The sequence below is a fragment of the Gordonia aichiensis NBRC 108223 genome, from assembly GCF_000332975.1.
GTDB classification, from domain to species: Bacteria; Actinomycetota; Actinomycetes; order Mycobacteriales; family Mycobacteriaceae; genus Gordonia; species Gordonia aichiensis.
This window is the reverse complement of sequence record NZ_BANR01000004.1, coordinates 113900-171570: the sequence shown is the minus strand read 5'-3', so window position 1 is coordinate 171570 and position 57671 is coordinate 113900. Positions and strand designations below refer to the sequence as shown.

General features: G+C 65.9%; 50 protein-coding genes and 1 tRNA gene (2 of these 51 running past the window's edge). 25 read left to right on the top strand and 26 right to left on the bottom strand.

Features of this window, described 5'->3' with window-relative positions; translation table 11 throughout:
• Nucleotides 1-10 carry the final stretch of an MFS transporter gene (locus GOACH_RS05400; RefSeq protein ID WP_005171753.1) on the top strand. 1394 nt of this gene lie to the left of the window's left edge, so 10 of the gene's 1404 nt are visible here — the last part of the coding sequence; the start codon falls outside the window, past its left edge; the stop codon is at nt 8-10.
• Nucleotides 3-476: a MarR family winged helix-turn-helix transcriptional regulator gene (locus GOACH_RS05395; RefSeq protein ID WP_005171749.1), complete on the top strand. Its 474-nt coding sequence runs from the start codon at nt 3-5 to the stop codon at nt 474-476. Before GOACH_RS05400 ends, GOACH_RS05395 begins: the two co-directional genes overlap by 8 nt.
• An 8-nt stretch (nt 477-484) precedes the next feature.
• Here GOACH_RS05395 and GOACH_RS05390 read toward each other — a convergent pair whose 3' ends face one another.
• Both GOACH_RS05390 and GOACH_RS05385 read right to left on the bottom strand, forming a co-directional pair.
• Nucleotides 485-1738, bottom strand: a complete 1254-nt coding sequence (locus tag GOACH_RS05390) for an MFS transporter (RefSeq protein ID WP_005171745.1) — start codon at nt 1736-1738, stop codon at nt 485-487.
• Nucleotides 1735-2439, bottom strand: coding sequence for a GntR family transcriptional regulator (locus tag GOACH_RS05385; protein WP_052003914.1), 705 nt, complete (start codon nt 2437-2439; stop codon nt 1735-1737). Before GOACH_RS05385 ends, GOACH_RS05390 begins: the two co-directional genes overlap by 4 nt.
• Nucleotides 2440-2665: 226 nt before the next feature.
• Between GOACH_RS05385 and GOACH_RS05380 the strand changes: the two genes are divergently transcribed.
• On the top strand, nt 2666-3535 hold the full coding sequence (locus GOACH_RS05380) for a type IV toxin-antitoxin system AbiEi family antitoxin domain-containing protein (protein WP_005171740.1): 870 nt from the start codon (nt 2666-2668) through the stop codon (nt 3533-3535).
• Nucleotides 3536-3586: 51 nt separating this feature from the next.
• On the opposite strand, the gene GOACH_RS05375 is transcribed toward GOACH_RS05380, so the two are convergent.
• Entirely contained in the window at nt 3587-4288 is a 702-nt protein-coding gene (locus GOACH_RS05375; protein WP_005171736.1) for a 4a-hydroxytetrahydrobiopterin dehydratase, read from the bottom strand.
• Between the two features lie 130 nt (nt 4289-4418).
• Between GOACH_RS05375 and GOACH_RS05370 the strand changes: the two genes are divergently transcribed.
• A complete protein-coding gene (locus GOACH_RS05370) occupies nt 4419-5246 on the top strand; it encodes an esterase/lipase family protein (protein WP_005171733.1) in 828 nt (275 codons plus the stop codon).
• 73 nt (nt 5247-5319) lie between these two features.
• Nucleotides 5320-5392 (top strand) — tRNA-Thr (locus tag GOACH_RS05365).
• A 130-nt stretch (nt 5393-5522) separates the two neighbouring features.
• On the opposite strand, the gene GOACH_RS23945 is transcribed toward GOACH_RS05365, so the two are convergent.
• The 3 genes from GOACH_RS23945 to GOACH_RS05350 all read right to left on the bottom strand — a co-directional run bounded on the left by GOACH_RS23945 (nt 5523) and on the right by GOACH_RS05350 (nt 9526).
• Nucleotides 5523-5951, bottom strand: a complete 429-nt coding sequence (locus GOACH_RS23945; protein WP_040517788.1) for a hypothetical protein — start codon at nt 5949-5951, stop codon at nt 5523-5525.
• A gap of 149 nt (nt 5952-6100) precedes the next feature.
• Nucleotides 6101-7084 carry a TauD/TfdA dioxygenase family protein gene (locus tag GOACH_RS05355; protein WP_005171728.1) on the bottom strand — a complete coding sequence of 328 codons (984 nt, stop codon included), beginning with the start codon at nt 7082-7084 and terminating at the stop codon, nt 6101-6103.
• Nucleotides 7085-7183: 99 nt separating this feature from the next.
• On the bottom strand, nt 7184-9526 hold the full coding sequence (locus tag GOACH_RS05350) for an arylsulfatase (protein WP_005171727.1): 2343 nt from the start codon (nt 9524-9526) through the stop codon (nt 7184-7186).
• Nucleotides 9527-9792: 266 nt separating this feature from the next.
• Here GOACH_RS05350 and GOACH_RS05345 point away from each other — a divergent pair, with 266 nt between their 5' ends.
• Genes GOACH_RS05345 through GOACH_RS05330 form a run of 4 tightly spaced genes read left to right on the top strand, consistent with a single transcriptional unit; the run spans nt 9793 to nt 15008 of the window.
• The gene (locus GOACH_RS05345; protein WP_005171725.1) at nt 9793-11385 is read left to right on the top strand and encodes an ABC transporter substrate-binding protein; all 1593 of its coding nucleotides are present in this window, start codon (nt 9793-9795) and stop codon (nt 11383-11385) included.
• Nucleotides 11385-12344 (top strand): ABC transporter permease, encoded by a 960-nt coding sequence (locus GOACH_RS05340; RefSeq protein ID WP_005171723.1) that lies wholly within the window; start codon nt 11385-11387, stop codon nt 12342-12344. Before GOACH_RS05345 ends, GOACH_RS05340 begins: the two co-directional genes overlap by 1 nt.
• Nucleotides 12345-12358: 14 nt before the next feature.
• Complete coding sequence (locus GOACH_RS05335; RefSeq protein WP_005171721.1) at nt 12359-13309, top strand: ABC transporter permease; 951 nt, start codon at nt 12359-12361, stop codon at nt 13307-13309.
• 1 nt (nt 13310) lies between these two features.
• A complete protein-coding gene (locus GOACH_RS05330) occupies nt 13311-15008 on the top strand; it encodes a dipeptide ABC transporter ATP-binding protein (protein ID WP_005171719.1) in 1698 nt (565 codons plus the stop codon).
• A gap of 31 nt (nt 15009-15039) precedes the next feature.
• Here the strand turns inward: GOACH_RS05330 and GOACH_RS05325 are convergent, their stop codons facing one another.
• On the bottom strand, nt 15040-15249 hold the full coding sequence (locus GOACH_RS05325; RefSeq protein ID WP_005171715.1) for a hypothetical protein: 210 nt from the start codon (nt 15247-15249) through the stop codon (nt 15040-15042).
• Between the two features lie 127 nt (nt 15250-15376).
• On the opposite strand from GOACH_RS05325, the gene GOACH_RS05320 reads away from it, so the two are divergent.
• Both GOACH_RS05320 and GOACH_RS05315 read left to right on the top strand, forming a co-directional pair.
• Complete coding sequence (locus tag GOACH_RS05320) at nt 15377-16279, top strand: LysR family transcriptional regulator (RefSeq protein WP_005171713.1); 903 nt, start codon at nt 15377-15379, stop codon at nt 16277-16279.
• Nucleotides 16280-16396: 117 nt separating this feature from the next.
• Nucleotides 16397-17809, top strand: a complete 1413-nt coding sequence (locus tag GOACH_RS05315) for a fatty acid desaturase (protein ID WP_005171711.1) — start codon at nt 16397-16399, stop codon at nt 17807-17809.
• A gap of 25 nt (nt 17810-17834) precedes the next feature.
• Here GOACH_RS05315 and GOACH_RS05310 read toward each other — a convergent pair whose 3' ends face one another.
• On the bottom strand, nt 17835-19034 hold the full coding sequence (locus GOACH_RS05310) for a PucR family transcriptional regulator (protein WP_040517885.1): 1200 nt from the start codon (nt 19032-19034) through the stop codon (nt 17835-17837).
• Nucleotides 19035-19174: 140 nt separating this feature from the next.
• Between GOACH_RS05310 and GOACH_RS05305 the strand changes: the two genes are divergently transcribed.
• Nucleotides 19175-19369, top strand: a complete 195-nt coding sequence (locus tag GOACH_RS05305) for a ferredoxin (RefSeq protein WP_005171708.1) — start codon at nt 19175-19177, stop codon at nt 19367-19369.
• A gap of 8 nt (nt 19370-19377) precedes the next feature.
• Complete coding sequence (locus GOACH_RS05300) at nt 19378-20571, top strand: NAD(P)/FAD-dependent oxidoreductase (protein ID WP_005171706.1); 1194 nt, start codon at nt 19378-19380, stop codon at nt 20569-20571.
• 13 nt (nt 20572-20584) lie between these two features.
• On the opposite strand, the gene GOACH_RS05295 is transcribed toward GOACH_RS05300, so the two are convergent.
• From GOACH_RS05295 to GOACH_RS05275, 5 genes are all read right to left on the bottom strand, one after another.
• Nucleotides 20585-21664, bottom strand: coding sequence for an ABC transporter substrate-binding protein (locus GOACH_RS05295; protein WP_005171698.1), 1080 nt, complete (start codon nt 21662-21664; stop codon nt 20585-20587).
• A 64-nt stretch (nt 21665-21728) separates the two neighbouring features.
• On the bottom strand, nt 21729-22637 hold the full coding sequence (locus GOACH_RS05290; protein WP_005171696.1) for an ABC transporter permease: 909 nt from the start codon (nt 22635-22637) through the stop codon (nt 21729-21731).
• Complete coding sequence (locus GOACH_RS05285) at nt 22634-23443, bottom strand: ABC transporter permease (RefSeq protein WP_005171693.1); 810 nt, start codon at nt 23441-23443, stop codon at nt 22634-22636. The genes GOACH_RS05290 and GOACH_RS05285 overlap by 4 nt, the downstream gene beginning before the upstream one ends.
• Nucleotides 23436-24338, bottom strand: coding sequence for an ABC transporter ATP-binding protein (locus GOACH_RS05280; RefSeq protein ID WP_005171691.1), 903 nt, complete (start codon nt 24336-24338; stop codon nt 23436-23438). Before GOACH_RS05280 ends, GOACH_RS05285 begins: the two co-directional genes overlap by 8 nt.
• A gap of 87 nt (nt 24339-24425) precedes the next feature.
• A complete protein-coding gene (locus tag GOACH_RS05275; protein ID WP_005171672.1) occupies nt 24426-25811 on the bottom strand; it encodes a DNA polymerase III subunit delta' in 1386 nt (461 codons plus the stop codon).
• Nucleotides 25812-25934: 123 nt separating this feature from the next.
• Between GOACH_RS05275 and GOACH_RS05270 the strand changes: the two genes are divergently transcribed.
• Nucleotides 25935-27440 (top strand): adenylate/guanylate cyclase domain-containing protein, encoded by a 1506-nt coding sequence (locus GOACH_RS05270; protein ID WP_052003913.1) that lies wholly within the window; start codon nt 25935-25937, stop codon nt 27438-27440.
• Between the two features lie 28 nt (nt 27441-27468).
• On the opposite strand, the gene topA is transcribed toward GOACH_RS05270, so the two are convergent.
• From topA to GOACH_RS05255, 3 genes are all read right to left on the bottom strand, one after another.
• Nucleotides 27469-30546 (bottom strand): type I DNA topoisomerase, encoded by a 3078-nt coding sequence (gene topA, locus GOACH_RS05265; RefSeq protein WP_005171670.1) that lies wholly within the window; start codon nt 30544-30546, stop codon nt 27469-27471.
• A 243-nt stretch (nt 30547-30789) separates the two neighbouring features.
• Nucleotides 30790-31392, bottom strand: coding sequence for a hypothetical protein (locus GOACH_RS05260; RefSeq protein WP_005171668.1), 603 nt, complete (start codon nt 31390-31392; stop codon nt 30790-30792).
• A 192-nt stretch (nt 31393-31584) separates the two neighbouring features.
• Nucleotides 31585-31788, bottom strand: a complete 204-nt coding sequence (locus tag GOACH_RS05255; protein ID WP_005171662.1) for a cold-shock protein — start codon at nt 31786-31788, stop codon at nt 31585-31587.
• A 401-nt stretch (nt 31789-32189) separates the two neighbouring features.
• Between GOACH_RS05255 and sftH the strand changes: the two genes are divergently transcribed.
• From sftH to GOACH_RS05235, 5 genes are all read left to right on the top strand, one after another.
• Complete coding sequence (gene sftH / locus GOACH_RS05250; RefSeq protein ID WP_005171660.1) at nt 32190-34565, top strand: DEAD/DEAH box helicase; 2376 nt, start codon at nt 32190-32192, stop codon at nt 34563-34565.
• 163 nt (nt 34566-34728) lie between these two features.
• On the top strand, nt 34729-35700 hold the full coding sequence (locus GOACH_RS24220) for a hypothetical protein (protein ID WP_245551825.1): 972 nt from the start codon (nt 34729-34731) through the stop codon (nt 35698-35700).
• Entirely contained in the window at nt 35606-36373 is a 768-nt protein-coding gene (locus GOACH_RS24215; protein ID WP_245551824.1) for a hypothetical protein, read from the top strand. Before GOACH_RS24220 ends, GOACH_RS24215 begins: the two co-directional genes overlap by 95 nt.
• 311 nt (nt 36374-36684) lie before the next feature.
• The gene (locus GOACH_RS05240; RefSeq protein ID WP_005171652.1) at nt 36685-38361 is read left to right on the top strand and encodes a hypothetical protein; all 1677 of its coding nucleotides are present in this window, start codon (nt 36685-36687) and stop codon (nt 38359-38361) included.
• Nucleotides 38362-38574: 213 nt separating this feature from the next.
• Nucleotides 38575-40899 (top strand): helix-turn-helix transcriptional regulator, encoded by a 2325-nt coding sequence (locus tag GOACH_RS05235; RefSeq protein WP_005171649.1) that lies wholly within the window; start codon nt 38575-38577, stop codon nt 40897-40899.
• A gap of 25 nt (nt 40900-40924) precedes the next feature.
• Here GOACH_RS05235 and GOACH_RS05230 read toward each other — a convergent pair whose 3' ends face one another.
• Nucleotides 40925-43753 carry a helix-turn-helix transcriptional regulator gene (locus tag GOACH_RS05230; RefSeq protein WP_005171648.1) on the bottom strand — a complete coding sequence of 943 codons (2829 nt, stop codon included), beginning with the start codon at nt 43751-43753 and terminating at the stop codon, nt 40925-40927.
• Between the two features lie 360 nt (nt 43754-44113).
• Here GOACH_RS05230 and GOACH_RS05225 point away from each other — a divergent pair, with 360 nt between their 5' ends.
• Nucleotides 44114-44647 carry a hypothetical protein gene (locus tag GOACH_RS05225; RefSeq protein WP_005171643.1) on the top strand — a complete coding sequence of 178 codons (534 nt, stop codon included), beginning with the start codon at nt 44114-44116 and terminating at the stop codon, nt 44645-44647.
• 109 nt (nt 44648-44756) lie between these two features.
• Here GOACH_RS05225 and GOACH_RS05220 read toward each other — a convergent pair whose 3' ends face one another.
• The 8 genes from GOACH_RS05220 to GOACH_RS05185 all read right to left on the bottom strand — a co-directional run bounded on the left by GOACH_RS05220 (nt 44757) and on the right by GOACH_RS05185 (nt 51607).
• Nucleotides 44757-45137, bottom strand: coding sequence for an Rv3654c family TadE-like protein (locus GOACH_RS05220; protein WP_005171641.1), 381 nt, complete (start codon nt 45135-45137; stop codon nt 44757-44759).
• A 109-nt stretch (nt 45138-45246) separates the two neighbouring features.
• Nucleotides 45247-45624 carry a TadE family type IV pilus minor pilin gene (locus tag GOACH_RS05215; RefSeq protein WP_005171637.1) on the bottom strand — a complete coding sequence of 126 codons (378 nt, stop codon included), beginning with the start codon at nt 45622-45624 and terminating at the stop codon, nt 45247-45249.
• A gap of 1 nt (nt 45625) precedes the next feature.
• Complete coding sequence (locus tag GOACH_RS05210; RefSeq protein ID WP_005171633.1) at nt 45626-45859, bottom strand: DUF4244 domain-containing protein; 234 nt, start codon at nt 45857-45859, stop codon at nt 45626-45628.
• 81 nt (nt 45860-45940) lie between these two features.
• Nucleotides 45941-46549 carry a type II secretion system F family protein gene (locus GOACH_RS05205; RefSeq protein WP_005171630.1) on the bottom strand — a complete coding sequence of 203 codons (609 nt, stop codon included), beginning with the start codon at nt 46547-46549 and terminating at the stop codon, nt 45941-45943.
• Complete coding sequence (locus GOACH_RS05200) at nt 46546-47391, bottom strand: type II secretion system F family protein (RefSeq protein ID WP_040517787.1); 846 nt, start codon at nt 47389-47391, stop codon at nt 46546-46548. The genes GOACH_RS05205 and GOACH_RS05200 overlap by 4 nt, the downstream gene beginning before the upstream one ends.
• Complete coding sequence (locus GOACH_RS05195) at nt 47388-48602, bottom strand: TadA family conjugal transfer-associated ATPase (protein ID WP_005171622.1); 1215 nt, start codon at nt 48600-48602, stop codon at nt 47388-47390. Before GOACH_RS05195 ends, GOACH_RS05200 begins: the two co-directional genes overlap by 4 nt.
• A complete protein-coding gene (gene ssd / locus GOACH_RS05190; protein WP_005171620.1) occupies nt 48599-49663 on the bottom strand; it encodes a septum site-determining protein Ssd in 1065 nt (354 codons plus the stop codon). Before ssd ends, GOACH_RS05195 begins: the two co-directional genes overlap by 4 nt.
• 1188 nt (nt 49664-50851) lie before the next feature.
• Nucleotides 50852-51607: a Fic family protein gene (locus GOACH_RS05185; protein WP_005171619.1), complete on the bottom strand. Its 756-nt coding sequence runs from the start codon at nt 51605-51607 to the stop codon at nt 50852-50854.
• Nucleotides 51608-51766: 159 nt separating this feature from the next.
• Between GOACH_RS05185 and acs the strand changes: the two genes are divergently transcribed.
• The 5 genes from acs (at nt 51767) to GOACH_RS05160 (ending at nt 57225) form a co-directional block, all read left to right on the top strand.
• Nucleotides 51767-53719 (top strand): acetate--CoA ligase, encoded by a 1953-nt coding sequence (acs, locus tag GOACH_RS05180; protein ID WP_005171615.1) that lies wholly within the window; start codon nt 51767-51769, stop codon nt 53717-53719.
• A 212-nt stretch (nt 53720-53931) separates the two neighbouring features.
• Nucleotides 53932-54609 (top strand): HEAT repeat domain-containing protein, encoded by a 678-nt coding sequence (locus tag GOACH_RS05175; RefSeq protein WP_005171613.1) that lies wholly within the window; start codon nt 53932-53934, stop codon nt 54607-54609.
• On the top strand, nt 54596-55591 hold the full coding sequence (locus tag GOACH_RS05170; RefSeq protein ID WP_005171609.1) for a HEAT repeat domain-containing protein: 996 nt from the start codon (nt 54596-54598) through the stop codon (nt 55589-55591). Before GOACH_RS05175 ends, GOACH_RS05170 begins: the two co-directional genes overlap by 14 nt.
• 128 nt (nt 55592-55719) lie before the next feature.
• The gene (locus tag GOACH_RS05165) at nt 55720-56259 is read left to right on the top strand and encodes a phage holin family protein (RefSeq protein WP_005171606.1); all 540 of its coding nucleotides are present in this window, start codon (nt 55720-55722) and stop codon (nt 56257-56259) included.
• A gap of 3 nt (nt 56260-56262) precedes the next feature.
• On the top strand, nt 56263-57225 hold the full coding sequence (locus GOACH_RS05160; protein ID WP_005171602.1) for an alpha/beta fold hydrolase: 963 nt from the start codon (nt 56263-56265) through the stop codon (nt 57223-57225).
• 127 nt (nt 57226-57352) lie between these two features.
• Here the strand turns inward: GOACH_RS05160 and GOACH_RS05155 are convergent, their stop codons facing one another.
• Nucleotides 57353-57671 carry the 3' end of a MarP family serine protease gene (locus GOACH_RS05155; RefSeq protein ID WP_005171599.1) on the bottom strand. It continues 884 nt past the right edge of the window, so only the last 319 of its 1203 coding nucleotides appear in the window; its start codon lies beyond the right edge, outside the window; its stop codon occupies nt 57353-57355.

The window sequence follows — 57671 nt, the reverse complement described above, 5'->3', positions numbered from 1 at the left end:
CGATGCCTGACCACGACGACGCAGTCAACCGCACGACAGCCGACGGATCGGCGAGCCACGACGAACTCGTCACACAGGTCTGGCGGGAACTGACCTCGTTCGTGACCGATTCGCGCGACGCCTGGCGGCGCGCAGTCGTTGCCGCGACGGGATTGCCGTTCAGTCGGATTCGGGTGCTCAAGCGGTTGCAGAGCGGGCCATTGACGATCACCGAGATCGCACACGCAGCGACCATCGACGCGCCCGCGGCATCGGTTGCGGTCTCCGAACTCGAGGCCGCAGGCTACGTCGTGCGCGAGATCCCGTCAGCGGATCGTCGACGCAAACAGGTCCGCGTCACCGACGCCGGGCGCGAGGTGCTCGAGAAGGTCTGGTCGGTCGACGACCCTGCCCCAGATGTGCTCGAGCGCGCGTCGACCGCCGAACTCGAAGTGCTGCACGCCATGTTCAGCAGAACGTCGCCGCGCGAGGCCTGACCACTCGGTCAGGCGGTCGTCGCGTGCCGCCGATGTCCATACAGTGCGACGGCCAGGCACAGCAGCGCCGCGACGATCCCGAAGACGAACATGTGTGTATAGGTCACCGCATGCCAGAACTCGGTGACCATCGCGAGGACAGCCGGAATGGCGAACCCCAGATAGGTGACGCTGTAGAAGACAGCTGTCAGACCGGCAAGATCGTTGCGTCCGTTGGTGCTTGCGATCCGCTGCACCTCGAGCAGTCCGGAGATCATCGCCATGCCGTAGCCGCAGCCGAGCACGGTTGCAGCGATCAGCGACATCCAGATGGTGAGCATGTGGGCCGCGACCGCTGCCAGCGCCATGCCGATCGCCAGAACCGTGAGGGCTGCGGCGACACCACGCACTCCGTCGGGGTTGTCGATACGGCGACCGAGCGACTGGATCCCGAAACCGGCTGCGAGACCGAGCACACAGCACAGCGCCGCGAACGCGATCGGCGCTCCCGCGGTGCGCGCCGACATCAGCGCAGGGATGATCGCGTACGCCGACGCACAAGCGCCGAACACCCACGGAGCCACCGGAAGCACCACGAACAGGAAGCGACGATGCCCCGCGGAGGGGATCTTCAGATCGTCGACGAGACGTCCCGGAGATGCACTCGGCGAACGCGTTTCGGGCGCACGGACCAGCAGCAGCACCATGGCGAGAGCAGCCAGCGAGATGTTGACGACGTAGGCGAGCACATGTGGCCACGGCGCCCATTGCGCCAGCACACCTGCGACGCCCGCGCCGATCCCGAATCCGGCGGTGAGACTCATCGCCGCACGCCGGGCACCCGCGGCAGCTCCGGCACCGCCGCGAACGGACAACTCTGTGATCCAGCTACCACCGACAGCCATCGACAAACCGAGCGCGATGCCACTGAAGACGCGGCCGATCGACAGCAGCACAATCGAATTCGCACCCAGCGCGAGCAGCAGCGATCCGACGGCGGCGAACACCGGTGCGGGCAACATCAGCGGGCGCCGACCGAAGCGATCCGACAGCGGTCCGCCGATCAACAGCGACGGTACGATACCGACGACATAGAGGAACAGCAATGCGTCGACGGCTACGGCACCGAAGTTCCCCGTCTCGCGATACATGACGAGGAGCGGGGTGAATTCGTTGCCGCCCCATGCAGATGCGAAGACTGCGAGCGCCACAGCGATCCACGCCGTAGGACGAACCGCCGAGCCGGTCGTGGTGGAAGCGGTGTTCTCTGCGGTGGTCGTCACCGTTGTCCTTCCGTAGTCTGCGGGGCGCGGGCATCGGGGCCGCTCGCGTGCACCGCGTACACATCGTCGATCCGATGAACTCCCGCGACGTGTTCGACGAGCAGCGTCGTGAATCCGTCGACGTCGCTGCGCTCAATGGCATCGACGAGGGCGGTGTGTTCGGCGATGATCCGCGGCGTCACGGTCGGCTCCCGGTGGACGCTCGCAGTGGTCATCCTGCGCTGGCGTTCGGCCAGACCGAGGTAGAAGTCGGCGAGTACGCCGTTGGCTCCGGCCGAGACGATGAGCTGATGGAATTCGGCGTCGACCCGGGCGAAGTCGGCGATGTTGTCGGGCCCCACCTGCGCGTGAGCGTCGAGGTTGCGGCGCAGATCGGCCACCAGGTCGGCAGTCGACAGTCCGCGGGAAACGAGCCCGCGTACGGCGTGCGACTCGATGAGAATCCGTGCGTCGACGACGTCGCGGGCCTCGGTATCGGTAACCGGTAGCACCAGGGCGCCCCGTTTCGGATAGAGGCGCATCCACCCTTCCGCCTGCAGCCGCAGGAACGCCTCGCGGACCGGGGTGCGACTGACCTCGCAGCGCTGCGCCACCTCCCCTTCACTGATCAGCTCGCCGCCGGCGATGGCATTGGTCAGGATCAGCTCCTTGACCTCGCCATACACGCGGTCCGACGCCGATGAGGTGCTCAGATCCAACATAGATACAAGTTGTACCCCTAGTTGCTTAGCAAGTCGAATCTCTGTGACGAGATCGCCGGTGCCGTCGAGCACCACCCGGTCCTGCGGCAAGATCGCCTCGCCCGTTTTCAGTCATCTCGAACCGGTACCTCACACTCCGACCTGGGCTTTTGCCGACGGACACGGAGAATAATGACTGAAATCGGGCGAGGGTGGAACAATCCCGACAGCAGTGCGTCCAACATCCGTGAGTCCTCGATCAACAGTCAACCCAGAGGTCAACCTCGACGCTCTCCCGCCCGGCGCAATCGACCCGGACGCGCTCGACCTGGGCGTCTTCTCCCGGCCCGAGTTGCGAGCACTCGGCCTCGGCGACGCCGACCTGCGCCGGAAGGTGCGCCGTGGCGAACTGCTGGTCGCACGCCGCGGCTGGTACTCGCAGCCGGAAGCCGACTCGGATGCCGTGACTGCTGCGCGCCGGTACGGGGCACTCAGTTGCGTATCCACACTCCGCAAGCTCGGATTCTGGGTGCCTCCGGGCTACGAATCCCTGCACGTGCGCGCCGGCAAGAGTGCAGGCCGTCGGCGCGCCGACTACTGCCGGGCGCCCGGGCCGCCGCTGCCCGTCACGACGATCGCTGACACGACCGGCGTTGCATTGACCTGCGCCGCAGGCTGCATGCGCGACGATGACTGGATCGCGACATGCGACTCGGCGATGCACACACTGGGCATCGACGCGGCCGACCTCCGACTGATGCTGCCCCGGAGCAACCAGCTCATCGAGGGCATGCTCCTCGAGAGTGATCCCCGATCGATGTCAGGAACCGAGAGTCTGGTCCGAGTCCGTTGCCGCCGTGCCGGTTTCGAGGTCGAAGTACAACCGGAGATCTCCGACACCGAGCACGCGGACCTGCGGATCGGCCGGCTCCTGATCGAGTGCGACAGCGTGCTCTACCACGTCAGTCCCGAGAACTACCGCAACGACCGACACCGGGACCGCAGGTCCCTGACGCGGGGCGACCCGACCCTTCGGCTGACCTACGACGACGTGCTCTACGGCTGGGATGACACGCTCGCCGACATCACCGCGATCGTCGGGGCCTTCGGGGCGTGACACGCGGGTCGTCGCAGACGTCGAACGCAACACGGCGACCGTCCGGGTGTCTCACGCCCCGATGAACCCCTTGTCGGCGCGCTCCTGCCAGGTACACAGACACACCTCGTTGCCCTCGGCGTCGGCCAGCACCCACCAGGAGGGGGCGAACTCGTCGCTGACCAGGGTCCCGCCGGCGTCGCGGGCGGCCTGCAGGCGTGCGTCGACCTCATCGTGAGGGATCCACAGGTCGATGTGTATGCGGTTGCGCTGCGACCGTTCGGAGTCCATCTGCTGGAACCAGATCGCGGGTAGTCGGCCCGCGGGATCGACGAGGTCGGCCGCTGCGAGCTCGCGCGCCTCGCCGTCGAGTTGCGTGTAGCCGAGCACAGCGAGCCAGAAGGGTCGGATTCTGTCGATGTCGAGAGCGTCGATGGCAACATCGAAGCGGGTCTCGGGAATCGAGAGTGGTTCGAGCTCGAGCTCGCGCGCGATCTGGGCAATGAGATTCGCGAGCCCGACATCGGCTTCGGTGATCCGATGGGAACTGTGCGTCGAGATGGTCAGATGTATTGTGCCGTAGCGCAAATCGATATCAGGGTGATGGTCGGCGATCTCGGCTTCCTGTGCGATCCGATGCAGAAAACGCACGCCGCGGGCCATCGATTGTGTGTTGTACCCGGCACGGACACTGTTTCCGATCACTCTCCACGGGTCAGACAGCCTGGTGGAGGCATCCGCGGCGGTGACGGGCTTTCGGGGAGACGGGGCCATGAGCCGACGGTACGTCGGATCGCCACTCACCGATTCGAGATGGTGAGGATCGAGACGAATCAGTTGCCGCCCGTTCACGGATCGGAGGCGTTACCTCTCGGGGATGCTCCGATTCTGCGATCATCGTGAAATGCGCCCGCGCGTTCATGCGGCGGCGGTACTGGCGATAGGGTTCGCGGCGACGATCCTCGGCGTCGGTCCGGCGTCCGCAACTCCGTATCCGGTCACGACCGATGTCGTGGCCGCACAACGCGATGGGCTCACAGGGCCGGCGGACAGAGCTCCGGCGGGCGCGAACAGGCCCGACTGCCATGATCGCTACGACCGCGATCCGGTCATCCTGGTGCACGGCACCGCGTCGAATCAGGCGTCGGCGTGGTCATTTCTCGCGCCGACCCTGGCCAACGCCGGTTTCTGTGTCTATACGTTCACCTTCGGTCAGGTGCCCGGCAGCGGTTCGGTCGGTGGACTCGGCCCCAGGGCGACGTCGACCCACCAGTTGGCCGACTTCATCGATCACGTGAGGAAGACGACCGGCGCGACAACCGTCGATCTGGTCGGCCATTCCCAGGGTGCCGCGGTTGCACAGTCGGTCACCCAACTGCCCGACAGAGCCGAGCAGGTCGGCACCATGGTCAACGTGTCGGGCGCCAATCGCGGCTACTCGTTCGGCGGGACGCCACCGCCGCCGGGCGAGGGCGACAACGGGCCCAACCACCCGAACATTCGCTACGCCAACCTGGCCACCACACACGACGAAGTGGTGTTTCCGCTGCGCAACGCGCTGATGGAGCCTGCGCAGAACGTCACAAACGTCGTCGTGCAGGACGTGTGCCCCGCGTCGGAGGTCGGACATCTCGGCATGATCTACTCGCCGACGGTCGCCGCGCTGATCCAGAACGCACTCGACCCGACGTCGACTGTCGCGGTGCCGTGCGGCCGCGACTTTCCGTTCTGACACGTCCGCGACGCCCGGTTTTGGTTCCTCCGTGCTCGCTCGCTACACTCGTGAGCGCTGCCTCGCGCAGCACGCCGCCTTAGCTCAGTCGGTAGAGCGATTCACTCGTAATGAATAGGTCAGGAGTTCGATTCTCCTAGGCGGCTCCGCAGGTCGGGTCACGACGCCCGACCGCTCACTTCGCCCGGCGTTGCGCAGAAAGTTGCGCCTCTCAGACACCCGGTCCGTACCGGTACGGACGAGCCACCCACAGCACGTAGGTTTCTGCGGAGCACCTCAGCCGTAGTACGCGAACTCGCAGGTCGGGTTGGTCTCGGTCTTGTAGGAGACCAGGCTCCGGCCCATCATGATCGTGCACGTGACCTCGCCGCCCCCGGTGACACTGACGCTCGACGGCACCTCGTTGTAGACGGTGTAGTCCTTGCTCCACGGCAGGGTCACCGAGGTCTCGGTGGTCTCCGGTCCGCCGTTGATGCGATACCGGATGGTGACGGGGGCCGAACCTCCGGTGACCTCCATCGTCGCAGTCCCGACGGACGCACCGGTCGGTTGCGCCGCCGCAGAAGTCTCGGACGCCGCGGACACCGAATTCGGCGCGTCTGCTGAAGCCCTCTTGGCCACAGGCTGTCCCGACGATGAGCACCCCGCAAGGGTCAGCACAGCGACCGCACCACAACACACTCCGAACTTCGCACTCATCGACATACGGCGAAGTCTAGTTCGACATATCCGTCAGGCCACCCACGTCATCCACAGGTTCGACGACGCTCCCGCCAATGCACGATGCGGCCGGACCCAGCCCATGGTCCGACCGCATCTCGTGCACTCATCCAGAAACTTTCTGGTGAGCAGGATCAGGCAGCAAACGCTCGCAGTCGCTTCGAGTCCTCCACCGAGGAGTAGTGCGAGGCGTCGCCCTTCAGTATCTGGCTGTGCCGGCCGTTGATGTCGACGGGGACGTCACCGGCGAGGGTGATCCGATGCAGCTGCCGCTTCTGGTTGCCGAAATCTGCGATGCCGTAGTGCTGGGTGGCCCGGTTGTCCCAGATCACCAGGTCACCGTAGCTCCAGTTCCAGCGGAAGGTGTTCTCCAGCTTGGTGATTCGTGCCTGCAGCAGCTGGTACAGATTCGCGAACTCCGACGCCTTGAGACCGCGGAACTCCTTGGCGAAGTGACCGAGCAGCAGGCTGCGCTCACCGGTCTCCGGGTGCACACGGACAACCGGATGCAGGGTCTCGTACTCGGAGCTGGTGAACTCCGCGTAGTGCTCAGCCTTCTGCGCGACGTCGACGCCGCCCGACGGTTCCTTCTGTCCCACATAGTCGTACAGGTTGGAATGTGTGGCCCACAGGTCGTCGACGAGCGAACGCAGTGGCTTGGGCAACTGCTCGTAGGCGGCGACGGTCGACGCCCAGGTGGTTGCGCCACCGTACGTCGGAAGCACGATCGGCCGCAGCAACGATGCCTTGGGGATGCGATCGACAAAGGTCACGTCGCTGTGCCAACTGTTGGCCGCACCTTCGATGGTCAACAGCTGGTCGCCACGCGATGTCACGGTCGGGTGGGGCGCAGTGGGCTCACCGAGCAGTGAGGCGAATGCGTACTGCGTCTCGTCGTCGAGGTGGTCCTGCCCGGTGAACGCGATGACCTTGTTGACCGCCAGGGCGGTGCGGATAGCCTCGATCTGCTCGTCGGCGAGGTCTCCGCCGAGCCGAACGCCGTCGATCTTTGCGCCGATGTTCTCGCCGAGCTTGGTGACGGTGATCGATCCGGCGTCGTAGAGAGCTTGTGCCGCGGATGCGCTGTCGGTGCGTTGTTCGATGTCGGTCAGTGTCACTGGTGCACTCCTTTTGAACTATCGTCGTTTCTTCGATTTCCCCATTGATCGACGCTGCGCGACAGGTTCTCGCCCACGACGATCACAACCTTGTGCCGATCAGTCAGCGTGGTACTCGGCGCGTTCGTCGATCTCACGACGAATACCCGCGGGCACACGCACCGCACCCGGCCGGTAGGTCACCGCCCGCAGCGCGGGACCGAAGCGGAACACTCCCCGCCGCGCCCGCAGGTCGACGTCGACTGGCCCGCGCGCATCGAGACCAACCGAGATGCCCGTCCACGGGGCCATTCCCACGAGTTGGAACTGGTTGTCCAACTTGGCGATCACCTCTGACTGCCCACCGGCCGACGCCTCGATCACGAAATCCCACCGCACCTGAGGCGTGGCGACGGCGCGCAGCACGATCGTGTCGGCGCCGGCGGGCAGTTCACCCGATACGCGGGCGATACGGCCATAACTGTTGAACACGAAGTGCGCCGTCCCATCCTCGACGTACAACACGTACCCGCCCTGCGGATCACCGTGCGCGACCAGCACGCCTTCGTCACCGACAGTCCAGTCGCGCAACTCGACCTCGATGTCGAAGTCGCGGTACGCGATCAGTTTGCTCGACCGGTACCGCTCGAGTGTCGGCGTACCCGCGAGAATGCGCACCGGGTCGCTGTAGCGGTCTTCGTCTGGTCGCCGCCGCACCTGATCGGCGGGCGAATCGTAGAGCGGGAAAACAGTGTTGCGCCAAGCGGCTTCGTCCCATGCGCGCGCCAGTTCGGCGACCAGTTCGGGATGCTCGGCAGCCACATCGCGTGTCTCCGCCGGGTCGGACGCCATGTCGTAGAGCTCCCACTCGGGATCGTCGACGCGATCCGGTGACCGGTGCAGCGACAGCAGTTTCCACCCGTCCCGATAGAACCCCCGGTGGCCGCCGAATTCCGCGTACTGCTCGGTGTGATCGGACGTCGCATGCCGATCGCGCAGAAAGCCTGCGGCACTGACACCGTCGCGCGGCTGTGCCGGTGTGCCGTGCCGCTCGGTCGGCGCCTCGACCCCTGCCAACTCGAGCAGCGTCGGCACCAGATCCGTCACGTACGCATACTGTCGCCGCACGCCGGTGTCGGCAGCGTCGCGCGGCAAGCCCTGTGGCCACGACAGCACGAACGGCACTCGCACGCCGCCGGCGAATGTCTGCCCCTTGTAGAAGCGGAACGGCGTGTTCGACGCCTGGCCCCAGCCGCGCGGATAGTGCACCCCGAGAGCCGCACTGCCGATGAGTTCCTCGTCGTGCGGAACGTCGCGTTCCCAATCCTCCGGCACCGGACCGTGCACGAATTGGCTGAAGTACGAGCGGGTTCCGACCGGTCCACCCTCAGCAGTGCCTCCGTTGTCGGACGTGAACACGATGATCGTGTTGTCGAGTTCGCCGAGTTCGGTCAGGGTGTCGACGATGCGTCCGACGCTCTGATCGACCGAATCGACCATGGCCGCATAGACCTCCTGGTACTTCGCGAACCGCTGCTGCTCCGACGCATCGAGCTCATCCCAGGGCGGCGCGTCGTACCCGGGCTCGGTATTGCGCTCCGCGATCGGTGTATCCGGATCGAACAGTCCTTCGGCGACCTGGCGGTCGGATCGTCGCTGCCGCACCACGTCCCACCCCTGGGAGTACGTGCCGCGATACTTGTCGAGATCGGATTCCTTGACCTGGTGCGGACCGTGCATTGCGATGTGCGCGAAGTAGAGGAAGAAGGGCTTCTCGGCATCGTGTGCGCGCAGCGACTTGATCTGCGCAACAGCGCGATCGGTGAGATCGTCGGTCACGTAGTAGTCATCGGGATATTCGTCGACGTCGACGACCGAATTGTCGGCGATGAGTTGGTTCGGGTAGAAGAACGAGTTCAGCCCTTCGAGTGAGCCGTAGTACGAGTCGAACCCGCGCTGTAGCGGCCACGAGTCGCGCGTGCGACCCGGACTCATGTTGGCGTCCCGCGCGAGATGCCACTTGCCGACGGCGTAGGTGGCATACCCGTTGGCACGCAGGATCTCCGGAAGCGAGAGCACGTCGTCGGCGAGTTCGAGCCGCAGACCGGGGAAACCCGGATCGGAGTTGGCCACACTGCCGTAGCCCGCGCGATGCGGATTGAGTCCGGTGAGCAGGGCGGCCCGGGCGGGTGAACAGACCGGCGTCGTGTGGTAGTTCGACAGCCGGAATCCGCGCTCGGCCAGCGCTGCGATGTGGGGGGTGTCGATCTCCGCACCGAACGGGGAGATGTCGGAGTAACCCATGTCGTCGATGAGTACGACGACAATGTTCGGCGCGCCTGCCGGTGCGCTCGGTTCGGGTTTCCACCAGGGTGTCGATTGCGACGAGGTGCGGCCAACGCGACCCTCGAATTCCTCGTATCCCCGTGCATAGTCGGGTATTTCGCCGCTGCTTCCGGTCATCACCTGCTCCTTGGATATCGCACGAACCTCGCCGTCCGCGGTTGTGCCTCACACACCATTCGCACGACCCGACGCTCTGTCAACCCTTTCTCCGACGCTGCCGGGAAAGTCGCCATCGGCTTGAATTGGTCGTCTGCAAACCAGCACAGTTGCTGCTATCCGACGCCGTATGCCTACCCGGCCATACGTCGTCCGGTCGACGCCTCGGCCCCCGCTGCGGCACGAGCGACCCCCCAACCCCTCGGACGGAAGAGACTCCGAACACCATGCCCATTCGCACACGAGCCGCGCTTCTCGCTGTCGTCGCACTGTTGACGATCGGGACGGCAACCGCCTGCACCTCGGCCGTGGCCCAGCAGGAGAACTCCACGGCTACCGCGCTGCCACCGGGACACAAGCCGCCACAGGGCGGCACCCTGCGGGTGGGAGTGCTCAACGATCTGAGCCCGAAGACCTTCCTGCAGATCGGCACGGGCAGCATGAACGGCCATGTGGTGTCGAATGTCTTCGACACCCTCATCCGGTACTCGCGTGACGATCTGACCGTCCGCCCGTCGCTCGCGACACGCTGGCAGCTCGCGCCCGACGGCCGCTCGCTGGCGCTCGATCTACGCGACGACGTGCGCTATCACGACGGCCGCGCCTTCACCTCCGCCGACGTCGAGAGCTCGCTGAAGGCGTACACGGCAGGGCCGTGGACTCCGCAGTTCAAGCGGACCGCTGCGGCCATCACCGGCTACGACACCAGCAACCCGCATCGCGTGGTCTTGACCTTCGACCACCCGCTGAGCAACATCTTCGACCTGCTCGACTCGGCACCGATCATCGACGGCAACACGCTCGACGGCTTGCGCGCGGGCACGGTGTTCAACGGCACCGGCCCCTTCAGATTCGCCTCATGGCAACCGAACTCCGATGTTCACCTGGTACGCAACGACTCCTACTGGGGCCCGCGTGCCAACCTCGATGCCATCGACCTCGACATCATCACCGACCAACAGGCCCTCTACACACGACTGCGCACCGGCCAGATCGATCTGGCATACGGCCTCAACAATCACGACCAGGAACTGGCAACACGCCGATACGGCTTCAGTGCCATCACCTACACCGGCGCCGAGAGTCAGGAGTACGTGGGGATCAACGTGACCAATCCCGCACTCTCCGACGTGCGCCTGCGCACAGCGATCGCCTTCTCGATCGACCGTGAACGCATCATCAACGACGTGTTCCGCGGCAGCGGCTATGTCGTGAACCTGCCCTGGCCCAAGTGGTCTCCGGCCTACGACGCGTCCAAGAACACGACCTACACACGTGATGTGGACAAGGCACGACGACTCGTCGCCGAGCACGGACCGGTTGCGCCCATTACTCTCGACTACTCCACGCAGGGCGTCGACCGTGTGGTGGCGCAGATCGTGCAGTCCAACCTCAAGGACGTAGGCATCCCGGTGCAGTTGCGTCCCAACGACAACACGGTGCAGTCGTCGAAGCTGATCAGTGGCAAGTTCGACGGAATCTGGCTGCTGCAGCACGGTTTTGCTCAGTTCACACCGTCGACACTCGCGGTCTCGGCCTACCCGTTCAACGCGGCGAAGAATTCGTCGAACTACGTCAACCCCGACTACGCCAAGGCAGCCGGCGCCGCCTGGAACGCCCCCGACCCGACGTCGCACGCAGCGCTCGCCGCCTATCGGCAGCTCGACGACATCTGGCTCAACGATCTGTTCCTCGTCGAGATCGGCGTGGTGTTTCAGCAATCCGCCGCGTCACCTGCCGTCGGCAACATCGATTGGGACAGACGTGCCCAACTACATCTCGGCGAGACCTACCTCAACACCCAAGGACGGAACTCCTGATGACCGGATACCTGTTGCGCCGCATACCCACGGCGATCCTGGTGCTGTTCGTGGCGTCGGTATTGATCTTCGCCATCGTCCGGCTCATCCCGGGCGGGCCGGAATCGGCGCTGGCGGGACCGGACGCCACACCTGAACAAGTGGCGGCGATCCGGCACGACCTCGGCCTCGATCGAGGCTTCTTCGCCCAGTACGCCACGTGGATCGCGGGCATCGCCACGCTCGATCTCGGCAAGAGCTACCAGGTGGGTGGCGATATCGGCTCACTCGTGTCGTTCGGACTCGTGCACACCGTGCTGCTCACCGTCACCGCGTTGGTGCTCGCCATCCTCCTCGCACTCGCGCTGAGTCTGGCTGCGACGATCGTCGACAACCGCGCCGTGAATGCCATCGTCACAAGCGTCAATGCGGTCGCGATCGCGGTCCCGACGTTCGTCGTGAGCACGGTGTTGATCCTTCTGCTCGGCGTCCACTGGCGTCTGCTGCCCGCCGGCGGGACTCCACCGGACGGACTGTTCGCCGACCCCACGATCACCGCACAGTATCTACTGCTCCCCGCCCTGGCCCTGGCCCTGCCTGCGGGCGCGACCCTCGCCCGATTCCTCACCGAGGCGCTGCGGACCGAACTGCGCCAGCCGTATTCCACCACCGCGCGCGCACTCGGAGTGCCCAAGCGCGACATCGTGATCCATAGCGCGCTGCGTAATGCATTGCCGCCAAGTCTCACCGCACTCGGACTGGTCACGGGCGGACTGCTCGGCGGTGCAATCCTCGTCGAAGCCATCTTCGGCTGGCCCGGGCTTGGACTCCTGACCGAACAAGGCATCTTCGCGCGCGACTATCCCCTCGTCCAGGTCCTTGTCCTGCTGTCGGTCGCAGTGTTCGTCGTGCTTCAACTGCTAGCCGACGTTCTCCACGCGTGGCTCGATCCCCGCATCCGCCTGAACTCATCGAACTGATCGGCAGGTAACTGATGTCCACCTCACTTCCCACATCACCCGACACCACATCACCCGACACCACACCGCCCGACACGACGTCGTCCATCACCGCGGACATAGAACCCGGGCTGATCCCTGAGGCTCCCGCCGACCGAGAGCGACGTCGAACCCGAACCCCACTGTGGCGCAGTCTTTTCAGCGGAACCGGACTGGTGGGATCCACTCTCGTTCTCGTCATCGTGGCCCTCGCACTGCTCGCGCCGGTACTCACCTCGTACGGACCGGACCAGCAGATCGACGGCGCATACCTGCTGCCGCCGAGTGCCGACCACTGGTTCGGCACCGACGATCTCAACCGCGATGTCGCGACACGGGTGCTGTACGGCATCCGGGTGGATCTGTTGATCATTTTCGTCTCGGTACCCATCGGCGCCGTCCTCGGCACCCTGATCGGTCTACTCACGGTGTCGCATCCGGTCTCGGATGTCATCGCCCAGCGCACATTCGACGTCATCCTCGCGTTCCCCGCCCTCGTCCTCGGCATCGCACTGACCGCCGTACTGTCTCCCGGGGCAAGCACGATCGGGATCGTCATCGTGCTCGCCGAGATCCCCATCTTCGGCCGTCTCGCCCGCACGTCGGTACTCCGGGTCAGAGAACTGCCCTACGTCGAGGCGGCGCGGGTCAGCGGTGCGCGCAACACCTATGTGCTGCGTCGGCACGTCCTGCCCAACTCGGTGGAGTCGCTCGGCGTCCAGTTCGCGCTGTCGCTGTCACTCGCTGTATTCGTCGAAGGCGCACTGAGTTTCCTGGGAATTGGCGTCACCCCGCCGACGCCGTCGCTGGGTAGCATTCTGTCGTCCGGAAACAGCTATCTGGAGACCAACCCGTGGTTCTCCGTGGCTCCGCTGATCGTGATCTCGGCGCTCGTCCTCGGGTTCTACCTCATGTCTCAATCGATTTCACACAGCAGGAGGCAGTGAGATGACCGACGCTGCACACGACCCCAGCACCGACGACACCACGGCGTCGACGTCCGTTCCGGCCTTGGAAGTCGACTCCCTTCGGGTCACCTTCGACTACCCCCGGCCTGCCGTCTCCGACATCAGTCTGCGGGTGAACCGTCGAGAGATCGTCGCTCTGGTCGGCGAATCCGGCTCCGGCAAGACGATGACCGCGCGTGCGGCGATAGGACTCCTCCCCGAGCGCGCCGTCGCCACCGGTTCGGTCAAGGTCGACGGCGTCGAGGTGTTGAACGCCTCCGAACGTGAACTGAACGCGATCCGCGGCACAGGAGTCGCGATGATCTTCCAGGAGCCCCAGACTGCGCTCAATCCTGCGCAGACCGTGGGATGGCAACTGCGGCAGGCATTACGGACGCATCAGTCGATCTCACGGAAAGACGCTCGACGCCGCGCCGTCGAGTTGTTGTCTCTCGTGGAGATCCCAGACCCGCACCAGCGCGTCGACTACTACCCTCATCAGCTCTCGGGTGGCCAGAAGCAGCGCGTGGTGATCGCGCTCGCTCTGGCGAACGATCCGGCACTACTGCTCGCCGACGAGCCGACGACAGCACTCGACGTCTCCGTGCAGCGCGAGATCCTCGACCTGTTGCTGCGCCTGCGCGGCAGGATCGACGCCGGAATCCTGCTCATCACCCACAATCTCGGCGTCGTGGCCGATATCGCCGACCGTGTCGTCGTCGTGCAACTCGGTGAGGTCGTCGAGCGCGGTACGGTTTTCGACATTTTCGCCCGCCCCACACAGCCGTACACGCGACAGTTGCTCGCCGCCGTCCCCAAGCTGCCGTCCGAGGACGAATCACGCGACGCGGCGATCACGACAACCGATCCCGATACCGATACCGTCGGCGAGGCAACGGTTCCGGTGGTGGCGGTCGAACACGTCACCGCTGTTCATCGTGGCGGTTTCGGACGGAAGCCAGTCGTCGCACTCGACGATGTCTCACTTCATGTCGATCCCGGCGAAGTTGTCGGTGTCGTGGGCGAATCGGGTTCAGGTAAAACAACTCTCGGACGTTCGATCGGCGGCCTGACACACCTGAACAGCGGACGGGTCCTTGTCGACGGACATGATCTGAGCGCCGTGGACCGTAGCCGACTGCGGTCGCTGAGGCACACCATCGCGTTCGTGCCTCAAGATCCCACAGCTTCTCTCGATCCCAGGTTCGCTGTCGCGGAATCCATTCGCGAGCCACTCGATATCCAGGGCATCGGGACACGCGCGAAGCAATCAGAGCGAGTGACCGAGTTGCTCGACGCCGTGCACCTGCCGCGCTCCTTTGCCGACCGATTCCCGCACGAACTCTCCGGCGGGCAGCGTCAACGCGTTGCGCTCGCGCGTGCGCTGTCGGTGCGGCCCAAGCTCCTCATCGCCGACGAGCCCACGAGCGCACTCGACGTCTCCGTGCAGGCCCGGGTTCTCGAGCTCTTCGCAGAACTCCAACGCGAACTGGGCTTCGCCGCGCTCTTCATCAGCCACGACCTCGCCGTCGTCGAACAGGTCTCCGACCGTGCGTATGTGTTGCGTAACGGGCGGGTCGTCGAACACGGACCCGCGCGTGAGGTACTCACGAGACCGAAAGACGACTACACGCGGGCGCTGCTCGACGCCGTCCCCTATCCCGATCCGCGACGCCGCAGGGCCGTCGTAGAGGTGTGAGCGCTCCGCCACGAGCGACGGCCGGGACGGGCTACGACTTCTCGCCGACCCCGGACTCGTCGGCGGCGTCATCCTGCGTGCCGGCGTCCCCGGACTCGTCGGCGGCGGCCTGCTGCTTGTCTGCGTCCTCGTCGGCCAGCGGGTCGTAGCCCGGAACGCCTTCGAGTACGGTCAGTTCGTTGTCGATGGCAGCACCGACGGCCTTTGCGTCGTCTTTGATCTTCTTGATGAAGTCCGACATCTCGCTCCTCGTCACGGCGTTCGGCGCAGCCCTTCCACTGGCACGCACTGGAGACCACCTTACAAGGGGCGCACCCGGTCACAGATGCTGCTTGTGGCCCGACGTCACAGCGCCTAGCGTCGTCGACATGCCAGCACGACGCCTGCCCGACATCGCCGCGCTGGAGGTCATCGTCTCGGTGGGCCGCCTCGGCAGTATGGGCGCCGCAGCCCGCGACCTCGGACTCAGCCAACAGGCCGTCAGCTCGCGGGTGCGCAGCGTCGAGCACGAACTCGGCGTCGAGATCTTCGTCCGCTCGCCCTCCGGCGTCGAACCGACGGAGAACGGGCGACTGCTGCTGGAGTGGGCCAACACGCTCCTCGAGCGGGCGGCGGAGTTCATTGCGGGGGTCGACACACTGGTCGGCAACAAGCACGCGACACTGGTCGTCGCTGCGTCGATGACCGTTGCGGAGTACCTGGTACCGGGCTGGCTCACGACTCTCACCACTCGCGTGGGGGCGCGAATCTCGGTGCGCCCGATGAACTCCGCCGAGGTGATCACCACCGTCCGGTCCGGCGACGCCGATCTCGGGTTCGTCGAGAGTCCCGGCGATACCGCCGACCTCGCCGCCGCGCTCGTTGCGACCGACGAACTCTACGTGGTCGCCGCGCCAGGGCACCCGTGGTCGCAGACCGGCGCCGTATCGGCGGCCGAGTTGGCGTCGACTCCGTTGATCCAGCGCGAACCGGGGTCGGGAACACGGATCACCTATGAGCGGGCCCTGGCCGAATTGGGCCTCGTCGCAGCCGATCCGCTCATCGAACTGCGTTCGGTCACCGCGATCCGCTCGTCCGTGCTGACCTCGAACGGTGTGACGGTGCTCTCGCGGCTGTCGATCGCCGACGACATCGCGGCCGGACGACTCGTGCGCATCGACGTCGACGGCATGTCGATGATCCGCCCGCTCCGCGCCGTGTGGACGCCACACGTCACCATGCGCGGGCCGGCACGCGAACTTCTCGACGTCGCGCTCGCGTCGACCACGTGACTGTGCGTTAGCACAGCCTACGGCTTCATATTGGGTGAATAGCACCGTGATTGTGATCCAGAACGCGTCGATTCTGACAACAGGTCATTGGTACAGCCCGTGTTCAGGAGGTAAATCATGGCACTCGAAGCCAGCGGCACCGTTGCCGACGGAACCACCGAGAGGTGGCGCGACCGCAAGCGCTACCTCTGGCTCATCGGTCTCATCGTCCCGTCGTTCGCGTTCATCGCGATCGGTGTATACGAACTCACCGGATGGGCGGTGTTCCTGTGGACCGGGCCCATCATCGTGCTCGGCGTGGTCCCGGCGATCGACTTCTGCATCGGATTCGATCCGACGAATCCGCCCGACGACGTGATCGAGGAACTCGAGAACGACAAGTACTACCGATACGTCACCTTCGCATTCCTGCCCATCCAGTACGCCGGTTTCATCTGGGCGATGTATCTCATCGCAACCGGGGGATGGCCGGTCATCGACAAGGTCGGCCTGGCGGTGACCCTCGGCTTCATCGGCGGTATCGGCATCAACACCGCACACGAGCTCGGCCACAAGAAGGAGAGCCACGAGCGGTGGCTGTCGAAGATCGCACTGGCACAGACCTTCTACGGCCACTTCTACATCGAGCACAATCGCGGGCACCACGTGCGGGTCGCCACTCCCGAGGACCCGGCGTCGTCGCGTCTGGGTGAGGGCTTCTATCGCTTCTGGTTCCGCACCGTCTTCGGATCGCTGCGCAGCGCATGGCAGGTCGAAGCAAAACGCTACCGACGCAAGGACACCCATCCCTTCCACCTCGGAAACGACGTCCTCAACGCCTGGCTCATGACGATCGTCCTGTGGGGCGCGCTGACCGTCTGGCTCGGCGTCGGAATCCTGCCGTACCTGGTGTTGCAGGCTGTCGTCGGGTTCTCGCTGCTCGAGGTGGTCAACTATCTCGAGCACTACGGAATGCTGCGCCAGCAGACGACGTCTGGTCGGTACGAGCGCGTCCTGCCCATGCACTCGTGGAACTCCAACAACATCGCGACCAACGTCCTGCTCTACCACCTGCAGCGCCACAGCGATCATCACGCGAATCCCACTCGCCGCTACCAAACGCTTCGCGACTACCGCGAATCACCCGCGCTGCCAACCGGTTATGCGGGCATGATCCTGCTCTCGCTGTTCCCACCGCTGTGGCGTCGGGTCATGGACCACCGCGTCGTCGAACACTTCGACGGCGACGTGCGACTCGCGAATGTCGCACCCGGCAAACTCGACCGGCTGACGCGACGGTTCCCGCTACCCACCGGCACGGAGTTCGACGACTCGCCCGTCGAGGACGCCACCCCCGGCGCCTGCGTCGACGACATCCCCGCCGCACGGTGCCCGGGCTGCGGATACGTCTACGAGGTGGCCGTCGGCAACGAACTCGAAGGCTTCGCCGCCGGCACGGCATGGAAGGACATCCCCAACGATTGGACCTGCCCCGACTGCGGCGTGCGCGACAAGCTCGACTTCATCCCGCTCACCGAGACCAGCGCATGAGCCCAGGCCACGCGCGTACGTGCCATCACTCCAGAAATGCGCTGAAGTAGTCGAGCGCCAGCACCAGATCGCCTGCTCGCTCCCGAATCGGGTACCCGAGCAGGCGCTCTGCTTGCTGGGTGCGATACCTCACGGTGTTCTTGTGTATACCAAGCGATTTCGCCACCGTATCGGCGCTGTCGGCGGTGGTCAGGACGTAGCGCACCGTATCGCGGAGTTCGCTGAGATCCGACGCCGCCAACCCGCGCAGCACGGTACGCGTAAACCGCTCGGCGGCATCGGGATCGTGGGTCAACAGCGTCAACGCCGCGACGTCCTCGTATCTGGTGACCGCGACACCCCGTCGCGACGCCCGTGCGACGCGCTGTGCGGCGCGGGCGTCGCGATGAGATCTCACGAATCCACTCATGCCCTCGGCGGGTTCACCGATCGCGAAGCGGATCTGCTCGGGATCGGTACCGCGCGAGTCCCACTGCAGCGCAACGCCTGGCGCCGTCGCGCCGAGGGCGATCCATCCCCAGAGTTCACGTCCACCGGGACGTACGACAACCAATCGCGCACCCGCAATCGAGGAGGCGAGGCGTACGAGGGCCGGTTCGAGCCCCTCGATGGAATCGGCATCCATCGCGTACGCGATGACCGACACCTGGGTGACGCCGGCGATCGGGTGACCACCGAGCTCGGCCGAGAGTTCATTCGAGCCAACGCTTCTCCCGTCTAGCACGTCGGCGACCAGCTCGTAGCGTCGTGCATCGCCGCGTCGTCGAATCCGTTCCACCTCCTGCTGATACAGCGCGACGGACAGCTCGACCGAGGTGGCGAACCAGCGGTTGGCCTTGGTCCAGAACCACACGAGAAGTGATTCGTGGTCGAGCCCCTTCGGTGCCTGGCCCACGACTCCGACGGCGAAATCCCACGACGCCTCCTGCGCGCTCTGATAGATCTTCAGCAGCACGGGGAGGCCGAGATGGTGTCCGGCGATCTGCTCAGCCAGTTCCCCTGCGGCAGGCACCAGTTCGGTGGTTCCCGCGACGTCGACGGTCACTCCGCCGAGGAAGGCGAGCCAGTGTTCTTCGATCGCGGCGATCAGCACGGGCCGGATGTCGTCGGGTAGGTCGACATCGGCCATGATCGCGTCCGCTGTGGTCGACACCCACTCGTCGACCGCTGCCGGGTTCTGCTGCGCGTCGACGAAAGCCTGCAGCCAGTCGGTGATCTCGGTCATCACCTCACGGTGCCAGACACTGTGTGATTACACAGCCAAGACCATTGATTTGTGTCGAGAGACCAGTGTTTGTGATCCATATCCCGGTCAGGATGACAAATGATCGTCATCCACAGCCAGCGATCAGAGGAGAACACACCATGAGCCACATCCAGGTAGACCGCCCCACCTGCGAGGGAATCGGCATGTGCGAGACACAGGCCAATGAGTACTTCCAGATCGGGGACGACGGGATCGTCGAGGTCGCCACACCCGACGTCCCCGACAGCGACAAGGCCTACGTCCGAGCGGCCGTCGACTCCTGCCCGGTGTCGGCGCTGCGGATGCTCGACTGAGGCGCGCCGTGTCCGCCAAGCTCACCATGACCGACGACAACACACCCCACCACACGCAGCCGCTGGTCATCGTCGGCGCATCCCTGGCGGGCGTACGTGCGGCCGAGGGTGCCCGTGCCCAGGGATGGACCGGACCGATCATCATGATCGGAGACGAGCCACATCTCCCTTACGATCGCCCACCGCTGTCAAAGGCACTACTCGACGCCGGCACCGACGCAGAGCTCCCCGTGCTCCGACGTTCCGAGGGCTGGGAGGCTCTCGACGTCGAGCTGCGGACGTCGACCACCGCGACCGGTATCGACGTCGACGCGCGCGAGCTGCTGACCAGTTCCGGCCCCATCAGCTATCACGCTCTCGTCCTCGCCACCGGACACCACGCCCGAACGATCGAGACGCTCGACGGATACGACAACGTCCACGCTCTCAGACACTTCGACGACGCACTCGCCGTCCGTGAGACCTTGGCCAGCGCAACTCGTCTCGCCGTGGTGGGCGCGGGTTTCATCGGCTCCGAGATCGCCTCGGCTGCCGTCGCACGGGGTATCGACGTCACGCTCATCGGAACCGGCCCCTACCCACTGGCTCGCAGCGTAGGGACGCTCGCCGGCGGGATGCTTGCCGATGTGCACCGCGACGCAGGCGTCACGCTGCTTGTGAACTCCGGCCTTTCCGACGTGACGGTGCGTGACAACAGGATCGAGTCCGTGCGCACGTCCTGTGGCCGCGAAGTCCCCGCCGACGCCGTCGTCGTCGGTATAGGGTCGACGCCTGCCACCGCGTGGCTGTCCACGAGCGCGCTCACTCTCGATCCGGCCACACGGGGCGTCGTCTGTGATTCCGGGCTTGCCACCAGTGCGCCCGCGGTGTGGGCTGCGGGCGACGTCGCGGTCGTCGATGGTGTGCCCGGCGGACACTGGACCTCGGCGACCGCACAGGGCTACATCGCGGGGACGAATGCCGTTGGCGGCCGGCAGGAGTACTCGGGTGTGCCGTTCGCCTGGTCGTCGTGGCACGGTCACCGCATCCAGATCGTAGGGACGACACACATCGATGACTCCGACAGTCTCGACGAGAGCGCCGACGACGGCGTCGTGCTCTACCGTGACGGCGCCCAGGTGGTGGGCGCCGTCGGAATCGACGCCCCCGGGCCGATCGCCAAACTCCGACGCACGCTATCCGCGGAACTCGCCACCACGTAGCGCCCGAGCGGTCTCACGCCTTGATGAGACCCGGGTTCTCCTTGTACACCTCGTTGATCAGCGACATGTCGAAGATCTGCTCGGGCTTGATCGAGTAGCCGGCCTTGCCGAGCGCCTCGATGTTCTGCGCGATCAGCGCATCGGTCATCGTCAGCAACCCGTTTCGCTTGGTGTCCTCGGAGACCACGAGGCTGTTCTGCGCCGTCGCCTCCTTGACCTGCTCGTCGAGCTTGAGATTCAGGTCCTTCCCGTACTTCTCGACGGCGAGCTTCGCCGAGCCGGCAGGATCGGCGACGGCGTCGTTCCAGCCCTGGATCTCGGCCTTGAGGAACGCCTTGAGTTTGTCGCGCTCGTTGTCGATGGTCTCCTGCCGCACCACGAGCGTCTCGGCGACCAGCGGCAGACCGAAGTCGGCGAAGAGAAAATTGTTGTTGGCAAAACCGCTCTCGGCCAACGTGATCGGCTCGTTGGTGACGTAGGCGACCCACCCGTCCACCTCGCCCTTGGTGAGCGGGGTGGGGTCGTACTGCACCGAGATCTTCTGGACGTCGGATTCCTTCATGCCGTTGGCGGTCAGAAGGGCTTTGAAGACGTTCTCGTTGGAGGCCTGCACACCGATCTTCCTGCCGGCCATATCCTGTGGAGTTCTGATCGGCTTCTCCGCGGACGAGACGATACAGAACGGATTCTTCTGGTACGTGGCTGCGACGGTCATCAGCTTGGCGCCCTGCAGTATCACCGGCGCGGTGAGCTGTGGTGCCGTGGTGCCGATCCAGACCTTGTTCGACGTCAGCCCGGTCTCCACACCGGTGCCCGCGCCGCCGCCCGTGATCAGCTGCGGTGTGCCGAGACCACCGTCCTTGTAGTAGCCCTTCTCCAACGCCCAGTACTCACCGGCGAATTCGATGTTCTTCTGCCACGAGAGCTGCACCTTCGGGTTGTCCGACGACGCGCCGCCCGACGAACTGCTGCCGCTGCTGCACGCCGCCAGTGCTCCGGACACGCCGAGCGCACCCGCGGCGCCGCCCGCGAGGAGCGTGTACCGCAGGAACGCGCGACGATCGAGTCCGCCGCTTCGCACGGAATTACTCATGGGTGTTCTTCCTTTCAGGTGGATCGGGCACAGCACCCGACCGGACCGACCCCGATCAGCAGACTCAGTTCTGCTGCATACCCATCTGGGCGAGGACAAGTGATTCGACGACGCCGACGATCGCGTAGAGGACGATCGAGGCAACGGTGATGACGAGCACCGATGCCCAGAGCTCGTTGTATGCCGCAGCGGGCAGGGCCTGCTGCAGGGTCGCGCCGAGACCCCGATTGGTACCGAGCCACTCGGCGACGGTGGCGCCGACAAGGGCACCGGGCACCGATATCTTGGCCGCGCCGAACAGCGACGGCACCGCCGACGGGATCGCGGAGCGGCGCAACGCCGTCCATCGACCACCGCCGTAGACGGCGATCACATCGGTGATCTGCGTGGGAGCGTTCGCGAGCCCCGTCATGATCATCACAAGCGCAGGAAAGAAGACCACGATCCCGCCCATCACCGCGACCACACCTACTCCGCGACCCACCACGAGCGTGATCAACGGTGTCATCGCGACCAACGGCACCGAGCGCAACAACATCGCGATCGGCATGAATGTCTGTGCGGCGGGTCGCGATACGACGAACAGTGCCGCCACCAGTACGGCCGCCGCCATCCCGACGACGAATCCGATCGCGGCGTCGGTCAAGGTGATGGTGAGATTGTCGAGAATCTCCGAGCGTGCGTCCGCAGCACCGGGCTCGGTGAACAGATACTGGAACACCTGCACCGGCGTGCGCCCGATGATCGGCCCGATGTCAGGGAAGGCGAGCAGAAACAGCCACCAGATGACCAGGATCAGCACGAATGAGCCGAGGAGTGATCCGAGAAACTTGGTGATCTGCCACAGTAGGGCGCCCACGTTCGGACCACTCGCGACACTGGCCGGCTGTCCGGCGGACGACGGCGGAGCAGCCGGGATGAGCACATCGGCCGTCGAATCGGTTGCGAGAGCGCTTGTCTCGACTCCACTCATCCCAACACCTCCCGGCCGGTCGCCCACCGTGTGGCGAAGCGTGCGACAACCGCGACGATCGCGTAGCCGATACCCGCGACCGCGCCGCACAGCAGCGCGATGGCCCAGACCTGCGGTATGTCGCCGCGTTGTTGCGCGACGATCATCGCCGGTCCCGCACCTTTGTCCGGCATCGCGAGGAACTCACCGAGAACCGCGCCGAGAACTGCAGCCGGGGCTGCGATCTTGATGGCCGCCAGCGTGTTCGGGAGCGCTGCCTCGACCCGGACTCGACGCAACTGCGACATCCGGCCCCCGCCGTAGACGCGAATCAGGTCGAGACTTGCCCTGTTCGGTGACCGCAGTCCGCTGAGCGTGCCGATCATGGTGGTGAAGAAGACCGAGATGGCCGCCAGGAAGATGATCATCGTCTGCACTTGCGCGAAGGCGACCTGGATGATCGGCGCCACCGCGATGATGGGGGTGCAGTAGGAGATGATTGCGAGCTGCGTCGCGAGACCCTCGATCGGTGGTATGAGGATCACCAGGAACGCGAGCAGGATTGCGAGCAGGTTACCCCAGAAGAATCCGCGTAGCGCCAATCCTATTGTGGCCGAAAAGTTCTCGACGTAGTAGCTCCACCCTGTATCGACGATGGTCTGCACAACCGCCCAGGGCGTCGGGATCGTTCCGTGGAACCATTCGAAGACGCCTGCCGCAGACCAGAGCGCAAGGACGGCCACCACACCGACGAGTCCCGCGAACCATCGGTCCGTGCCCACGCCCGTGCGTACCCACGACGCACGCCCGACGACGGCGCTAGCCACTCGTCGCCTCGGAAATCGCGTCGGCGTCGGCCGTGTCGGCAACGTCCATATCGTGCTGCGGAGCATCGGGCGACGCTGTGGGAGTTCCAAACAGCAGTCCCGATAGGTGATCGTGCAGCGCGTGGAACTCGGGTGTGCGCATCATCTCGGGAACGCGTGGCCTGGGCAGGTCGATCGGCACCATGTCGACGACGCGTCCCGGCCGCGGACTCATCACCGCGACGACATCGGACAGGAAGACAGCCTCGGCGATGCCGTGGGTCACCATGAGGGTGGTGGCGGGCTTCTCGGTCCAGATACGCAATAGTTCGATGTTCAGGCGTTGGCGCGTCATGTCGTCGAGAGCACCGAACGGCTCGTCGAGCAGCAGTGCCGTTGGGCGCACCACAAGTGCACGCGCGATCGACACACGTTGTCGCATACCGCCCGAGAGCATCGCGGGCTTCGCCTTCTCGAAACCCGTCAGACCCACGAGCTCGATGAGGTCGGCCACCAGCGAATCGTCGGACGGCATGCGGCCGACCTGCAGCGGTAGCTTGATGTTGGATTCGACGGAGCGCCACGGCAACAGCGCGGAGTCCTGAAAGGCGATACCGAGCGAATGGTCTTGTTGCAGTTCGGCGGGCGACCGACCGTTCATCAGCGCGGTGCCCGAGGTCGGCTCCTCGAGTCCGGCGAGGATGCGTAGCACCGTCGACTTGCCGCATCCCGATGGACCGAGCAGCGACAGAAACGAGCCCTCAGGAGTCTTCAGCGACACGTCGGAGAGCGCGGTTACCGTAGTGGTCCCGCGCACCGACCTCGTGGTGAAGGTTTTGGTCAGTCCGGAGATGTCGATGCCCGTGCCCGGCGGGCGCTGCGGCGCCCGAGACGTCTCCCCCTGTGCAGATGTCATGGGTTGCCACGCTAGAAGCGTTGTGTTTCACCATGATTACCCCGCGGTTACCCTGCGCGCTGCATAGGGCACGGGCCACAGCCACGGTCATGCCGAGCGCATGACCGCTCCGATGGTGGCGACCATCGCGTCGACAGCGAACTTCGGTTTCACGTTCTTGTCAAGGACTTCACGGCACTCCAGGACGGCTTCGACACAGCGGAGCAACTGCTCGGGCGAGGCATACGCGGCCATCGGCACCGCGATGTCGGCAGCCTTGTCGGGATGCATCGGGGTGACCTGGGCTCCCATGGAGACGACGAGCGCATCTCGATACAGCGCGGCGAGGTCGACGAGCGCGCGGTCGAGCGTGTCACGACCGACGCGGGTCGCGCGCGACTTCTGCCGCTTCTCGAGTTCTTTGAGTGCGCCTGCGGTGCCGCGGGGCGGTCGGGCGGTGCCCTTGCCGGTGCCTCCCGCGCCCAGTGCGGTCTTCATCTCCTCGGTCTCGGCTTCATCGCGTTCGGCGCTGATCGCCTTCGCCGCTGCGTCGGCCGACTTCACCAGTTCCTCCGCCGCCGCGTACGCCGTCGAATCGCGGGTCGCTGCGCGCGCGAGAGCGAGCGCCTTGTCGCGCTGTGCGCGGGCCTCAGGATCGGTGGCGAGACGTCGCGCACGTCCGATGTGGCCACCACACACCGAGGCCGCCCACCGCGCGGCGTCGGCGTCGAGGCCGTCACGATCGATGAGGACACGCTCGATATCGGCGACGGTGGGCGTGGCCAACGGAATGTGGCGGCACCGTGAGCGCAACGTGACCGAGATGTCCTCCGGGTCGACTGAGGGAGCGCACAGCAAGAACACCGTGCGCGACGGCGGCTCCTCAACGACCTTGAGCAACGCATTCGCCGCCTGCTCGGTCAGCCGATCCGCGTCTTCGACGACGACGATCTGCCAACGACCCGTTCCCGGCCGACGTGCAGCCGCCTGCACGATCTCGCGCATCGAGTCGACAGAAAGACTCAATCCCTGGGGCACGATGTGCCGCACATCGGCGTGCGTCTGGGCCATCACCGTGACGCATGCGCGACACTCGCCGCACCCCACGAGATCGGGATGCTGGCACTGGAGTGCGGCCGCGAAACAGGTGGCGGCCACCGACCGGCCGCTTCCGGGCGGTCCGGTGAACAGCCAGGCGTGGGTCATCGACGCGCGCGGCACAGCTGTCGTCGGCTGGGGATTGTCGGGTCCGGGATCATCAAAGGCGGGATCGTCGAAGGCCGGGTCATCAACGGCCGGGTCGGAGAACTCGGACTCGGCGAGAGCGGCAACGTCGTCGAGGCCGGTGGAGGCGGGGTGTGCGGCGAGGTCTTCGGCGGCGTCGGCCGGGCCTGCGTCGAGGCGTGCAGCGAGCGCTCTGGCTGCCGTCGCGGCGTCGGTCAGCTCCTGCGCCACCGCCCGCTGCCCGGTGAGTCGGTCGAAGACATTTGTCACACCGCCAGGGTAATCCGCAGTTCGGACACTCCTGCTTGTGGATGAACGTTTAACAATTGCAAGCAGCCGGTTACCTTTGAATGCGTGGTTGAACGTCGATCCAGGCTGTCATACGGCTTGCACATGGCCAGATGGCTGGCGCGCACGCCGTGGCCGATCCTCGCTCTCGACCTCCTCCGCGCCAATCTGGTCGGTGCACTGTTCACCTTCGCGTTCCTCCGCTTCGGCATGCCGTCGCAGGACTCGTTCCAGTTCAACGACATCACCGCACTCAACCAGGGCATCTTTTTCGGCTACCTCATCCTGGCGATGATCGTCGGCGGCGCGCTGAGCATCAAACTCTCGCTGCCGGTACTCGTCTGGCACCGACGGCGGACCCGGCTCGACAACGACCTCGCCCGCAAGCGGGCGTTACGGCTGCCGGTATCGTTGTCGCTGGTCAACATGGGTTTGTGGGTGATCGGCGGAATCCTGTTCACCGCGGTCAACCTCACCGTCTCCCACAAGGACGCGTTCATCGTCGCCGTCGCCAGCGCGATCGGCGCACTCGTGACCTGTGTGCTCAGCTTCCTGCAGTCCGAGAAGGTCCTGCGCCCCATCACGGTCGCGGCCATGGCCAACAACCCCGACGACGCGATCGCGCCCGGCGTGACCACCCGCATCGCCGTCTTCTGGGTGATCAGCGTGGTCGCCCCGATGGTCGTGATCGTCGGGCTGATCCTGCTGCAGCGCATCCACTTCATCGCCACCGACGCCGTCGGCCTGCTGCGACCGATCCTGTGGATGTGCCTGGCGTCTCTCGCGTTCAGCCTGTTGGCGATCGTGCGGGTGGTCCGCGCCATCAATGATCCGATCAAGCAGTTGCGGGCCGCCCAGACGCGCGTCAGCGAAGGCGACCTGAACACCGCGGTCAAGATCTACGACGGTTCCGACCTCGGTCTTCTGCAGGCCGGCTTCAACGACATGGTCGCCGACCTCCGCGAGCGGCAGCAACTGCGCAACCTGTTCGGCCGGTACGTGGGCGAGGACGTCGCACGCAAGGCCATCGAGACGGGTACCGAACTCGGCGGCGAGGAACGTTACGTCGGGGTGCTGTTCGTCGACATCGTCGGCTCGACGCGACTGGCAGTCAACCGTCCCCCACGCGAGGTCGTCGACCTGCTGAACGAGTTCTTCCGTGTGGTGGTCGCCGTCGTCGGACGCCACGGCGGATTCGTCAACAAATTCCAGGGCGACGCCGCGCTCGCCATCTTCGGCGCACCGCTCAACCTCGACGACTTCGCGGGCAAGGCGCTCGCGGCGGCTCGCGAGATGCGCCAGGAGTTGTACGAGACCCTCGGCGACACCGACATCGGCATCGGGGTCTCGGCGGGTAAGGCCATCGCCGGACACATCGGTTCGGAGAAGCGCCTGGAATACACGGTGATCGGCGACCCGGTCAACGAAGCCGCGCGCCTGACCGAACTGGCCAAGGACGAACCGACGCGCGTGCTCGGCTCGGCCCGCGCAGTCTTCCTCGCGTCGAGCGACGAGGCGAAGAACTGGGACATCGGCGAAGGCGTCGAGCTCCGCGGTCGCGGTATCGAAACGCTGCTGGCCCGCCCACACCTCTCCCCGTATCGGCGGTAAGCGGGCACGTGCCGCCACCGGCCGAGGATCACTCCTCGACCGTGGGGGCATCCTTCTCGGCCGCAGTCTTCTTCGCAGCCGTCGTCTTCTTCGCCGTCGTCTTCTTGGCGGCAGTTTTCTTCGCAGCAGTCGTCTTCTTCGCCGCGGTCTTCTTGGCCGCGGTCTTCTTCGGTGCAGCCTTCTTCTTCGTGGCCTTCTTCGCCGGTCCGCGGGCGCGACGGTCGGCGAGAAGTTCCATCGCCCGCTCAGGGGTGATGGTCGCGACGTCGTCGCCCTTGCGGAGGCTGGCGTTGGTTTCACCGTCGGTGACGTACGGCCCGAAGCGGCCGTCCTTGATCACCATCGGTTTGTCGCTGACCTCGTCGTTCTTCTCGAGATCACGCAGCGGAGGCGCGGCGGCTTGCCGCCCCCGACGCTTGGGCTCGGAGTAGATCTTGAGCGCCTCGTCGAGCGTGATTCCGAAGATCTGGTCCTCGTTGGCCAGCGACCGTGAGTCGGTGCCCTTCTTCAGATACGGCCCATAGCGACCGTTCTGCGCGGTGATCTCGTCACCGGACTCCGGGTCCACACCGACGACCCGCGGCAACGAGAGCAGCTTGAGCGCGTCGTCGAGCGTCACCGTGGAGATGTCCATCGACTTGAACAGTGACCCGGTCCGCGGCTTGGGTCCTGCTTTCTTGGCAGCCTTCTTCGCCGTCTTCTTGGCGGCGGTCTTCTTGGCGGTCTTCGTCGCCGTGCCCCCGCCGCCCGCGGGTGTGTCATCGAGCGGCACGACGCCGCCCTCGCCGCCGTCGCGCGGGGTCGGACCCGCCGGGATCGTGGCGGGCGCAGCACTACCGGAGTCGCCGTCGTCCTCGTCGGGGAGAATCTCGGTCACGTACGGACCGAAACGCCCCTCCTTCGCGACGATCTCGTGGCCACTGACCGGGTCGACGCCGAGTGAGCGACCCTCCTGCGGCGTCGAGAACAGCTTCTCGGCGACTTCGAGCGTGAGCTCGTCCGGGGTCATGTCGGCGGGCAGATTGGCGCGCTGGAGGTCAGGTTCGGCATCCGCAGAGGCTGCCACATTGCGTTCCAGATACGGCCCGAACCGACCGACCCGCACGTAGACCGGACGGCCCTGTTCGTCGTCGAACAGCTTGATCGAGTTGACCTCGCGGGCGTCGATCTCCTCGAGGTTCACGCCGACGAGCTTCTTCAAACCGCCGTGCTTGGCGATGTCGGAGCCTGAGATCTCTGGTTGCTCGCCCTGCGTGCCGGTGGCCGACTCGTCGGCTGCCTTGTCGCCGAAATAGAACTCGGTCAGCCAGCGGGTGCGGTTCTCGTTGCCGTTGGCGATCTGGTCGAGATCGTCCTCGAGCGACGCCGTGAAGTCGTAGTCGACGAGGTTCTCGAAGTACGCCTCCATCAGCCCGACCACGGCGAACGCGATCCACGACGGCACCAGCGCACTGCCCTTTTTCACGACGTAGCCACGGTCCTGGATGGTCCCGATGATCGACGCGTAGGTCGACGGCCGACCGATGCCCAGCTCTTCGAGCACCTTGACCAGCGACGCCTCGGTGTAGCGCGCAGGCGGGTTCGTCGAATGTCCGTCGGCCTCGAGGTCGGTCGCGGTGAGGTGCTGCCCCTCGGTGAGCTGCGGCAGGCGCGTCTCGGCGTTGTCGGCCTGGCCGCCGGCCTGCTCGTCGACGGTCTCGACGTATGCCGACAGGAAGCCGGGGAAGGTGATCGTGCGTCCCGACGCCGCAAAGGTACAGCGCTCGCCGTTACCGCCGGGCCCGCTCGCCGTTCCGGCGATGCGCAGGCTCAACGTGGTGCCGCGGGCATCTGCCATCTGCGAGGCGACGGTCCGCTGCCAGATCAGCTCGTAAAGCCGGAACTCGTCGGCCTCGAGCTGGCCGGCCACCTGCCCCGGGGTTCGGAAGGTCTCGCCCGCGGGGCGAATCGCCTCGTGCGCCTCCTGCGCGTTTTTGACCTTGCGGTTGTACTGACGCGGCGTGGCGTGCACGAAATCGGCGCCGTAGAGGTCTCGGGCCTGGGCACGCGCAGCGTTGATCGCCGACTCGCTCAGCGTCGTCGAGTCGGTACGCATGTAGGTGATGTAGCCGTTCTCGTACAACCGCTGCGCGATGCGCATCGTGCGATCGGAGGTGAAGCGCAGCTTTCGGCCTGCCTCCTGCTGCAGCGTCGACGTCATGAACGGGGCGTACGGCTTGCGGGTGTAGGGCTTCTCCTCGACCGACGTGACCGTCATGTCGGCGCCGTCGAGGGCCGTGGCCAGTGCGGTCGCACGTTCGCGATCGAGTACGACGACGCCGTCCGCGCGCTTGAGGGTGCCGCGTGCATCGAAGTCCCGGCCCGTCGCGACCCGCGCGTCGTCGACAGAGACCAACCGCGACGAGAAGGTGCGCGGCGTCGTCGACTCACCGGCGTCGAGCGTGGCGTCGACATCCCAGTACTCCGCCGACACGAACGCCATGCGCTCACGCTCACGTTCGACGATGATCCGCGTGGCCACCGACTGCACGCGGCCAGCCGACAACTTCGGCATGACCTTCTTCCACAGCACGGGCGAGACCTCGTATCCGTAGAGCCGGTCGAGGATGCGTCGGGTCTCCTGCGCGTCGACCAGGTCGATGTCGAGGTCACGGGGGTTCTCGGCCGCCGCACGGATCGCAGGCTCGGTGATCTCGTGGAAGACCATGCGCTTCACCGGGATCTTCGGCTTGAGCGTCTCGAGCAGATGCCAGGCGATGGCCTCGCCCTCGCGGTCACCGTCCGTGGCGAGGTAGAGCTCGTCGACATCCTTCATCAGCGACTTGAGTTCGGACACCGTCGACTTCTTGTCGGCAGAGACCACATACAGCGGCTCGAAGTTGTCGTCGACGTTCACACCCAGGCGAGCCCAGGGCTGGCCCTTGTATTTCGCCGGTACGTCGGCGGCGCCGCGGGGCAGGTCACGAATGTGACCACGCGACGACTCCACGACGTAATTGCCCCCCAGGTACCCCGCGATCTTGCGCGCCTTGGTCGGCGACTCGACGATCACCAGACGTCGGATCGCTTCTCCTTTTGCGGGCGCTGTGGTGCTGGTCTCGGCCAACGGGTGTCCTTCGGTTTGGACCTGCCCGCCGTGTGCCGGTCGGCCGGCGGGTGAGGTCTCGTCTCGTGTTGAGGTTTGTACCTTATGTATAGCGCCATTTGCACATCCGAATTCACGACGGGCGCTCATCCGCCGGACAATTCGACGACGCCGGCGCTCAAAACACCAGGTCAGCGCCGAATATGCCGTGGGCGAAACGAAATGTGTCCTTCGTCGGTTCCCCGTACACCGGTTCGCCGTTCGTCAGTCAGCGACATCCGGCCACTGCGCATTCGCACCCGGATACGACGGCGCCTCGCCCACGTATTCGCAGAGACGGGCGAGTCGACGACGACCCGAGATCCGCAACGCGGGCGAGTGGATTCGTGTGCCGACAAGCGTAGGCGCGATCCCGGTACGCATCAGCGCAGTCGCGAGTTGCGCATGGGTGTCGGGCGCGTGGGGATCGAGTCCGAGCTGGTAGTGACCGGCGTCCATCGAACCCGCGGCGATCGTCCACAGACGCAGCGCGCGCGCACCGGGCACCCACCCGTCCGGAACCGCCTTCACGGCCCCGCGTGACCAAGTGGCATGCAGCGCGTCGAGCCGCGGCGTGAGCACGCTACGTGCAAGCGGATTACCCTCGTCCGACTCGGTCAGTTCGGTGTCGATGCCGCAGGCCCGCATCTCGTCGACGACGGCCGACGCCCGCCATGGTGCAGACAACACAATCGATACGCGTGCGCCACCGGCACCCGACCCGCCGCCCGTCACGCGCGACGACTGTCCGTGTGCCGCAAGGAGACCGCCGAGATCGTCGAGCGACGGCTCGTCCAGTTCGGCGGAGAAGAACGCCAGTTGGCCCACGCACAGAGAATACTGGTGTCGCGGACTACTGGTGTCGCACCCGAGCAACGCCGCGCCGTGCTGCCGAGTCACGGACTGCCATCCGAGCGCAGCATGCACGTCACGGACTGTCGTCCGAACAGAGCAACGCTCCCGCCCTCGAAAGAGGACGGGAGCGTTGCATCGATCAAGCTCGTCAGTCGAGCCGAAGTCTCAGACGGCGCGGACGCCCGTCGCCTGCGGACCCTTGGTGCCCTGTCCGACCTCGAACTCCACGCGCTGGTTCTCCTCGAGGGTACGGAATCCGTTGCCCTGGATCTCCGAGTAGTGGACGAACACGTCGTCATTGCCCTCGTCGGGAGCAATAAAGCCGAAGCCCTTCTCCGCGTTGAACCACTTCACAGTCCCCTGTGCCATTCCTGCAATCCTTTACATACATTCAAACTGTCCCGACACGCTGGTCACGTGTCGCGGCCGGTCGTACCGCCATACCTCGGAGAACGCGGATGGGAGAGTTCGTGGACGAACCCGCTCCGCCTGACAACTTCAGTACCACGGCTGCAACCCGATCCCGCGCGATCACCGCAATGAGCGATGGCCGCTCGGGAGCTGCGGCCGGACTCAGTCAATCATGTTCGGGGCGACTTGGATAGTCATCGCAATCACTCTGAGCCAAAACCACCCGATCTTTCGACGTTCGAGACCGAAAGGTAACATCGTCTTCAATGAAAACCGGCTGCCCATAGGACATAATCACGCTCTCGCAACCATTGGGGCCTCGCACACCGAGATCACCCGGTCACCACGATATTTCGTCTATGCATCACTCCACATTCGGCACAGAGCTTCTCCGTCGCTCGCTTGCCGGAACAGATCCGGACTCCAGTCCGGTAACTCACCTCTCGGTAATCGGTTCCCGCTCAGCGACTTTCGCCCCCTGGCCGGATTGGGTTTCCGACGAGGTCAAGAACGCATTGGTCGATAGCGGAATCGGACAACCATGGATTCATCAGACCGCCGCCGCCGATCACGCATTCGCCGGTCGCCATGTGTCGATTGCCACCGGAACCGCATCTGGCAAATCGTTGTCGTACCAGATGCCAATTCTGACGACGCTGCTCGCCGAACCGCACTCGACCGCACTGTATCTCAGCCCGACCAAAGCACTGGGCGCCGATCAACTCAAAGCACTCACGTCAATCATCTCCGGGCGTCGCGACTTCTCTCACCTGCAGCCATGCGCGTACGACGGCGACACCGATCCCGAGATCCGGCAGTGGGCCCGCGCGCATTCGCGGTGGATTTTCACCAATCCCGACATGCTGCATCTGGGAATTCTGACCGGCGTCGCAACACCAGGGACACACACCGGCGGCGCGTCGCGTGGCCAATGGCGACAGTTTTTCGCTCATCTGCGCTACGTCGTCGTCGATGAATGTCACCACTACCGAGGGGTGTTCGGGTCCAACACCGCGATGGTGCTTCGTCGACTACTGCGTCTGGCACGCGCGTGCGGATCGGAGCCGACGGTGATCGCGGCCAGCGCAACCGTCGCCGATCCCGCGGCCGCGCTCGAACGGCTCATCGGTGAGCCCGCCGCCGGCGTGACGGACGATGGTTCGCCGCGAGGTGAGCGGACCGTCGCGCTTTGGGAACCCGCCTTCGTACCAGGAGTGACCGGAGAGAACGACGCCCCGGTACGACGATCCGCGGGCGCCGAGGCATCCCGCCTACTCGCCGACTTCGTCGTCGAGGGCGCGAGGACACTCTGTTTCGGGCGCAGCAGGCGCGGCGTCGAGATAGCGGCACTCGGCGCTCGTGATCTGTTGTCACACAGCGCTCCCGACCTCGTCGGCAAGGTCGCCGCTTACCGCGCGGGATACCTTGCAGATGACCGACGTCGACTCGAGGCCGCGATATCGGATGGAGAACTCGTCGGTGTCGCAACCACCAACGCACTCGAGCTCGGTGTTGACATCACCGGGCTCGATGCGGTGATCATCGCCGGCTACCCGGGAACCATCGCCTCGTTCTGGCAACAGGCCGGACGTGCTGGGCGGCAACGCGAATCGGGTGATGCACTGGTCGTCCTCGTCGCACGCGACGATCCGCTCGACACCTATCTCGTCCATCACCCCGACGCGCTACTGGCCACCCCGGTCGAGGCTCCTGTCATCGACCCGACCAATCCCTACATCCTGGGGCCGCACCTGCTCTGCGCAGCTACGGAGTTCCCGTTGGGAGACAACGAGATCGAGCGATGGGGCGCGCGCGACGCCGTACTTCAACTCGCCGCCGACGGACTCCTCCGCAAGCGAAAGGCCGGCTGGTACCCGGCCGCCGGCGTGGAACCCCACGGCGACATCGATATTCGCGGCGGCATCGGTGGACAAGTCCTCATCGTCGACCACTCGTCGTCGGAGCTCCTCGGCACAGTCGACGCCGGTCGTGCACCCGCGACCGTGCATCCCGGAGCCGTGCACATCCACCAGGGCGAGAGCTACGTCGTCGACGAACTCGATCTCGATGAGGGCCTCGCGCTGGCGCATCCCGAGGAACCCGACTGGACCACGTCGGCACGCGAGACCACCGAGGTCGCGGTCACCTCCGTCGTCTCGTCGCGAACATACGGACCGCTGTCGGTGGCATTCGTCGACGTCGATGTCAGCCATCAGGTCGTCGGCTATCTACGATCGCTTCCCTCCGGCGAGATCCTCGACGCCGTCGAGCTCGATATGCCGCAGCAGACTCTGCACACACGCGCGGTCATGTACACGTTGACGCCGGAGGCGCTGTCCGAGGCGGGGATCGACGCGACGCGTCTGCCCGGAGCGCTGCATGCGGCCGAACATGCCGCGATCGGTCTCCTACCCCTCGTCGCGACATGCGACCGCTGGGATATCGGAGGGCTCTCGACCAACCTTCATCCCGACACCGGACTCCCGACGGTCTTCGTCTACGACGGCTATCTCGGTGGCGCGGGATTCGCCGAACGAGGTTTCGCACAGTTCGAGACGTGGATCGCGGCGACCGCGGATGCCATCTCCGAGTGCGGCTGTGACCAGGGTTGCCCGTCGTGCGTGCAGTCTCCCAAATGCGGCAACGGCAATGAGCCACTCGACAAGGCCGGAGCCCTGAGCGTTCTGCGATCTATCACACACCTTCTTGACGGTATGACCCACCTCGCAAGCTGAGTCATTTGTCCACGCCGTTGCGGCACCATGTCTCTTTTCGACAACCGGCATGCACAGTCATCCGCGGTGGGCGTCGGCGAGTGGCGACGGCGTCACCATCGGCGCGCTTCGGCCGCACCGATCACTCATGACTACTCGCCACCGGTTTCTAGGAGTGACAATGATGAACGCTGCCGTTCGCCCACGGGCGAGCATGATGGCCCTTGCCGGGGTTTCCGTGGCGAGTGCCGCGGTGATCGGGGCCGTCCCGTCGATGAGCCAGGCAGCCACGTATGCCGCAGCGCCCGTCGTCACGGCGCAGCACACCACTGCTGTGGCCGCCGTGACGCAGTTCGGGGCCGCCACACCGGCCGCCGATGCCAACCCGCTCGAGATCTACCAGACGGTGATCGCCAAGGCACAGGCCGCGATCGAGAAGCTGCAGAAGTCGGCACCGAAGGCCGAGTACCCCATCCTCAACCAATTGCTCGCGAACCAGGCCGCTCTGGTCGATGGCGTCATCAACGGCGCGGTCGCCGGCGAGTGGAAACAGGTTGAGGCTCCGGACTTTTCGTCCCTGGAGAATCAGCTCAAGGCAATCCTCGACGGTTTCGACGTTGCCGCGACCACCATTCAGACCAATCTGACGAAGGCACTCGAAGAGCAGCTCCCGTCGTTGCTCGACGCGGTGACCAGGTCGCTGTCGAACGGCGACATCGAAGGCGCGATGAACAACCTCCTGATGGCGGTCATCTCCCCCGTCTACGCGCTCATCAAGCCGGGGGGCAAGGGTGGAGCGACGGCGTCGCTGCTCCAGATTCTCAACATCCCGCTCAACGCCGGTCTCATCGCCGCAGGTGCGATCCCCAATGCCGATATCGCCAACGCGTTGTCCCAACCGCTGAAGAACACGTCGAAGGTGCTCGACGTCGTGCTCAAGAGCGACTTCAACTACATCGGGATGGGCCCTCATCAGCCCGGTGGCAGGCGGACTCGGCGGCTTCGGTCGAGGAGTGCAGAACGTGGTCGACGCGCTGGGCGACAACGACCTGGAGGCTGCATTGACCGCCCTGATCCAAGCGCCCGCAATCACGCTCGACGGCTTCCTGCACGGAGGCTACGGACCGAGCATCGGCGGCCTGGTGGGCTTCGGTGACTCGTTGCGCGTCGTGAGTGGCGGCCTGCTGGGCGGCGGCCTGCAGATCGTCGGCAAGGACGCCGACGGCAACCGCGCCACGATCATACCCGGCACGGGCTGGGTGCTGCAGAGGTTGCAGCAGGACATTCTCAAGGCGATCACCCCGGCGCCGCCGAAGAAGTCCGTGAGCGCCGACATGGCCACGCTGGTGGCAGCACAATCCGGCCAGACGCCATCGCCGACGACGGCCGTCGCGGACGCACACGGCGCACCTGATACATCACCCGAATCCGGCGGCGCTGCAACCGAAACCACGGACGCGGCCACCAATGGGTCGAGCGGCACCGAGTCCCCCTCTTCGGCGTCGAATTCGTCCGATTCGTCGACTCCCGTCAGCGACTCGGACACGGACTCCGCGACCGCCGACGGTGAGAGCAACCCCACCACACAGGGCTCGACCGGAGCCGAGCAGTCGGCCAGCGCAGTTACACCGCCGAACGGCACGGCGTCGAACGGTACTGCGTCGACCAGCCAGTCATCGAAGGACACTTCCTCGCGTACAGCATCGAAGACCCCGTCGAGCGGAACCCCATCGAGCAACCGGGCGTCGAGCAACGGGGCGTCGAGCAACCGGGCGTCGGGCGACGCGGCGTCTGCCGGTGCGGCGACGGGTGGTTTGTCGGCGAGCTGATCCGCAGCACTTCCCGAGCGACTCGGCGTCCGTGACCGCTTCCGGTTGCGGACGCCGAGGCGGCCGTCTTCGGCGTCGCCGTCACCCACACGGTGTGAAGCGGTAGAAATGAGACCACTTCGAGCGGCTCAGGAGATGTGGATCACAAGCTGAGTCATACGGCTACGCACTTCTCGACATCCACTCACTTCGCCTTCCTCACGATGCATCCTCGACCTCGGCGCGTCCGGTGGTGGCGGGACGTGCCACGGCGGCGAACGGTCGGGGGCCGACGCAGATCAGACCGCTGCCACCGCTGACTAGGAGTGAGCATGAAGAACGTTGCCGTTCGCCCGGGGGTGGGCGCACTGGCCCTCGCCGGAATGTCCGTTGCGAGTGCTGCCGTGATCGCAGCAGTCCCGACCGTGAGCCAGGCAGCAACGATCGCCGCGAATCCGGTCGCCGCAACGACGGCGCCCGATCGAGCCGCCACCGTGCCCATCGGAGCTGCGGCGACAGCCACCGAGTCGACGGACACCGAGGCTGCGGTGGACCCGACCCAGATCTACGCCGACGCCATCGAGCGTGCACTCGCCAACATCGAAGAACTGCAGGCCGGTTCGTCCGACAAGGCATTCCCGATCCTGAGCCAAATCCTGCAGAACCAGCTCAACGTGATCAACGGCGTGGCGAGCGGGGCGATCAACGGCGAATGGAAGGAAGGCAAGTCACCGAACTTCCCCGCCCTGTGGAAAGAAGCGACCGCATCAATAACCGGTCTCGGCGCCGGTCTGGCGGGTGCGGGCGAGGACGTGGCCGACGCATTACGCAACGACGTCCCGCCGTTACTCGAAGCGGTGACCAATGCGCTGCAGGACGGGGACATCGAATCAGCGATGAACAACATGCTGCTGGTCGCGGTTGTCCCGATCTTCGCAGCGATCAATCCCTCGTCTGGCCCTCTACTTCCTGCGCTGGGGAAGATTCTGGACGTGCCGCTCGATCTGGGTCTGGCATTCGCGGGAGCAATCCCCAATGACCAGATCAGCAGTGCATTGTCGGAACCGTTCAATGCAGGCAAGCGGGTCGTCGGCCAACTGCAGGAGGTCGCACTGTTCACGGGGATGGGCATCATCAGCCCCCTCGGTGGCGGCATCGGAGCCCTCGGGCATGCCGTCCAGACCGTCGTCGATGGCGTTGCCGCCGGGGATATGGATGCCTTGGCCTCCGCACTGCTGCAGGCTCCCGGGGTGATGCTCGACGGCCTCCTCAACGGCGGCTACGGCCCCAGCGTCGGCAACATGATCGGCCTCGGTGACTACCCGGTGGTCAACGGCGGCCTACTCGGCCCGAAGCTCAACATCACTTTCGACGACGGCCAGATCAAGATCTTCCTTCCCGGCACGCTCGGTGCACTGCAGTACATCCAGCAGCGCATCGCCGGCGTCCTGGCACCGGTGCCCCCGACCACGTCGCAGACGGTCGACGCATCGGCAGTGGTGAGTTCGCCCCTGATCAGCGCGGCGCACACGCCGGCGAGCGCGGGGCAGGCAGGGCCGGGGACCACCGCGAGGGCTTCCGACGACACCGCTTCGGAATCAGCAGCTTCGGCGTCGAAGACCTCGTCATCCGGAGCGTCGGAGAACGCGACGTCGGGCGATTCGGTGCAGGAGACCGCCGCCTCAGAGTCGTCTGTTTCAGAGTCGTCTGATGCCACGTCGGATGACGCAACACCCGCGACCGGAGGACCGTCGGCGGCGACAGACGGCGGCAACACCCCCGCAACCGACGCTCCGAGCGATACCCCGGCGTCGTCGACCGACTCCGGCACCACGACCGGATCGGAGGCGTCGGGCGGCACCGGCTCCGCCGACACCGAGGGCTCGGGCGCTGCAGCCTCTGACGACGCATCTGCATCCGGCCCGACCGCGCCGAGCTCCGGAGCCGATTCGAGCGCTACGACGAGCAGCGGATCGTCATCGTCGCAGAGCGGTTCCGCCTCGGAGTAGCAGTAACGACAGTCCGACCGGACTCCACTCAACGGTGCCCGCGACCACACCCGGTCGTGGGCACCGTCGTGTGTGCCGACCCCTGGTGCAGCCTCCTGCGCACGCCCTCTGCGCGCTGCCATCGCGGCAACCCGGACACACCCGAGCAGGTCGAGTGAGCTAGGTTATTCGATATACCGACGAGTAACTTAGCTCACATACGGGGAGGTAGCGGTGGAGTCACCCGGACTCATAGCTCGCGCGCACCTCGTGGACTCGCTCGACGCGTTCCTCGGGTCGCCCGACAACCACTCCGCAGCACTCGTAGGCGATCCCGGAACCGGACGCACCGCCCTTCTCGCGGCAGCCGAGGCCATGGCGCGCACAGCCGGCTACCGCGTCGTGCGGCTGAACGTGCGCGACGGCTCCGCAGGTGTTCTCGCCGCCTTGGCCGCTGAACTCGGCGAATCGACCGAATCCGCCACATATGAGCCGTCCAGCGAGCCGGCCGTCGACGGAGATTACGCCGACCTGCGCCGTACCCTGCTCAACCTGGCGCGACGGCCACGATCGGGTCCCCTACTGATCGGGCTCGATGATGCCGACCAGCTCGACGCCCATGCCGCACACACGCTCTCGTACGTGAGCCGACGTCTCGCCGGCACCAGGGTCAAGCTCATCACCACCTGTGTGCCGGGCATCGCAGGTCTGCCCAGGCATGCGGTCGACGTCGCACTCCTGGTATCTCCCCTCGATGCGTCAGCGGCTGATCGTCTTCTGCGTCAGCGCTTTCCGAACCTCGACGACTCCGAGCGTCGAGATATCGTGCTTCGTGGCGATGGCCGTCCCCGCGCGTTGGTGCGCGCCGGATACCTCGCCGTCGCATCGATGGCGCCCCGCCTCCCCGGCACCGACGACGCAGGGTCGGAGTTCGACCACGACGTCGCAGATCTGCTGCAACGCTCGGCGGCGCAGGCACTCCGATACGGCGACTCACACTCCGCTGCACACACGTTCCGACTCAGCGCCACCCACACCGCCGACCGGAGCGCCAGAGCTCGCCGACTCGCTGCGGCGTCGGCACTGGTATCCGCTGTGAGCGCCGACATCCCCACCGCCAGCCGACTTCTCGACGATGCGCTACGCGTGGATGCCAGCGCAACGCACTCACTCGAAGCCGTTGTCGCGCGCTCGTACCTGTCGTCGAAGGCACCGGAGTCGATCCGCGAGGCTCAGCGGACGTTCACGCGAGCTATCCGTGCGCAGCCATCGGTACACGGGGATCGCATTCTCGACGACGCGCTCTGGTCGCACTATCAGCTGTGCCACCTCGACGACCGGCCGGAACTCTGGTCGGAGTTCACGTCCCTGGTGGCGCAGCACGCGGAGACAGCACCGGAGTGGGCACTCATTGCAGCACAGACGTTGTCACCCGATCGCGCGTCTCATGAACATCTCGACCCCCGGCTCGACCGGTTGATCGACACACTCCAGCACACCGCCGACGCCGCCGACGTGGTGCGCAGCGCCTTCGTGGCCACGTCACGCAGCAGCAGCTATTGGTGGCGCGCCGCACTGCACCGCGTGTGGTCCGACCCACGCTCATCGGTCACCTCGTCGGTGTGCGCGGCATGGATGCTCGGTTCTCACTATCTCGGCGCGGGCCGGTGGGATGAGGCGCAGCAGCTCCTCGACGGCGGGATCGCCCTCTGTCAGAAGTCCGGGCTTCAGCTCTATGCACGTGCCTACCTGCTCCGAGCCCGAAAACTGTTGTCGGCCTATCGCGGAGAACTCGATTCGAGGGTGACGTCCACCATCACCGCACCCGACTGGATGGCCAACGGTGTCGGTGTGACGCGTCACCGCACTCACCTCGAGGCGGTCGCCGCCCTCGGCGCGGGAAACCCACGCAGTGCACTCCGCATCTTCCGCGCCTCCACGGACGGTCCGGCCGCCGTCATCACACGTAGCGATCGTGCCGTCATCGACCTTGCCGAGGCAGCCTCCGAATGCGAATCACCCTCGGCGCGTAGGGCAGTGGCCGACGCTCTGCGCACTGTCGGTCTCGGCCCCGACCTCCGGCTCGCGTTTCTCCGCACCTGCGCATACGCGATTGTCACCGATGACGTCGACGCCTATCGCGCCGCGATCCACACACCGGGTGCCGACCGATGGCCCTTCGATCTCGCGCGAGTCCGGCTGCACCACGGTCGCCGATTGCGCATGGACGGTGCCACCCGGGTCGCGAGAGAAGAACTCTATCAAGCCCTCTCCACGTTCACCGTCCTCGGCGCCGACCACTGGTCTGCACGAACCTCCGGCGAACTACGACTACTCGGCGAAACACTTCGCGCGATGACGTCGACGCGCAGGACTCCGCAGATCTCGGCGACGGCGCAGCGCATTGCCGAGATGGCCGTATCGGGCATGTCCAACCGCGCCATCGCATCCCGACTGGGCATAGCGCCGAGCACGGTGGGCAGTCACCTCTCGCACGTCTATCGCACCGTCGGCGTCAGGTCCCGGACAGCGCTGCGCGATAGCGCACTCTTCGCGTGACCATCAGACCAGAACTGCGGGGCGACTACGATATCGGTGCCGCAAGCGCATCACGAAGCTCGCCCCGCGAGGTCACCCCCAACTTGGCATAGATGCGGTACAGGTGGTTGCCGACCGTCCGATGCGAGATGTCGAGTCGCTCCGCGACAGCCTTGTTGGTCAATCCTGACGCCACCATCGACGCAATACGCCGCTCGTAGGCGGTCAGTTGTGAATCCACGGCCGTCACGTGTCGCGTCGGCGCCGTCGCGTCGAGCTCGGCCTGCGCACGCGACGCCCACGACGACGCACCGAGTTCCACGAAAGTCGACAACGCCTCGCGCAACTGCCTTCTCGCCGCGACGAGCTCCTGATCCCGACGCAGTTCCATGCCGCGGATGTACTGGATGCGCGCATAGTCGAAAACCCACTGCCGCGCACCCGGCACCGCGAGGGCCGCCTCGAACAAGCGCTCCGAGTCGTCGGTGCTGACGAGCGCCCGGCACGCGAGTGTGATCATCGCCAGGCGCGAGGAGACCCGGTCGAGTCCCGCGTCCCGCATGGCTGCGACATGCGCCCGCGCGTCCTCGTCACGCCCTGTCCTGATCGCCGACCGCACGAGATCCAGCGCGAGAGTCCCTGTCATGGAGACGTAGGGCCCGAGCTGACCGATCGGGCTCACCGCCGTCGCGTGGATGTACGCCGCCCCTGCATCGCCGTGTCCGCCCGCAAGCAACGTCCACAGATGTTCGGCGAAGCGGACGAGCACGAACGCCCGTCGCGGAATCGCCCAGGCGCGCATGCGCGCTGCGAGGTGCTCCACCATCTCGTCCTCGCCACGAACCGCGGCCACCATGCCGAGCAGGTAGTCGGCGAGCCACCCGAGATGATCATGGCCGTCGACACCGCAGATCTCCTTTGCCCGCTGGGCCAATTCCATAGTGGTTGTCCACCGGCCGCGGTTGAACGCATCCTGCGCCAGCAGCAGCATCGCCCACACCGCGGCAATCGACGGCCTGCTCGCGACGTCGTGTCCGGCGTTCACGCCGTCGATCAACACGTCGAGCACGGGTCGGCATTCGTCGATCCGGTCGAAAGTCGCAGCCATCTCGGCGACCTCGCCGATCCACAACGGAGAGTGATCGACCGACAGATCGGCGATCAGCGAATCCACCGTCGCGCGCTGGTCCGCCGACAGTGTCGACGGGCCGTCCCAGACTGCAGCCGAGAGCCCCACCGCCGACGATGCCCCCGGAGCCACTGCATCGACGATCCGGCGATATCCCTCCCACAACGCCGCGCGCCCACCAAGCCAAGACAACTCACGAAGCGACTCGATGGCCTCGACGACCACTGGGTCATCGGAGTCGCGCGGCGCGGAGCGCTCGAGTGCATCCATCAACATCTGATAGGCGGTGTCGACGTCGCCGTCGTCATTGGTCACGATGATGGCCGACGCCGCGAGCGCATCGGTGATCGAATCCTCGAAGTGCTGTCGGCCGGTGTGCATCGCGATGAACATCTGTTGAGCCGCCTGGTGATCGACGCGTGCAGCCACCTGTGTGGCACGCGCCAGCCGGCGGTGGCGTTCCCGCCGGTCGCCGCCCACCTCGACGGCCTGTCGAAGACGAGCCAGCCCTGATCGCCACCGGCCGGTGCATAGCTCCACCTCCGCCGCGAGCTCCAGACGTTCCGCCAGCGCGTCGTCGAATGTGGTTGTTGCCTTATATATGTCCGATATGTCATCGACCACGCCGCGCGCCGACCGCGCGAGGAGCCGGTAGACGGCCGAACGTTGGTCGTCAGTTGCCAGACTCATCAGTGCCGGCCCGAGGAGGGCACGGGTGAGGCGAATACGCGGCTCGGTCGTGGGCCGCGCCTCGTCGCCGACGTCACTTACCGCGACGAGTCCCGCCCGCACCGCGGGAGCGAGGACGTCCGACAGCGTGCGGGCACCCACCGTCGAGGCGAGATCGTCGACGCTGAGTTCTGGAGCAAGCGCATGCATCAGAAGGACACACAGCGTCTTGTTCTGCACTACCGGAAGGTCGGGAAAGAGCCTGTCACGCAGCACGGTAGACATGGGGAGCACCGTCGGCAATGATGCCGATCCGTCGATCTGTTCGTGGCGCAGTTCTGCGGGAAGCGCACGCAGCGCAAGTGGATTACCCTGCGCCGCAGCCAGAATGCGGTGATGTACGTCGGCAGCCATTCCCGGGTGGAATCGACGCACGAGCTCCGCTGCGGCATTGTCGTCGAGTGGCGCGATGTCGATGACGGTCGTCGCGTCGATCCGAGAGTGGCTGGAAGTCCGAACGGTCGCCAGCACACCAACGCGTGGCAGACGTGCGGCCGCGACCGCGTCGAGAACCTTCGCCGAACTCTTGTCTGCGTGATGCAGGTCATCGACGACGATGACAACCGGTGAGTGCGTTGATATGTCGGCGAGCAGTGCGATGACGGCGGCGGCGAGATCGGCGACGGTCGGCGCTCGGCCGACGTCGAGTCCCAATGCGAGTCGCAGCGTCGCGGCCGGCTGCGAGAAGACAGCTGCCGGTCCATCGACGAGGTGCAGCAACAGTACCTGCAGCAGCGCGTTGGGGAGGGTCCGCTCGACAGCGACCGCCCGTGCATAGAGAACCGACGCCGAGCGTCTGCGCGCGACGTCTGCCGCAGCGCTCACGAGAGCGGTCGTGCCGACGCCCGGTTCGCCGCGCACCAATCCGACCGCGGTACCGCCCGCGACGACGGAGTCGATCAGTGCGGTGAGTTCGGATTGCTCGCGTTCGCGGCCCAGCAGTGCCCCGCGAGACTCTCTCCCCGAAGGCGGCGCACCACCGTCGCCAGGTCGCTCCGCAACGAATTCGGCCGACACCCGATCATCTCCATAGGCAACGCGCCACGAACGTCACGTCCGTGGTGAACACACCAAGCACGAGAGCGGACCGGGACAGGCACTCCCCGCAGAGCGACCGACCGCTGACGATCAGCTTATCGCGGACAAAGCGGACGTCAGCCGCCACCCGTCACTCGCCTCCCGTGTCTGGCCGACGATGTGGCGATTGCCCGTTGTCGGCCGATACCTCGTCCATGACCCGGTGACCAGCGCATTTCGCCAGCTCGAGACCGGAAGACCATGGTGTCCGGCTGTCGATGGGTCATGCCCGGGCGCACTTGATCGACCGAATCCGGGCACTACCGCCTGTCACAGGCTGTTCTCAGGGATACTGGAACGATGCATGAGGGGACCCCCGACCGCATGACGCCATCGCCACTCATCACGCGTGCGCGTCCAGCGTTCTTTCTTCTGGCCCGTCCGACGGAATCGACAGACACCCTGCCCGCCTCCATCGGAGAGCCGGACGTGTTCTTCTCCGAGGCGCAGGCCCTCGATGCACTCGACATCCACTACGCCTGGTGTACCGCGCGTCTTGACCCCGACGTCGTCGACGCCGCGCAGTGGTACCTCCAGAGTGCCATGGTCGGACCCCGCATCGCGACGGCACTCGGCGAGGTCTATCTCGCCGCCGACACCGATAGCGGTGAGGTACACGCCGCCGCAGGCGCATTCCTCACCGAGAGCGAAGTGGTGCACTGGGCCCCCTTCGTCAACGCCGTCGCACCACGTATCCCCACCACCAGGGGCAGCCGACTCCGACTCGCCTACCGCGGCGACGCCGAGGTCTCGTTCTCCCAGGTCTGGTTTGCACCGATGGACTCGACACGGGTGTACCCCAAGCGCATACACATCGGCGACGACGCTCTCTGAGATCACTCCTCCACCCGGCTGCGTGACCATCACCAACCGCGGCGCGGCTTAGCACGGCACCCTCGTCAAGGATGCACCGGTCGCTGCTCGGTGATCCGCTTTGTCGCGCTCAGCCATCACCGACCGGGCCCGCCCGTGCTCGCGCAGATGCCCCGCGCACCCCCAGCACCCCCAACGAGACAGAGACCCGCGCACCGACCACCACATCGTCACCGACGATCCTGCACTCGAATACCTCGGCACGCGGCCGTTGCTCACCGACCAGAGATCTGGCCGTGTCACACGGATCAGACCGCGCCGCAACGTGATCGGCTGCCGCTGCCAACGCAGCCAGATCGGCAGCCGACTGTGCCCGATGACGCGCCAACGTCGCGGCACCGACATAGATCACCAACACGAGCAGCGCCGCAACACCCGCGATCGCCCCGGCCGCGGCCACCGTCGCATAGCCGTCCTCGTCGCGGAGCAAGCCACGCCCCGCACTCGTCACGGACCTACGAGTCGCGAGAGCCCAACGCGTCTGTCGGAGTTCAACATCCGCCGACGCCGACACCCGACCCCACCAGCACGTCGGGCGCCCCCTCACACCCACACCCCGCTCACCGCGACACCCCCGGCGCCATGACCACCTGATCGGCGCCGTCAGGTTCTGCAGCCGCAACGGCCCGCGCCGACAACATCAGGCCCGGCACCATCGGCGCACCCCGACGAACGTCGACGACGACCCGGTCACCCCGGGCCGCAACGGCGATCTGAGCGCCCGGCACGATCTGCTCACCGGCAGCACGTGCGTGATCGTCACCGGCAGCCGCCAACCGAGCCACCTCACGAGCAGCATCAGTGCACCGGATCTGCGTCGTGACCGCTGTGATCACACCGACAGCAAGAATCACCACGATCACCACAGCCGAGATGGCGTAGGCCCCCTCGATGGTCACCATCCCCGACTCGTCGTCGACCATCCGTCGCAGCCGCATGTCAACCCACCGACGTGTTCAGCGCCTTGGTGATGATCCCGGTCAGCGCACTGACGATGTTGTCACCACTGACGACCGTGTACAGGATCGCACCGAACGCGGCCGCAGCAATCGTGCCGATGGCATACTCGGCCGTGCTCATTCCTTCGTCGTCGGCGATCAGTCTCGCCAGGGTTGCGTTGGTACGCACAGTGATTCGTTGGACACGACCGCGGGTGACTCGAATTGCCTTCATGATGATCCTTTCAGTTGTGTGACTTTCATTGGTGCTGCACTGCTTTGACGTTCAACTCGTGCGCAAAGATCCATCGGGTTCTCAGAGTCCCGAGAGTGTGACGCCCGCGAGACCTATCACAACCGGAACGATCCCGAGACAGACGAAAGCGGGCAGGAAGCACAGGCCCAACGGGCCGCTCACCAAGACCCCTGCCCGTTCGGCGCGAGCATGTGCGTCGTCGTGCGCGCGACGTCGTGTCTCGGTGGCGAGTTCGGCCACCTGCACCGACAGCGCCGATCCCGCGCGAGCCGACCGCCGCGCGAGCATCGACAACTGCTCGAAATGATCTGTCTCAGAGCCTTTCCGGTTCGGGGTCCGCACACGCTGCGGTGTCGACCATGCACGTTCGGGTTCGGCACCGAGTTCGAGCAACTCCGCCGTGGCGGTCAACGGCTCCGCCAAGACCGCGGGTGCTGTGTGCGCCACAGCGAGCGCAGCAGCGGGGATGGTGAGCCCTGCACGCAAACACACCGCGAACAGATCCAGCGCTGCGGCAACGGCAAAAGGATCATCGACGTCTCGGCGCTTTCCGAGCCACCTCGGCTCGCCGCGAGGACGACTCGGCGGTTCGACGACCCGGTACAGCAACCACCGTCGCGGCGGCAGTATCCACACCGCGACGGCGAGCAGCACCAGCGGGATCGTCATCCTCGCACCACCCTGTCGGTGATTCGTTCGGTCCACACCATGCCGGCGGCGACCAACGCGGTACCGACGACCAGCAGGATGCCACCCAGACCGCCACCGAGGAGTACCTGCACCGGACGTGCGCCCGTCGCCTGGCCCAGACCGATCCCCAGCAGCGGAAGCCCCGCCAGGACAACGGCAGTCGCGCGTGGCCCTGCGAGTCCGGCTCGCGTCCGCTCGGTGAACGCACGTCGGGAGGCAAGGTCGGCGCGCAGCGACTCGAGGAGCTCGGCCATCGGAACTCCCGACGTCTCCGCAGTGTGCCACGCGACCGCGATACGCCGCCACGACTGCGCTTCCGAAGTCGAACCGCCCGCCTGTGACTCCTCGGTTGAATCCCGCCCCGCGGATGTCTCATCGACGCCCACGCTCCCGCCGAGTTCGGCGCGCGAAGCCAACACGGTCAGTCCCTCGGCCACCTCAGACCGCGTGTCCCCTCCTCCCGAGATCTCCTGCGCCGCCACAGCACACGCGTGAGCAGGCGGTGCGCCCACCGAGAGTTCAGCGATCATCAGTGCCAGCGCGGTCAGCATCTCGTCACGCTGTGCCTCGTCGTCGGCCGCCCGTCGTCTACGTCGTCTAAGCCACCAGACGAGTGTCACCACGATCGCAGCGGCAACCGCACCCGGTACTCCACCGACAAGCAGCGCGACAGGCGGTGCGCAGGTCAGCCCGACCATTGTGGGCGACACACTCGCCCGTGTCGTGTCATCGAGCTGAGCGACCGCCGCCACCCGGTGCTCGGGCCAACTCGGCGGCCACCACAGCACCGCAATCGCGAGCGCCGCGAACACGATACTCATGCGCGGCCAGCGACCAGAGCATCGAACTCTGCTCGATACTCGGTGAATCCGCTGGCGCGCAGCCAAATCGGACGTATCGTCACCCACCCTGCTGCATCACGAGAGACCAGGCCGAATTCGACTATCCCGCGCTCTCCGCCCGCCGTGCGACTGACACCGACGACGACACGCACGGCCGCAGCCAGCTGCGAATGAAGCGCTTCTCGATTCATTCCGCCCAGCGCCGCAAGCGCTTCCATGCGAGCGGGCACCTCCGACATCGAGTTCGCGTGTAGCGTCCCGCCGCTGCCCTCGTGACCCGTGTTCAATGCGGTGAGCAGGTCGATGACCTCGGCGCCGCGAACCTCGCCGACGATGATGCGGTCCGGCCGCATTCGCAGTGCTTGACGCACCAGGACACGCACGGGGACCTCACCGGTTCCCTCCACGTTCGACGTCCGCGCGACGAGGCGCACCACGTGAGGGTGTGCCGGAGCCATTTCGGGGGCATCCTCGACACACAGGACCCGGTCTGTCGGACGCATGGCACCGATCAACGCGTTCAGCAGAGTCGTCTTGCCCGAGCCGGTGCCGCCAACGATGAGGAAGGCGAGGCGCGCCGCTACCATCGCGTCGAGGACTTCAACCAGTTCTGCGGGAACTGCGCCGGTGGCGACCAGACCTGCCATATCCATTCCCGCTGTGCGCAATACCCGCAGAGAGATACATGTCCCGTCCGCGGCCAGGGGCGGAATGACGGCGTGGAGCCGCACGGTGAGACCGCGTCTGCCCAAGGAGTTCAGTTGGGCGTCGACCCACGGCTGCGCGTCGTCGAGACGTCGACCCGCACCCAGCGCCAGACGACTCGCGAGTCGCCGAACTGCCGCGTCGTCGTCGAAGGTGATACCCGTTGGTTCGAGACCACCGCCACGATCGACCCATACCCGCTGGGGACCGACAACGAGCACATCGGCGACCCCGGGCTCGGCGAGGAGTACCTCCAGTCGTCCGGCACCGGTGAGTTCCGTCTGCAGATGACGCAGCGCCGCAAGCAGATCGGTGTCTCCGAGGACCCCACCCGACTCTGCGCGAATCGCCTCGGCGATGACCGCTGCGGTCGGCTCCGCCGCGTCAGCTGCGAGCCGCTCGCGCACTCGGTCGATGAGCGCCTCGTCGGCCACTGTGGTCGCCGCCCCGAGTCGCGGATCCCGTTGCGGCAACGCATTGCTCACGATGCGACCGATCTCGTGTCGACGAACCGGTTGTACACCGCCCGAGCCGTACGGCCGAGTGGACTTCGCGCCGATGCCCGCAGCCCGCCGGCCTCGAGGCGCATGGGCAGTCGCGGATCAGGCCGGCACGTCGCAATGAGCGGCACCCCGACGGCCTCGGCGACCTGAGCCGCTCGGAGGCCGCCGGGAGACGGACCGCGGATCACCATCTCGACTCGGGGACACGCCGTCAACAGGCGAGCGATCAGCAGCCGCGCGGCGGCGGTCCCGGCAACTGTCGGAGTGGTCACCACGACCACCAACTCGGAAGATTCTGCCACCGCCCGGACCACCGGGTTATCGACGCGGGGAAGATCAGCGATGATCAGGTCGCCGTGGGCGCGACCGGCATCCACCGCCGCAAGCACGGGTCCCTGGCCAAGCGGGCGCGTGTCGTCACGTCGTCCGGCCACCAGCGCCAGACGCTCGTTGTAGCGCGGCAGAGCGTTCCACAGCGACGCTCCGCTGACAGCCCCCTGGTCGAATGTGAGGTCTTGCCACCGGAGTCCTGCGCGCGCCTCCATACCGAGTGCGAGATCCAGGCCCGCCCCGAGTTCGTCGATGTCGACGAGTAACACCCGCTCATCGCTGTCGACGGCGGCCAACGCGGTCGCGACAGCGAGCGTCGACGCCCCCGCTCCGCCGTGCGCGGGGATGAACGCCAGTGCCCCTGCCTGACGTGATGCGGGTAGACGCAACTCGGTGAGTATGCGGACCAGATGAGACTCGTCGACCGGAAGAACGGCCGAGTCGACTGCTCCGAGATCGAGCGCGCCACGCCATGTCGCTGAAGCGGGTTCCGTATCGGAGACCAGCACGACGCCGCCGCGGCGTGGAAGCGAACTCTCGGCGAGGACGGCAACCGCCGACGGATCGAGCAGCACCGCGCGTGTTCTCAGCCAGTCTCGTCGACACTCGTGAGCGTCACCGGGGATCAGCCGGTAACCAGCCGCAGCGGCGCATCGCGCCACGTCGTCGCGCAAGGGATCGGCCACGAGGGCGAGGAGATCGTCGTCGGACATGGAGGAAGCATGGGGTATCGCGACCGCCGGCACATCGACCAGACGTCGAACGCAACCACTTCTGTGGAGAGACTCGCCGTTGTGGACGCGGCTCGCACCCGCAGCCAAGCCAGGCGTGGCCGACACTACAAAATTCGATATAGTGAATTCTTCATGCTGTGGTGTACTCTTCCATCATTGCGTCCCGGCGCAACCAGGACGTGACGAGCCGCCTGCACGTCAGGCAACGAGCCGCCTGCACGTCAGGCAACGAGCCGCCTGCACGTCAGGCAACAAGCAGCCGGAGCACGTGACGCGGAAGAAAGACCCCCAGACAGAGGACAACCCCGGCCAGGGGGGGGAGGGGGCCGGGGTTGTCGCGTTTCAGCCCCGGGGGGTCGGGCTGAAAGGCACCGGCTCAATGAAGAACCGGGTGATATCGACTATACACACCCGATCCGCAGGTGAGAATACCGTTTGCAAGCATTTGCGATATTTTGCCCAGCGTTAGGACATCACCAACGCCGCGCGCCGCTTTCATCGCCCTGAACTGCACATACGCCAGGCCTCCACGTCTTGACGTCGTCCGGGTTAAAGATATCTAACTGAGCTACACGGACGATCGCGGAGATCCAGACCTCAATCCGGCGCCCGCCGAGTTCGAAGAACATCCACGGAACGACCCCACCCACACGCCTTTTACACAGTCGACGCCAGGGTCTTGATGTGACGCCGATCACGGTGTAGAACGTAAATCACGGAAACCTCGTCGAGCAAAGTTCGATCCGGAAGAGAAGGACCGAGCCCCCCGGCGAGCACTCCCAGCACGGGCGGCAAGCACCCACGCGGAGCACGCCGCATGAGGCACAAGTGTTGTGCGCCTGCGACATCGTGGCTTCGAGTAACAGCTCCGACAACTGCAGCGCCAGGCCTGGCCCGAGAGTTCGTCCGGCACCGACATCGACGGATGCCGTGAGCGGGCCAGAGAGCAAGGGCAGCGCGATGAAGGAGACCTGTTCTCGGGGAATACGATCCCTCGCCGAGGCGGTGACCACAACCCACCCAGCACGCTTGGTAACTTGAGTCCGTGCTACGCGGGCGGCGATCTGTCGACGACAGGTCGGCCGCCCGCAGTGCTGTGTCAGGGATCTATTTTCACCCAGGAAACGGCTTGTGCGACATCATCTTTCCCCTGCGCTGGCCTCGCGATCATCCACCGCGAGCGGCGTCGGCGATCGACTTCGCCTCGGTCGCCCCCACCACCATTGCCTCGCAGCAGAACACGATCCAGTCAGCGAGCGCTGACGGCTCCCCGGTGCCGAATCCTCTCGCCAGCGAACGGTAGTCGTCGACCTTCTTGAACCAGGTCACCTCCGGCACACCGAGGTTGTGCGGATCGAGACCACTCGACGTCGATGTCAGGCGCGACGCCGCGCGAGCGACCACGCCGCTGGCACTACCGAAAGCGTCGAGCGTCAACAGTTCTCCGTGCACCACTGCAGCCAGCACCGGCGCAGGCGCCGATGTCGCTCCGGTGATGAGCTGCCTGAGTAGTTCGAGTCTCGTCGCGACCTCCGCGCCCCGGCGCGGTCGGCCGAGCTGATCGGGATCGTCGACGAAATCGGCGGCAGCGAGTACGTGCAGTCGCGCAAACGCCTGGGCGGGCGCTCGTCGATACACCGACGTCAGCTGGTCGAGCGAGTCCCCATCGAGCGCCTGCGCAACGCGCATCGCGCCGGCCAGGATCGGGTCGTCGAAATCTCCATCGCGCCGCAACTCGACGCTGCCGCCGTCGATGGCCGCGGACGATCGGCCTGCTCGCCACGACGCCTCCGTCGCGGTTTTGTCCCAGCCCCTCAGATTGGCCGGATGCCGATGCACGGCACCGAGTGCGTCGCGGGCGCGGTCGGCCGCCTCACGCACGCCGGGAAGCTCCACGAGCGGGGCGAGAGGATCGGTGGTCACAGATCGTCACGGTAACCGATGGAGGTCGAACGCCCGCGACCCGCGTCGCTGCAACGCCAGCCCAACGTGACTACCCTCACTATGGGATTCCGGCCAGACGCACCTCACGTCGGATGAGGCCTGAGAACGCGTACCGAGAGTGAAAGGCACTGTTCAACGATGTCCACCACCGCACAACCCGCCGCCAAGGCGTTTCCGCCCTCCGCCGAGTTCGCCGCGCAGGCCAACGGAACGGCCGCGCTGTACGACCACGCCAATGCAGACCGTCTCGAATTCTGGGCGGAGCAGGGTCGTCGACTTGAGTGGGACACCGATTTCGGGCAGGTCCTCGACTGGTCGGATGCACCGTTCGCGAAGTGGTTCGTCGGAGGAAAGCTCAACGTCTCGGTGAACTGCGTCGACCGCCACGTCGCCGCGGGCAAGGGCGACCGTGTCGCGATCCACTGGGTCGGTGAACCGGGCGACTCGCGCGACATCACCTACAGCCAACTCAAGGACGAGGTCTCCAAGGCAGCCAACTACTTCGCCTCGATCGGACTCGTCGCGGGCGACCGGGTCGCCATCTACATGCCGATGGTCCCCGAAGCACTCATCTCCATGCTGGCGTGCGCACGCCTCGGTCTGACCCACTCCGTGGTCTTCGCAGGCTTCTCCGCCGGCGCGCTGCGCTCCCGCGTCGACGACGCCGAGGCCAAACTCGTCATCACCACCGACGGCCAGTTCCGCCGAGGCAAGCCCGCGCCGCTGAAAACCGCTGTCGACGAAGCACTCGGCACCGGCGACGACGCCGCGAAGTCCGTCGAGAAGGTCCTCGTCGTGCGTCGCACCAACCACGACCCCGACCTGAACTGGGTCGAGGGGCGTGACGTGTGGTGGGAGGACACCGTCGACGAGTCGTCGCCTCATCACGAGCCCGAGGCCTTCGATTCCGAGCATCCGCTCTTCCTGCTGTACACGTCGGGCACCACCGGCAAGCCCAAGGGCATCGTGCACACCTCGGGCGGCTATCTGACCCAGGCGAGCTACACCTTCCACTACGTCTTCGACCACAAGGAAGGTCGCGACGTGTTCTGGTGCGGCGCCGACATCGGCTGGGTGACCGGCCACTCCTACCTCGTCTACGGACCCCTCTCCAACGGCGCGACCGAGGTGGTCTACGAGGGCACGCCGAACTCGCCCAACGAGCACCGCCACTTCGAGGTCATCGAGAAATACGGCGTCACAATCTATTACATCGCGCCGACGTTGATCCGCACGTTCATGAAGTGGGGACGCGAGATCCCCGACGCGCACGATCTCTCGTCGATCCGACTCCTCGGCAGCGTCGGGGAACCCATCAACCCCGAAGCGTGGAAGTGGTTCCGTGAGGTCATCGGCGGCGGGTCTGCGCCGATCGTCGACACGTGGTGGCAGACCGAGACCGGCGCCATCATGATCTCACCGCTGCCCGGAGTCACCGCGACCAAGCCCGGCTCGGCGATGGCCCCGCTGCCGGGGATCTCGGCGAACATCGTCGACGACAACGGCAAGCCGGTCGGCGCGGGCGAGCAGGGATACCTGGTACTCGACCAGCCGTGGCCGTCGATGCTGCGCGGCATCTGGGGCGACGAGGAACGCTACCGCGACACCTACTGGTCGCGGTTCGCCGAGCAGGGCTGGTACTTCGCAGGCGACGGCGCCCGGTACGACGAGGATGGCGCGCTCTGGGTTCTCGGCCGCGTCGACGACGTCATGAACATCTCCGGCCACCGTATCTCGACCGCCGAGGTGGAGTCCGCGCTGGTCGGACACTCCGGTGTCGCCGAGGCGGCGGTCATCGGCGCCGCCGACGAGACGACCGGTCAGGGCATCGTCGCGTTCGTGATCCTGCGTGAAGGTGTCGAGAACACCGGCGACCAGCTCATCAAGGAACTGCGCGATCAGGTCTCGGTCGAGATCTCCCCGATCGCCAAACCGCGCGAGATCAACGTGGTGCCCGAACTGCCCAAGACACGGTCGGGCAAGATCATGCGGCGGCTACTCAAGGATGTCGCCGAGGGCCGCGAACTCGGCGACACCTCCACACTCGTCGATCCCTCGGTGTTCGAGGCGATCCGCAGCAAACGGGTCTGAGCGCGCACCGAATACGACGACATCCCAACGGCTCGCCCGTTTCCAGTCACTCCCCGCAGCGCCCGCCGGCAAAGGCCCAGGTCGGCGCCGACGGTGAGCAAGAATATGACTGGAAACGGGCGAGCTGCTTTCGTCGACTCGGCGATCACGGCGATATCAGGCTTGACCCTGACACGGTGACAGGGTTTTGACTGTTTGCGGAGGTGATCGCGATGACTCACACACTGATCGACGCATTGTCGGCGCCGGATTCATCTACGCGACTACAAGCTGCACTCGCTGCGGGAACCCGCACAGGGGAAACCGATACTCACTCCGACGCCGCCATGGTCGACGAGCTGATCAGACGCAGCGGTGTCGAACCCGACTTCTTCGTCCGCGACATGCTCACCTGGGCGCTCACGAGGATGCACCCTGAGCAGACAGTTCCGCGGCTCGTCGAAGAGCTGACCTCGTCGTCACCGCAGGCACGTGGTCAGGCGCTGCACACGTTGTCGAAGATCGGCGACCGGGCGGTCTATCCGCACGTCGTCGGGTTGCTACACGACGCGGACGACGAGGTCGCCCGGACCGCATGGCGGGCGGCCGTGGCGTTCGTGTCCGAGGAGGGCGCGGCCGACCTCGTGGCCGACCTGGTCACCGAGCTGGGCCGTGGGGATCACGAGGTCCGGCGCAGCCTCAGCCGTGCCTTGGCCAAACTGGGAACCGCTGCGGAGGTTGCGCTCTCAGCCACTGCGTCGAGCAACTCCGAAGCCGTCCGCGTACATGCCGCAGCGACCAGACGGCTGCTGGCCGACCCCGACGCCGACTTCTCCGCCGCGGTCGAGCAGGCACGCAGGGCTGCGACGCTTCGGGGCGCACCTATCGAGCACCCTGATGCTCATCGGTGAGGTGTCGCAGCGTTCGGGCGTCAGCGTTCGGATGCTGCGGCACTATGACCGACTCGGCTTGGTCAGTCCGACTACGCGCACGGCGGGCGGATACCGCGACTACGCGCCCGACGACATCGCCCGGCTGTTCCGCGTGGTCGGGCTTCGCGCCCTGGGCGTGCCGCTGTCGGGCATCAAGACGCTGCTGGACAACCCCGGGGCAGCTGATCCCGCTGACATGGTCGACGAGCTCATTGCGCAGACACGCCAACGACTCTCGCGCGAGAACGAACTACTCGCCCTACTGACCCGCATCGCCGATTCCGCACCTTCCGACTGGGAGGACGTACTGAGATCTGTACGCCTTCTCCAACATCTCGATTCCGCCTCCGCGGCACTCCGCCAACGAGCTGCGCTGACCGCACGCGGGCGTCTCGCGCCGGAGGCTCTCGCGAAGGCCGTTCTCGCCGAGCCGGATACAAATGTTGCAGGAACGCTGGTCTGGGCGCTCGCCAGCGTGGCCGACCCCACCGCCGAGAGAATTCTCGGTGCGGGGCTCGATTCCACCGACCCGGAGATTCGGCGCCGCGCGGTGTCGGCGCTCACGAAGCTCGGTGGCGATACCGCTGTCACCGTGCTGCGGCACGCACTCGACGACGACGACCACACGGTCCGGGACACCGCGATACTCGCCCTTGGCACACAAGCCCACGTCGACGTACTCCCGCATCTGATCGCGATGGTCGTGGACGGCAGCCACGACGTCGAGGCCTCCGATACGATCTGCGACCTCGCGCGCGCCAGTGCCGCAGCCGACGAGATCGCGACAGAACTCGGCAGACTCCTCGCGGACCGTGACCTCGAACCGCAGGCCCGGAGCAGAGTCGCCCAGGCGCTCGTCGATCTTCCCGGGGAAGTCGCCGCAGGCATTCTCGCCGCCCACACCGACGACCCCGATCCTGCGGTGGCCGCCCTCGCCACGCTGCGACAACGCCGCTCCTGATGGCGCACGCGGTCGGCGAGAGATCCGCGTGACCGCAACACACGCCACGTCGACGTGATGGCGGGCACGACCGTCGCCGCGCACGCATGGCAACATATGGCAGGAGAACGCCAAAGACGGAGGATGCTGTGAGTGGAAACGAGTCCGGCCGACCCGACTACCGCGATGCAGGGGGGAAGGCTCCCTCGATTCCGCTGAGGGACGCCGACCGCGACTCGTCCGGCGAAGCCAGCGTCGGCAGCCTGGTCAAGAACGCCACCGCCAGTGTGTCGACGCTGTTCCGGTCGGAAGTGGCGCTCGCCAAAGCGGAGTTGGTCGACGACGCGAAGAAGGCGGGCGCGGGCACCGGTCTGCTCATCGTCGCCGGGGTGATGGCGCTCTACGCGAGCTTCTTCTTCTTTTTCTTCCTCGCCGAACTTCTCGACGAGTGGGTCCCGCGTTGGCTCGCGTTCCTGATCGTGTTCGGAATCCTCGTAGTGATCACGCTGGTCGCCGCGTTCATCGGCTACCTGGTCTTCAAGAAGGTCAGAGGCCCGAAGAAGACGATCAGCAGCGTCAAAGAAGTACAAACCGTGCTGCCCGGTCGCCACGAGGCCGGGGCGGGTGATCCCGCGTCGAGCGGACAGGGCGCAGGCCATCCCGCGATACCGCCGGCACGCGAGGCCTGAGATTTGGCCGCTGCCCCCGACCCGTCCAGTGTCCGGTTCGCCGGACCCTGGCGTCATCTCGACGTTCGTGCCAACGGGGTGCGGTTCCACGCGGTCGAGGCCGACATTCCCGGTGCTGCGTCACCCGGCCCCGACCGCCCACTCGCGCTGTTGCTCCACGGTTTCGGTGAGTTCTGGTGGAGTTGGCGCCATCAGCTCACCGACCTGACCGAAGCCGGCTACCGGGCAGTGGCGGTGGATCTGCGTGGGTACGGCGACAGCGACAAACCACCCCGCGGATACGACGGGTGGACCCTGGCAGGCGACGCCAACGGACTCATCCGCGCACTCGGGCACACCTCCGCGACGCTCATCGGTCACGCCGACGGCGGGCTGGCATGCTGGGCGACCGCCACGCTGCACCCTCGCGCGGTACGTGCGATTGCTGTCATCTCCTCGCCCCATCCGCGTGTTCTGCGACGGGATGTGCTGCGCGACGCCGACCAGCGATCGTCGTTTCTCGGCAACTTCTTGAGCAACCAAGTCCCGCGCATGGCCGAGCGTCGCCTGACACGACGCCACGGAGCATTCATCGCGGAGTACTTCGCGGAACGCTCGGGACCGGTATGGCAGGGCACGGCCGACTACACCGACGCCGTCGACAAGAACAGATCCGCAATCGGTATACCCGGGGCGGCGCACTGCAGCCTCGAGTACCAGCGCTGGGTGTTCCGGTCACAGTTCCGACCCGATGGCGTCCGGTTCATGGATCTCATGGAGAAGCGACTGTCGATCCCTGTTCTCGCGATCCGCGGCGTCGACGATCCCTACATCACCGACGAATCGGTTGCCGCGAGCGCCGAATGGGCCACCGATTTCGACTACCGCCCGATTCCCGCCAGCGGCCATTTCGCACACCAGGAGTGCCCGGCAGAGGTGAGCGAGCTACTCTGCCACCTTCTGTCCGGTGCGGGCGACGCCTGCTGACCGCACGGTCGACGATCCGCGACGCACAGTCGACAGTTCGCGACGCACAGTCGACGATCCGCGACGCACAGTCGACAGTTCGCGACGCACGGTCGACGGACCAGAACGCACAGTCGACGCGTCGGCGTCACGAATGCACGCACTGGCCGGTGCTCACCCGGGCGGTGCGCTGCTCGGAGGCGTCGAGGTCGGACTTCACCTGCTTGGCGGTGAGGACGAAGCCGGTGTCGTCCGCTGTGTCCTCGGCGGCACCGAACACGACGCCGAGCACGTCGCCGTCCGCATCGATCATGGGCCCACCGGAATTGCCCTGGCGAATGGTCCCGCGCACCGTGTACACCTCGCGCAGCACCTGATCAGTCCGATAGATGTCCGGGCCGGACAAGTTGATCGTCTCGCGCACCCGCACCGCTGTGGATGTGAAAGGTCCGGCCTCGGGGTAGCCG

Excerpts from the sequence above, each read along its gene's own strand:
- ssd (WP_005171620.1), bottom strand. The coding sequence starts at position 49,663 with ATGTCCGACGACGATCTCCTCGCCCTCGTGGCCGATCCCTTGCGCGAC.
- sftH (WP_005171660.1), top strand. The coding sequence starts at position 32,190 with ATGCATCACTCCACATTCGGCACAGAGCTTCTCCGTCGCTCGCTTGCC.
- GOACH_RS05225 (WP_005171643.1), top strand. The coding sequence starts at position 44,114 with ATGCATGAGGGGACCCCCGACCGCATGACGCCATCGCCACTCATCACG.
- GOACH_RS05325 (WP_005171715.1), bottom strand. The coding sequence starts at position 15,249 with ATGTCGGACTTCATCAAGAAGATCAAAGACGACGCAAAGGCCGTCGGT.
- GOACH_RS05295 (WP_005171698.1), bottom strand. The coding sequence starts at position 21,664 with ATGAGTAATTCCGTGCGAAGCGGCGGACTCGATCGTCGCGCGTTCCTG.
- GOACH_RS05335 (WP_005171721.1), top strand. The coding sequence starts at position 12,359 with ATGTCCACCTCACTTCCCACATCACCCGACACCACATCACCCGACACC.
- GOACH_RS05200 (WP_040517787.1), bottom strand. The coding sequence starts at position 47,391 with ATGAGTATCGTGTTCGCGGCGCTCGCGATTGCGGTGCTGTGGTGGCCG.
- GOACH_RS05385 (WP_052003914.1), bottom strand. The coding sequence starts at position 2,439 with ATGTTGGATCTGAGCACCTCATCGGCGTCGGACCGCGTGTATGGCGAG.
- GOACH_RS05315 (WP_005171711.1), top strand. The coding sequence starts at position 16,397 with ATGGCACTCGAAGCCAGCGGCACCGTTGCCGACGGAACCACCGAGAGG.
- GOACH_RS05375 (WP_005171736.1), bottom strand. The coding sequence starts at position 4,288 with ATGGCCCCGTCTCCCCGAAAGCCCGTCACCGCCGCGGATGCCTCCACC.
- GOACH_RS05215 (WP_005171637.1), bottom strand. The coding sequence starts at position 45,624 with ATGCGGCTGCGACGGATGGTCGACGACGAGTCGGGGATGGTGACCATC.
- GOACH_RS05320 (WP_005171713.1), top strand. The coding sequence starts at position 15,377 with ATGCCAGCACGACGCCTGCCCGACATCGCCGCGCTGGAGGTCATCGTC.
- GOACH_RS05330 (WP_005171719.1), top strand. The coding sequence starts at position 13,311 with ATGACCGACGCTGCACACGACCCCAGCACCGACGACACCACGGCGTCG.
- GOACH_RS05395 (WP_005171749.1), top strand. The coding sequence starts at position 3 with ATGCCTGACCACGACGACGCAGTCAACCGCACGACAGCCGACGGATCG.
- GOACH_RS05345 (WP_005171725.1), top strand. The coding sequence starts at position 9,793 with ATGCCCATTCGCACACGAGCCGCGCTTCTCGCTGTCGTCGCACTGTTG.
- GOACH_RS05270 (WP_052003913.1), top strand. The coding sequence starts at position 25,935 with ATGGCCAGATGGCTGGCGCGCACGCCGTGGCCGATCCTCGCTCTCGAC.
- GOACH_RS05205 (WP_005171630.1), bottom strand. The coding sequence starts at position 46,549 with ATGACGATCCCGCTGGTGCTGCTCGCCGTCGCGGTGTGGATACTGCCG.
- GOACH_RS05340 (WP_005171723.1), top strand. The coding sequence starts at position 11,385 with ATGACCGGATACCTGTTGCGCCGCATACCCACGGCGATCCTGGTGCTG.
- GOACH_RS24220 (WP_245551825.1), top strand. The coding sequence starts at position 34,729 with ATGAACGCTGCCGTTCGCCCACGGGCGAGCATGATGGCCCTTGCCGGG.
- GOACH_RS05175 (WP_005171613.1), top strand. The coding sequence starts at position 53,932 with ATGACTCACACACTGATCGACGCATTGTCGGCGCCGGATTCATCTACG.
- GOACH_RS05240 (WP_005171652.1), top strand. The coding sequence starts at position 36,685 with ATGAAGAACGTTGCCGTTCGCCCGGGGGTGGGCGCACTGGCCCTCGCC.
- GOACH_RS05305 (WP_005171708.1), top strand. The coding sequence starts at position 19,175 with ATGAGCCACATCCAGGTAGACCGCCCCACCTGCGAGGGAATCGGCATG.
- GOACH_RS05170 (WP_005171609.1), top strand. The coding sequence starts at position 54,596 with ATGCTCATCGGTGAGGTGTCGCAGCGTTCGGGCGTCAGCGTTCGGATG.
- GOACH_RS05310 (WP_040517885.1), bottom strand. The coding sequence starts at position 19,034 with ATGACCGAGATCACCGACTGGCTGCAGGCTTTCGTCGACGCGCAGCAG.
- GOACH_RS05370 (WP_005171733.1), top strand. The coding sequence starts at position 4,419 with ATGCGCCCGCGCGTTCATGCGGCGGCGGTACTGGCGATAGGGTTCGCG.
- GOACH_RS05280 (WP_005171691.1), bottom strand. The coding sequence starts at position 24,338 with ATGACATCTGCACAGGGGGAGACGTCTCGGGCGCCGCAGCGCCCGCCG.
- GOACH_RS05350 (WP_005171727.1), bottom strand. The coding sequence starts at position 9,526 with ATGACCGGAAGCAGCGGCGAAATACCCGACTATGCACGGGGATACGAG.
- GOACH_RS23945 (WP_040517788.1), bottom strand. The coding sequence starts at position 5,951 with ATGTCGATGAGTGCGAAGTTCGGAGTGTGTTGTGGTGCGGTCGCTGTG.
- GOACH_RS05210 (WP_005171633.1), bottom strand. The coding sequence starts at position 45,859 with ATGAAGGCAATTCGAGTCACCCGCGGTCGTGTCCAACGAATCACTGTG.
- GOACH_RS05255 (WP_005171662.1), bottom strand. The coding sequence starts at position 31,788 with ATGGCACAGGGGACTGTGAAGTGGTTCAACGCGGAGAAGGGCTTCGGC.
- GOACH_RS05290 (WP_005171696.1), bottom strand. The coding sequence starts at position 22,637 with ATGAGTGGAGTCGAGACAAGCGCTCTCGCAACCGATTCGACGGCCGAT.
- acs (WP_005171615.1), top strand. The coding sequence starts at position 51,767 with ATGTCCACCACCGCACAACCCGCCGCCAAGGCGTTTCCGCCCTCCGCC.